Consider the following 47,168-nt stretch of genomic DNA (forward strand, 5'->3'; position numbering starts at 1 on the left):
AGGTGCGCCATGTGCGGCTGGGCCAGCAGGCGGACCTCGTCGTCGTGGCCCCGGCCACAGCGGACCTCTTAGCACGAGTGCGAGCTGGGCGGGCCGATGACCTGTTGACCTCCACCCTGCTGGCCACGCAGGCTCCGGTGATCCTGGTGCCTGCCATGCACACCGAGATGTGGGGTAATCCGGCCACAGCGGAGAACGTCGAGGTGCTGCGCGCCCGCGGCATCGAGGTAATGGAACCGGCCTCTGGTCGGCTCACCGGTACGGACTCCGGTCCGGGCCGGCTGCCCGAGCCCGAGGACATCCACCGGCACCTGCAGGCCTTCCTCGCCGACCCGGCGCCGATGTCGCCTGCTGGGGCCTCTGAGCCGGCTGATCACCCCGTACATGATGAGCCCCTGCGGGGCCGTCGTGTGGTCGTCACCGCCGGAGGCACCCGCGAGGCGCTCGATCCGGTGCGGTTCCTCGGTAACCGCTCCTCGGGGCGGCAGGGGATCGCCCTCGCCCGCGCCGCACGGCAGGCCGGGGCCGATGTCCATCTGATCCTGGGCACCCTGGAGACGGAGCCGCCGGCCTCCGATGAGGGCATCTCGCTCGAGCACATCGAGTCGGCTCAGCAGCTGGGCGCCGCTGTGGCCGAGGCGAGTGCTGAATGCGACATGCTCATCATGGCCGCCGCCGTCGCGGACTTCCGGCCGCTGACCGTGGGCGAATCGAAGATCAAGAAGACCGATGACGGGCAGGATCCCACGATCACCCTGACCCGCAATCCCGACATCCTCGCCGAGACCGTGGCGGCACGCAGCCGCACCGGCAAGGGACCGACGGTGATCGTCGGCTTCGCCGCAGAGACCGGCGACGCCGAGCATGACCCCGTGGATTTGGCCGGGCAGAAGCTGCAGCGCAAGGGCTGTGATCTGCTCGTGCTCAACCAGGTCGGCACCGACCTGGTCTTCGGCCGTGAGGACACTGAAGTGCACATCCTCGCCTCACAGCAGTCCCAGCAGGTGCTGGGAGCGGAACCGCTGACCGTGGCCGGTTCCAAGACCCGTGCCGCCCAGGCCGTCGTGGCCCAGGCGAGTCGGCTGCTCTGACACAGTCCGCCTGCACGGACCTTCAGCGCCTGCCTGCGATCAGCAGCCGATGATGCGTCCCCGTGTGACAGCTGGGTTTCATCGGCCCAGCCGCCGCCTCGGTCGCTGTCGTAGGATGAGCCGGTGACCATCTCGAGCGTTTCCTCAGCTGCCGCCCCCGCACTGCGCCTGTTCTCCTCAGAGTCGGTGACCGTGGGCCACCCGGATAAGATCTGCGACCAGATCTCCGACGCCGTGCTCGACGCCCTGCTCACCGCAGACCCGGACTCGCGGGTGGCCGTAGAGACGCTGACCACCACCGGCCTGGTGCACGTGGCCGGTGAGGTCACCACTTCGGCCTACGTCGAGATCCCGCAGATCGTCCGGCAGACCCTGCTGGACATCGGCTATGACTCCTCGGCCAACGGCTTCGACGGGGCACGCTGCGGGGTCTCCGTCTCCATCGGCCAGCAGTCTCAGGACATCTCTTCCGGGGTCTTCAACTCCTTGGAAGCGCGCGCGGGCGCCACAGATCCCCGTGACGCCCAGGGAGCCGGTGACCAGGGCATCATGTTCGGCTATGCCAGCGATGAGACGGACACGTATATGCCGATGCCCATCGCCCTGGCCCACCGGCTCTCCGCACGGCTGACCGAGACTCGGCAGTCCGGACTCTTGGGGAACCTGCGACCTGACGGTAAGACCCAGGTCACCGTGGGGTACGACGCAGACCGTCCGGTCAGTCTCGATACGGTCGTCGTGTCCTCCCAGCACACTCAGGAGACCACGCAGGAGCAGCTGCGCGAACAGATCTCCACCCACGTCATCGCACCGGTGATCGAGGAATCGGGCCTGGAGATCGGCCGGGCCAATGAGATCATCAACCCCTCGGGTCCGTTCGTCATCGGCGGGCCCGTCGGTGATGCCGGGCTGACCGGTCGCAAGATCATCGTGGACACCTACGGCGGTTTCGCCCGGCACGGTGGGGGTGCCTTCTCCGGGAAGGACCCGTCGAAGGTGGACCGCTCGGCGGCCTATGCGCTGCGGTGGGTGGCCAAGAACGTGGTCGCCGCGGGGTTGGCGCGGCGGGCCGAGATCCAGATCGCCTATGCCATCGGCCGGGCCCGGCCGGTGGGCATCTATGTGGAGACCTTCGGCACCGAGACGGTGGATCCGCAGCGCATCGCCGCCGCGATCGAGGAGATCTTCGATCTTCGGCCGCTCGGCCTCATCGAGGATCTCGACCTCAAACGGCCCATCTACCGGGAGACCTCGAAGAACGGGCACTTCGGTCATGACGGTGAGACGTTCCCCTGGGAGCGGCTGAATCGAGTGGAGCAGCTGCGTTCCTTCTTCGATGCCTGATTCGCCGCAGTTCCCGGAGCCGCCACAGCCGCCAGAGGCACCAGAGGCCGACGACGCAGTCTCCGGGTGCGCCGACGGCGACTCCGCGGAGACCCAGCCCGCGCTGCTCGATGACCTGGCCCCGGCGCCGGCCCCGGCGATGCCTGCGGGCACGGCGGCACGTGATCCGGTGGCCACGGTGCTCCTTGACTCCGCGGTCCCGCATCTGGACCGCCTCTTCGACTACACCGTGCCGGAGGAGCTGGATGCCGCGGTGCGCCCGGGCTGCCGGGTCCGGGTGCTCTTCTCCGGCCGGGAGATCCCCGGTTATGTGATCGACCGGGTCTCGGCTCCGGGGACCCGGTCCCGGCTGAGCCCGCTGCGCAAGGTGGTCTCGGCGGTCTCGGTGCTCTCTCCGGAGATCCTGGCCCTGGCCCAGCAGGTTGCCGCGCGCGGGGCTGGGGTGACCTCGGATGTGCTCCGTGCTGCGGTGCCCACCCGCGCAGCGCGGGTTGAGAAGGAGTTCGAAGGACTCGACGTCCCCACTGTTGAGCTGCGTCCCGAGGAGCCGGGACCGCGGCAGGCCCATCTGGCTCTGAAGTCCTACGGGGAGCACGGCTGGGTGGCGATGGTCGTGGATCGGGTCAGCGCCTGTCTGCAGCACGGCGGTGACGCCGTCGTCGTGGTGCCTGACGGCCGGGACGTCGAGGCCGTGGAGCACGAGCTGGTCCAGCGGCTCGGGCAGGAGGCCGTGGCCCGGCTGAGCGCCGATATGGGCCCGACTCCGCGCTACCGTTCGTTCCTGCGGCTGCGCTATGGCTTGGCGCAGGTGGCAGTGGGCACGCGGTCGGCGATCTTCGCCCCGGTGGTCCGTCCGCGGCTGATCCTGATCCTCGATGATGATGACCCCAGCCACGAGGAGCCGCGCGCCCCCTACCAGCATGTGCGGGAGACCGCGCTGCTGCGGACAGTGGCCTCTGGAGCCGAGCTGGTGCTGCTCTCGACCGCACGCAGTCTTGAGGTGCAGCGGCTCGTCGAGCGCGGTTGGCTCCAGGACCACGCCCCGGAGCGCAGTCTGCGACGAGCGGCCTCGCCGCTGGTCACTGCGACCGCCGATTCGCATCAGACCCAGCAGCACGGGGCGGCGGGCCGAGCCCGGCTTCCGTCGGCGGCATACCGGCAGGCGCGTCAGGGGCTGGAGCGCGGCCCGGTGCTGATCCAGGTGGGACGCGCCGGTTTCGTCCCCGCCGTGGTGTGCGAGCGGTGCCGCAGCCACCAGCGGTGTCCTCAGTGCGCCGGACCGCTGGCGCTGCCGCCGCACCATGTCCAGTCCCGGACGCTGCGCTGCCGGTGGTGCGGGCTGCATCAGCGAGATCACCGGTGTGCGGTCTGTGGGCACGCGGCATTCCGGGCGGGAAGCCGCGGTGCGGACCGCACTGCCCAGGAGCTGGGCCGGGCTTTTCCCTCCGTGCCGGTCATCTCTTCGACCCGGGACCACGCGGTCTCCGAGGTCTCCGACCGGCCGGCTCTGGTGGTGAGCACCCCGGGGGTGGAACCGGTAGCCTCGGGGGGCTATGCGGCGGCGCTGCTGCTCGACGGTGACACACAGCTGATGCGCGAAGGTCTCGATGTTCCGCGCACCGTCTTGGCACGGTGGTTCCGCGCGGCTTCTCTGGTGCGTTCGCACCAGGAGCAGGGCGTGGTCGTGGTCACCGCCGCTGACGAAGAGCTGACCGGGGCCCTGGTGCGGTGGGACCCGGTCGGCTATGCCCACCGTGAGCTGTATCGGCGTCTGGAGCTCGGTCTGCCGCCGGCCCGGCGGATGCTCAGCCTCACTGCGGAGCAGACCGAGGCGGAGGCCTTCGTGGCGGAAGCGGACCTTCCCGAGCATCTGGGGTGGATCGGCCCGTCGATCACTGAGGACGGCGCCCACCGGTATCTGCTGTTCTTCGGCTATGCCGACGGTGCGGCGGTCAGTGAGGAGATGCTGCGGGTGCGCCGGACCTTCAGCGCCCACCGGGGCGTGCGGGGGGTGCGCATCCGGGTGGATGATGCTCAGGCCCTGCAGATGTGAAGCCCTTCGGATCGGTAAGAACCTCATCACGCCAGAAGGGTGCGGCGGGATGTGCGGGGCGTGGGGGCGTGAGGGCGCGGTGAATCAGTGCGGTCTCTGGTGTAGGAAGCGGCGTATCGCTCGGGCCGCTGCCGCAGGCGCCTCGTAATGGATCAGATGACCCACTCCGCGCAGCGTCTGAGTCTGGGAATGCCTCAGCGCAGACTGCAGGTCAGCGAGTCCGCGGGGTGTCGAGAGCGGGTCTCGTGTGCCGGTGATCAGCAGCACGGGCGCATCGATCTGCCCGGCGACCTCGGTGACGCTGTGCCGACTGGAGGCATAGTAGGCCTCCAGCACGGTGCGGCGGTCAGCGAAACCGCCGAAGTAGCGGCGATGCTGCTCGCGGACATAGGCCCGCATCTCTGGCTGCTTCGAGGTGATCATGGTCAGATTGGTCACGGCCAGAGCCAGCCGACTGCGCAGCAGCGCCAGTCCGAGTGGTTCCGGCGCCCTTTCACAGAGACGGTAATAGGCTTCGGTGAGCAGGGCACCGGGGAGGAGACGACTGATCCGCGGTGGGTGCAGCGCAGCACCAGTGAGCTGCAGGTTCCCCGGTGAGCCGGTGCGCTGCTCCTCGGGTGTGTGGCGGGTCAACATCTCGTGGCGGGTGAACATCTCCTCGCTGATCGGGCAGATCAGCAGCACCGCCCCCCACTGCCGTCGGCGTGTGGCCGCATGATGGGCCACCACGAGAGAGCCGAAGGAATGACCCATCAGCAGATCCTGGTCACCGAATCCTTCGGCGGCGGCGATCGCCTCTACCACGGCGGCATAGGCTGACATCGTGTGCCGAACGGACAGTGGGGAACTGGCGCCGAAACCGGGAAGGTCCGGCACCACCAGGTCCATCTCCTCCAGGTGGCTGGCCAGCCGGAGCATCCCGTGATGATCACCGCGAAACCCGTGGATCAGCAGCATCCGCGGTCTGCTCCGTGCCGAGCCGGACCCCGGCACGGAGCGGTAGCGGTGGAGCCGGATCACGGTCTCTTGTCCCTCGACGACGATCGCCACGTCCTCGATCGTCTCCCGGGTGCGGAGGCGGCGCTGTTCGGCGCAGTGATCGAGGCGGGGCCCCGTTGTCTCGGAGGGACCCTCCGAGAGCTGAGCATCGGTGAGTCCTGGCTGCTGTGGCGCTGGGTCCGGCACATCAGTCACTCTACTGGCAGCACTGAGCTCGTGCTCTCCCATAGACTGGACGCCGACAACTGCCCGCATCCGCGGCGGTGCCCACCGGCACCGTCGGCACCGGATGAGACCGACCCACCACGAGGTGCCCCACAGGTGAGCAATGTGAGCCGAACTGAGGCCGCACAGTACGACGTCCGCGAGATCGAAGCCCGTTGGCAGCAGTTCTGGGAACAGGACGGCACCTTCGTCGTCGACGAGCATGACGAGCGGGAACGACGCTACGTGTGCGACATGTTCCCCTACCCCTCCGGTGACCTGCACATGGGCCATGCCGAGGCCTTCGCCATCGGAGATGTCCCGGCACGTTACTGGCGTCTGCGCGGCTACAACGTGCTGCACCCGATCGGTTGGGACTCCTTCGGCCTGCCTGCGGAGAACGCCGCGATCAAGAATGATGCCCATCCGGCTGAATGGACCTACACGAACATCGACACCCAGGCCGCATCCTTCAAACGGTATGCGATCAGCACCGACTGGACGCGGCGACTGCACACCTCAGACCCCGAGTACTATCGGTGGACCCAGTGGCTGTTCCTGAAGCTCTACGAACGAGGCCTGGCCTACCGCCAGGACTCCCCGGTCAACTGGTGCCCGAAGGACCAGACCGTGCTGGCCAACGAGCAGGTCGTCGACGGCGCCTGCGAACGCTGTCACACCGCAGTGGTGAAGAAGTCTCTGAACCAGTGGTACTTCCGCATCACCGACTACGCCGACCGGCTCCTCGATGACATGGCCGACCTCGCCGGCAGCTGGCCCGAACGTGTGCTGGCGATGCAGCGCAACTGGATCGGCCGTTCGCAGGGTGCCTCAGTGCGTTTCTCCATCGCTGTGGCTGAGAACGGTGCGGACGTCGAACCCGTCGAGGTCTTCACCACACGCCCGGACACCCTCTATGGGTGCACGTTCCTGGTGGTCGCCGCCGATGCGCCGCTGGCCGCTGACCTGGTGACCGCCGAGCACGCCGAGCAGCTCGAGGAGTATCGGCGTCGGCTGGACTCGGTCTCGGACATCGAGCGTCAGTCCGCTGAGCGGGAGAAGACCGGAGTCTTCCTCGGCCGGTACGCCGTCCACCCGCTGACCGGTGAACACCTGCCGATCTGGGCCTCGGACTATGTGTTGGCCGACTACGGCACCGGCGCGGTCATGGCTGTGCCCGCCCACGACCAACGTGACCTGGACTTCGCGTTGGCGGTGGACCTGCCGGTCCGCGTGGTCGTCGACACCGGTGAGGAGGACCCCGTCCAGACCGGGACCGCGACCACCGGCGACGGTGTTCTCATCGACTCTCCGCAGTGGGAAGGCCTCGGGAAGGATGAGGCGGTGGCCCGCGCCATCGAGGTGCTCAGTGGCCGCGGCACCGGCTCCGCGGCGACGAACTACCGGCTGCGCGACTGGCTGGTCTCCCGCCAGCGGTTCTGGGGTGCGCCCATCCCGATCATCCACTGCCAACGCTGCGGTGAGGTGCCGGTGCCGGAGGAGCAGCTGCCGGTCACCCTGCCGGAGGACCTGCGGGGCGAACAGCTGGCACCGAAGGGGCGCAGTCCTTTGGCCGCGGCCGAATCCTGGGGTCGGGTGGACTGCCCGGACTGTGGCGGGTGGGCCCAGCGGGACACCGACACGATGGACACCTTCGTCGACTCCTCCTGGTACTACCTGCGCTATCTCTCTCCGCGGGACGGTGAGCAGATCTTCGATCCTGAGGCGGCACGCCGATGGATGCCGGTGGACCAGTACGTCGGCGGCGTCGAGCATGCCATCCTGCACCTGCTGTACTCCCGGTTCATCACCAAAGTGCTCCATGACATGGGCCTGGTCAGCGCGCAGGAGCCGTTCCGAGCCCTGATGAATCAGGGGCAGGTGCTCAACGGGGGCCGGGCGATGTCGAAGTCGCTGGGCAACGGCGTGGATCTCGGTGAGCAGCTGGAGGCCTACGGGGTCGACGCGGTGAGGCTGACTATGGTCTTCGCCTCTCCGCCGGAGGACGATGTGGACTGGGCCGATGTCTCGCCCTCCGGGGCTTCGAAGTTCCTCGGCCGGGCGTGGCGTCTGGCCCAGGACGTCACCAGTGAGGTGGGGGCAGACCCGAGTACCGGGGCGGCCGGGCTGCGCGCAGTGACCCACCGGACGATCGCTGATGCGGAGCAGCTCCTTGACGATCAGAAGTTCAACGTGGTGATCGCTCGGACCATGGAGCTGGTCAACGCGGTGCGCAAGGAGATCGACTCCGGTGCCGGTGGGGCGGATGCTGCAGTGCGTGAGGCCGTGGAGGTGGTCGCCCAGCTGCTGAGCTTGGTGGCCCCCTATACGGCGGAGGACATGTGGGCGGCGCTTGGCCGTGGTGCCTCGGTGGCGAACTCTGCCTGGCCGCGTGTGGAGGAGTCGCTGCTGGTGCAGGAGACCGTCACCGCAGTGATCCAGGTGCGCGGCAAACTGCGCGAGAAGATCGAGGTGCCTGCCGATATCGATGCCGCTGAGCTGGAGCGCCGTGCTGTGGAGCTGCCGAAGATCCAGAAGTACATCGAGGCCGACGGCGGAGTCCGCAAGGTGATCGTCCGGGAGCCGAAGCTGGTCAACGTCGTCACCGGATGATGCGCTGATGACCTCCTTCGAGGACGCCGCCGCGGCCGGGCGCGAAGGCGACGAGCAGTCACAGCCTGTCGAAGGCTCGGCACTGTGGCGGCGCACACGGTGGGCGCAGCAGACGGTCTCCGCCCTGACTCCGCGCCGCGGCGACTCTCTCGGACTGCAGAGCGGCCCACGGCGCCGTCGTGGACGGATCGCGGTGGTGACGGACTCCTCGTGCGGGCTGCCGGTGGAGCTGATGGGGCGCGTGGCCCAGCAGCTGTCGGTGGTCCCGCTGCCGCTGATGATCGGGGGGCAGATCCACTCCGGCGACGGTGCGGATCTGCCCCGTGAGCTGGCCCTGGCGGTGGCCTCCGGTGTGGAGGTCACGACCTCGCGGCCCTCGCCGGGTGTCTTCGCGGAGGTCTACGAGCGGCTGCATAGACAGGGCATGGACGGCATCGTCTCGGTGCATATCGCCGGACCGCTCTCGGGCACGGTGGATTCTGCGCGTCTGGCGGCCCAGAACGCGCCGCTTCCGGTGGAGGTGGTGGATTCCCAGCAGGCGGGGCTGGCCTTGGGCCAAGCGGCCCTCGCAGCGGCCGCCGCGAGTCGGCTGGGCAGACCGCTGGCCGAGTGTGCCGAGCTTGCCCGGCGCAGCAGCGCGGGTGCGTCGAGTCTCTTCGCGGTGCCGAACCTGGAGCAGCTGCGCCGCGGAGGGCGCATCGGTGCCCTGGCCGGTTGGGCGGGCTCCCTGCTGCAGGTGCGCCCGCTGCTGGCGTTACAGGACGGTGCCATTGTGCCGGTGGAGCGTCCGCGGACGATGGCCAAGGCTGCTGAGGCGCTGCAGCGCCGTGTGGAGCAGGCGGCGGCTGCGTGCGAAGAACCGAGCGTGGGGATCCACGTCTTCGGCAATGAAGAGCAGGGCGTGGAACTGGCGCAGCGGCTTCAGCCGCTCTCGGTCCTCACGATTCCCGTCCTTGAAGTTCCTGCGGTGCTCGGGGCGCATCTGGGCCTGGGGGTGCTCGCGGTGACGGTGAGCCCGAGCCCTGCGAGCCTGACCGGTGCTGATGCGCGCTGAGGTGTACTGACGTGCGCTGAGGTGTACTGAGGCAGCGTCCCGGCAACGAGGGTCTTCCACAGAGACCTGCAGAAGGCCGTGACACGCCCGGTCGTCCCCAGCTCGATGGGTGGTCTTCCTGAGCCTGAGCTGTGGGTGCCTAGCCTGAGGCTATGCATGATCGGCGGGGAGGACAGTGGGGGAGCGGCTCGGATCTCCACCAGATCCCGCAGGAGCCGGTCACGGAGCTCTCCGAGGATCTCTGGGCTCAGGATCCCGTCCTCTCCCGTGCCGAGCAGCAGCGGCGGCTTCGGGAGGCACAGCATGCTCGTCCTGCACGCATCCGCCTGCGCACCGGTGCCGTTGCGGCAGCCGTGGTGACGCTGGCGGCGTGGCTTCTGGTCTCGTGGCTGACCTCAGGCTCCACACCACCGGAGGATCATGTTGACGCGCCGATACAGTCCGCGGCGACGGAGTCGCAGACCGGCGGTGCATCGGGTCCCGCCGGGGGCGGCCGGCCCCGGGATCATCCGGATTCGCCGTCCTCGCCGAGTGCTGACGATGGCCCGGCCGATGAATCCGAGGGTGCAGCCCAGCAGGTGATCGTCCACGTCACCGGAGCGGTGGAGGAGCCGGGGATCGTGGAGTTGGAGGCAGGCGCCCGTGTGCATGAAGCGGTGGAGGCCGCAGGCGGCGCCCAGGAGGAAGCTGCCCTGGAAGCGCTGAATCTTGCGGCTGAGGCCCAAGACGGCACACTCATCCATGTGCCGAATGCCGAAGAGGCTGAGGCGGCGCAGGCGGGGCCGAGGGGTGCACCGGGATCATCCACGGCAGACGCCCAGGACACCGGCGGTGAGGCGGGCGTCGGGTCAGGAGCCGGGGACAGTGCCGAGGAAGCGGTGGTGGATGTCAACACCGCCGATGCGCAGCAGTTGCAGACCCTTCCGGGGATCGGCCCGGCCATGGCCGAGCGGATCATCACGCACCGGGAATCTGAGGGGCCTTTCTCCGCCTTGGAAGATCTCGCGGCGGTCAGTGGGATTGGTCCGGCCAGGCTCCAAGAATTGGAGGGGCGGGTGAGCTGGTGAGCCCGGCGGCGCCTCTGGATCTGAGGCTGCTGCCGACGGCTGTAGGTGCCTGGGGCGCTGCCCTGATCGTGGTCCATGTCGGAGGTGACGTCGGTCGGTGCATGGCCGTCATCGCCGGGGTGGTGGTGGTCCTCGGGCTTGGGCTGCTGCTGTGTACGGGGGGTACCTCGTCAGGAGGCCGATGCCCGGGCCCTCAGCTGTTGGGCCGTGTGATGCGCGGTCGTCTGATACCGGGTCATCCACCGTCTGGATCTCAACCATCTGGATGCCCACCATCTGGATGCCCATCATCTGGATATCCACCGTTTGGCCGTCCTCTGCTGCGGCAGGTGGTGCTCTGCGCGGCGGCGGTCGGTGCGGTGTCATGGCAGGCCGGGTCTGTTCTGTCCGGATACGAAGCCTCCGGGTGGACGGCGGCCGTGGAATCTGACCGTCCGGTGCAGGTGGAGCTGCGGGTGACGTCAGATGCGGACCGTGCCCAGCGCCGAGCGCCTGACGGATCGCTGCGGCTGATCGCTGAGGCCGAAGTGCTCCGTGCCGAGCTTCCGGATCCGCAGGATCAGCAGTCAGCTCGTCGTGAGATGCAGGATTTGTCCTATGACGTGGTGCTCATTCTGCAGGTGCCTGAAGACGAAGAACAGGCAGGCACCGCCGCTGAAGGTCCGGAGCAGATGCTGCGGGCGGGTCATCGATACCAGGGAATGTTCCGGACTGCCGCGACGGAGCCGGGGCAGCGGGCCACGGCGCTGCTGTTCCCCTTCGACGAGCCGATGTCCGGTGAGTTCGGCCTGGAGGCTCTGCCGGCGGATGGGTGGACACAGTTCACTGAGGTCTTCAACGGGATGCGCGCTGCGACAGCGGAGTCGGCGTCAGTAGCGATCGGAGATGGGCCGAGTCTGCTGCCCGGGTTGGTCCTGGGAGACCGATCCTTGCAGTCCGCGGAGCTCGACGAGGCCATGCGCACCTCCGGGTTGAGTCACCTCACTGCGGTCAGCGGTGCCAACTGTGCGCTGGTGCTCGGGGCTCTGCTGGGTACGCTGCGCATGCTGCGGGCCCCGCGCTGGACCTCCGTGCCGGTCTGTCTGGTGGGTCTGGCGCTGTTTGTCATGCTCGTCCAGCCTGAGCCCAGTGTGATCCGCGCGGCGGTCATGGGGTCTATCGGGGCGATGGCACTCTTCGCCGGGCGAGGAAGAGCCTCCTTCTCCCTGCTGTGCGTCTGCGTCACAGTTCTGTTGGTCTATGACCCCTGGTTCGCTGTGCAACCGGAGCTGCAGCTTTCGGTGGCCTCGACAGCCGGCATCGTGCTCATCGGTACACCGATACGTCAGCTGCTCGAACGGCGCCTACCTGTCCTCGTCGCCGCGCCGTTGGCCCTGGCCTTCTCGGCACAGCTGTTCGTGACCCCGGTGCTGCTGCCGCTGGCCGAGGGCGTGAACACCTACGCGGTGCCGGCGAATATGCTCGCCGCGCCCTTGGTGCCGCTGATCACCGTGCCGGGGACCTTCGCCGCGGTCCTCTCGACGACGCTGCCGCTGCTCTCCACCGGGATTCTGTGGTGCTCCGGACTCGCGGCGGCAGGCATCGGAGCCGTGGGGCGGCTGACCGCGCAGCTTCCCCGGTCCCTGGCCCCCTGGCCCCAGGGGCCTCTGGGTGTGGTGCTGGTGGTGCTCTACGTCCTCGCGTGCCTGATCCTGGCGCATCATCTGGTGCGCAACCGGCCACGTCGTGGCTCGGAGCGTTCCGTTGCTCGGCGGGTGAGCTGTGATGACGTAGCTGCCTCAGGGGAACGGAACGTCCGGAACGGTGGCATAGGTGGGGCTGTCCTGCGGGTCAGCATTGTGGCCGCGGCCGCGGGAGCCGTCCTCGGGCTGGTGGTACCGGGTGCTCGGCTGCTGGGTACAGAGACCGGTGAGCAGTGGCGGATCGCGCTCTGCGATGTCGGGCAGGCTGACATGGTGGTCGTGCGTACCGGTCCGCGGGAGGCGATCGTCATCGATACCGGTGATGACCCGGCCTTGGCACATTCCTGTCTTCAGGATCTGGGAGTCCAGACGGTGGAGACCATGATGCTGACTCATGAGCACCAGGATCATATCGGTGGAGCTCCTGGTGTGCTGCGCGGCCGGGACGTGGAGGAGGTCCTTCATGCGGGGTCGGCGCCGTGGCAGCCCCATCAGGAGGTGGATTTCGGGGATACGCCGAGCGAGGAGCTTGAGATCAACCGCGCGGTACCTGGGGACTCACGGAGCGTCGGTGATGCGAACTTCCCCGTCCGCTGGCAGATATGGATGGCCGATGACCATCATCCCGAGCCGAATGACAACTCGCTGGTAGCTCTGGTGGAGCTCGTGGACCCGGACGCCGCGTCACCGCCGGGCACGGCGGAGGATCCGCTGCGGCTGCTGATCACCGGAGACCTCGAGCAGGAGCAGACACGCCGCGCTCTGGAACAGGAGAGGCTGCCTCGCCACGTCGATGTCCTCTCGGTGGCCCATCACGGTGCAGCCAACGGCGGGACCGAGATGCTCCACGCCTTGGCTCCGGATATCGCGTTGATCGGGGTGGGTGAAGACAATATGTACGGCCACCCGGCGCCGGTGATCACTGATGCTCTCGATGACATCGGAGCGCGGGTGTATCGGACCGACCTGCATGGCACAGTCGTTCTGTTCTTCGACGACGAGGCACTCCGCGCAGAGACGGTGACCGGATGACCGGATAGACCGGAGAGAAGATATACACAAGATATACATAAGGAGGGCCTGCCCACCACGTCTGTGGCGGACAGGCCCTCCTTGTACTGTCGTCCCCGCGCTCTCTCGGCTGGAGGACTTCAGCTCACATCATCAGTTCCTCGCGTGAGGTGACTCAGTGAGGTGCTGGACTGCGGCTCAGAGAGCCGGCAGCTGGAGCTGCTCGCCAGCGAAGATCAGGTTGGCGTCCTGGATCTCGGGGTTGACCTCGAGCAGCTGCTCCAGGCTCACACCGTGAGCGTCAGCGATCTCCTTCAGAGTGTCGCCGAGCTGGATGGTGTAGGTCTCGCCGCTGGCCTCAACCTGCGGGGCAGCCTCCTGCTGGGTCTCCTGAGCCGGTGCCTGCTCCTGCTGCGGAGCAGCGTCCTGAGCCGGGGCCTCCTGCTGGGCGGGAGCCTGCTGCTCAGCCGGTGCCTGCTCCTGAGTCTCCTGCTGAGCCGGTGCCTGCTCCTGGGCGGGAGCCTGCTGGGTCTCCTCCTGCTGCGGTGCGGTCTCCTCTGCCGGAGCCTGCTCCTGCTGCGGGGCAGCCTCCTGCTCGGTCTCCTGAGCCGGAGCCTGCTCCTGCTGGCTCTCCTGAGCGGAGCCGGTGTTGGAGCCCTGCGAGGTGGCGCCGGCGCTCGGGCTCTCACCGTGCAGGCCGAGCTGGTTGGAGCAGGACGGCCAGGCGCCCCAGCCCTGCATGGAGTGCAGGTTCTGGGCCACGCGGATCTGCTCAGCCTTGGAGGCGTTGGCCGGGCTGCCGGAGCCGCCGGCAGCGTTCCAGGACTGCTGCGAGAACTGCAGGCCGCCGTAGTAGCCGTTGCCGGTGTTGATCGACCAGTTACCGCCGGACTCGCACTCGGCGAGGCGGTCCCACACGTTGGCCGACGCAGCTGGGGCAGTGGCTGCGACGCCGACGCCGGCGAGGGTAGCAGCAGCCAGGCCGCCGCCGACGATGCGCTTCACGTTGTTCTTAGTCTGCATAGCAGTCACTCCGAAGTCCCTTGCACTCGGACCCTCCCGGGCCGTCGTCGTGGCACCGTCTGCGCTTCTTCACGTAGGAATTGCAGGTGGTCTCACTAGAGTCGAGGTCGTAGACGGTGCTGGGAAGAGCCTCGACTCCTGAGCTTCCGCGATCTCGGTCTGAGATGGCTGACCCGAAGGTCACGCCGACATCACGGAAGACGTCCGCGTACTAGTAAAAGGTCTCAGAAGTGTTGCGTCAACCATCCCGAGGCGGCGTGTCGGAAGCCACATCCGCGTGATTCCGGGGATTCTGGGCTGTTATCGACCTGTTATACAAGAATCTGTGAACAACATGTGAGTTACAGATCACGGTCCTGTCGGGTCCGCCAAGGAGGTGTGATGGCGGTTCGTCGCGGGTCAGCGTGGTTTGGCGAACTGTGGCTGTCCTGTCACTTCCGTGTCATCGCGACGTTGCTTGGCGTCTCTAGCGTCGTGCCCACACGTGATCACGCAAGCACCTGAGACGGTGAGCCCGTGGCAGTCACGTGGGAACAGCGATCACCCGAGAACGCGGTCCGTGCGCGGCGAAGACATCGCGCGCACTGCCGATCACACCGAGAGGATCATCACATGAGGGGACACCACTGGCTTTCAGAGAACGACGGACGCCTTGAGGAGGGGCCGCGTCATCTCTCACGTGCGTTGGCGGTCACAGCCCTCGGCGCAGTTCTGGCACTGACCGCATGCGGAGGAGAGGGCGCGCAGGCCGCAGGCGGCTCAGACGACGAGCAGCAGGATCAGGACGAGTCCACCAACGGGGACGACTCCACCGATGAGGACGGCGGCGAGGAGCAGGACGGCGGCAGTGAAGGCTCCGGAGACGGTTCGGGCGGTCGGCACACTGATCGCAGCGCCGTCGGCGACACCTCCGAACACGGCGGCGCTCAGCGCATCACCGAGGATCAGACCGAGGAGATCCGCGAGGCTGTCCAGGATGCTGGTGCGAAGAACGTCATCCTGCTGATCGGCGACGGTATGGCGGACTCTGAGCTGACCATCGCGCGGAACTACGAGCACGGTGCCGGCGGGTTCCTGCCCGGTCTGGACAGCTTGCCGATGACGGGGCAGTACACCACCTACGCTTTGGACGAGGAGACTGGCGAGACGAACTACGTCATCGACTCCGCGGCCTCGGCCACCGCCTGGTCGACCGGGACCAAGACGTATAACGGCGCTCTCGGCGTCGACGTCGACGGGGAGTCGCAGGAGACCATCCTTGAGATGGCTCAGGAGGCCGGGCTGCGCACCGGCAACGTCTCCACTGCGGAGATCCAGGATGCGACACCGGCGGCGCTGGTCTCGCACATCAGCCAGCGCGGTTGCTACGGGCCGGAGGAGACCGCTGAGGAGTGCCCTGAGGCGCTGCTGGAGGACGGCGGGCCCGGCTCGATCACCGAGCAGTACCTGGAGGCTCGGGCCGATGTCACCCTCGGTGGTGGGGCAGAGACCTTCGAGCAGGAGGCCGTCGCCGGTGACTGGGAGGGCATGACCCTCATGGAGCAGGCGGAGGACCGCGGCTATCAGATCGTCACCGATGCTGATGAGCTGGGTGCGGTGGACTCGGCCGACGAGGACGCACCGGTGCTGGGACTCTTCTCCGAGGGCAACATGCCTGTGCGCTGGGAAGGCCCGCTGGCCACAGAAGGTGGTGCTGAGGAAGGCGCCGAAGAATGCACCGAGAACGACGAGCGCACCGATGACATCCCTGATCTGGCGACGATGACCGATAAGGCCATCGAGCTGCTCGATGACGATGAAGGCTTCTTCCTGCAGGTCGAGGGCGCCTCGATCGACAAGGAGAACCACGCTCACAACCCCTGCGGCCAGATCGGTGAGACCATCGACCTCGATGAGGCCACAGAGGTCGCGATGGACTTCGCTGAGGAGGACGGGGAGACTCTGGTCGTCGTGACCGCTGACCACGCTCACACCAGCCAGATCACCTACACCGGTGAGGACACCCCCGGGCTGACTCGCACGCTGACCACGAATGAGGGTGCGGAGATGACGGTGGCCTACGGCACGGCTGAGGAGGACGAGTCGCAGATGCACACTGGAGCGCAGCTGCGTATCGCAGCCTACGGTCCCGGCGCGGCCAATGTGGTGGGCCTGACCGACCAGACGGACCTGTTCTTCACGATGGCGGAGGCGCTGGACTTCGACGTGGACCGTGAGTCCGCGATCGACGAGGACTCCTGACCTCGGCCGGCGTGGCCTGTGGTCTCGCGACAGGCCACCAGGTATCGGAGAAGGGCGGTCGTCAAGGATCGGCGTCCCTTTTGCAGTCACGGATTGGGCGATCTCCGGGGATGGCAGGGGCGAATGTGACTGCAAAAGGGACGTCGATTCCGATGCAGGGGAACCAGGGTGGCCTGGTCCCCGCTAGACGAAGAAAGCATCCGTGCTGCTGCCGAGATACCTGGCCTTCTGGCTGGAGCCCACTAGGGAGGCTGCTTGGGGAGGTATCCGGCAACTGGTCGCTGATGTCATCGAAGACATGAAGGCGGCCGGAGAGACGAGAGGAGCTTGAGGCCTCAATGAGAATCGCCCCGAACCGTCAGGTTCGGGGCGATTCTCTCGATGTGAAGGGACGATCCCCGGGACTCCGTCCGTACGTGTCTGGATTCCCGGGGATCGTGGTGGGGTGAGCGACGGGGCTCGAACCCGCGACCCTCGCGACCACAACGCGATGCTCTACCAGCTGAGCTACGCCCACCACAGGTGTGCTCGAACCGGATGTTCTGAGGAAACTCCGGTGAGCAACCTGATAGATTCTACACATATTCGCAGGCCGATGAGACATCGGGGGAGGGCGTGCCGGACGTGAGCCGCATCGCATCTGTGGAACGCCCACCCCTCCAGCTCAGACCCCGGAACTGCGCGTCTCAGGCCTCTGGGAAGAACACCTGCCGGTAGTGCCGCAGCTCCTCGATCGAATCGCGGATATCACCCATGGCCCGATGGTTGCCGGTCTTGACCGGGGCTGAGGCAAGCGCCTCCGGGTGCCACCGCCGGGCGAGCTCCTTCAGCGTGGAGACGTCGATCAGCCGATAGTGCAGGTGCCCGGTCAACTGGGGCATCCCCTTGCGCAAGAACGCGCGGTCGGCGTGCACTGAGTTGCCGGCCAACGGCGCCACACCAGCCTCAGGCACCCAGGCGCGGACATATTCCAACACCTGGCGTTCCGCCTCGGCCAGCTCCATTCCGGACTCAAGCTCATCGAGCAGCCCGGAGGAGCGGTGCATCTTCTCCACGAAGGACCCCATCGCAGCCAGTGCCTGCTGCGGGGGCCGGATCACCACGTCCACACCCTCACCGAGGATGTTGAGCTCCGCGTCGGTGACGAGAGCGGCGACTTCCACCAGGGCATCGGAATCTGGGTCCAGCCCGGTCATCTCGCAGTCGATCCACACCATTCTCCCGCTCCAGTCACCTCCGGGAGACGAGCGCACAGAGCTCGGCTCATGGCCGGGTTCCGTGCTCAGCGAGTGGTCAGGCTGGGATTCGGGCAGTGGTGTCGCATCTGAGTTCACAGCCCCGATGATATCTTTCTGTCTTGATGACCGACGTGGCCGGCCCCGGCGAATCTCGCACGGCTGACCCTGGCGGCCCACAGCCTATGCCGGGGCGCAAGGACGATCCCACCGACAGCCGACCTCGTCCGCTCGGGCCACTGGTCGAAGGGCTCATCGGCTCGGTGCTCGTGCTCTTCGGGTCCTTGGGCGTCGGCTGGCTGGTCAGTACTTCCCGGCTGACCCGTCACGAGTTCGTCATCCCGCTGCGCACGGAGCCTGAGGGCGTCATCGGCTGTACGGTGGCGCTCACACTGGGTTGTTGGATCATGTTCCGCGCCTGGTTGCGCCTGGGCCGTGCGCTGCGGGAGTTCGGTGAGTCGGCACTCGGCACGGTCAACATCGCGGTCATCCTGTGGTCGCTGCCGCAGTTGGTAGTGGTGCCGATCTTCTCCCGGGATGTCTTCGCCTACCTGGGTCAGGGGCGGCTGGTCCTCGCCGGTGAGGACCCTTACACCACCGGGGTCTCGCATCTGGCCAACTGGTTCCAGCTGGGCACGGACATCACCTGGGCGGAGGATGAAACCCCCTACGGTCCGTTGTTCCTGTGGGCGGAGGCCGCCGTGATGCGGGCCGCCGGGGAGGACGTCGATCTCGCGATCCTGCTCTTCCGCCTCATCTGCACCGCCGGCGTAGTGCTCATGATGGTCTTCATTCCTCGGCTCGCCAGGCTCCACGGGGTGGATCCGGCCCGCGCCCAGTGGATCGCGGTGGCCAATCCGCTGCTGATCCTCAGTTTCATCTCCTCGGCGCATAACGATGCCCTGATGGTCGGCTTCGCCCTGGCCGGTGTGTATTGCGCGGCACGCGGCCGCGGCGTGGTGGCGGTGGTGCTCATCGTCCTATCCATCGGGGTCAAGCCCATCACGATGGTCCTGCTGCCGTTCATCGGCCTGCTGTGGGCGGGTCCGGGCGCGAGTTGGCGGCGGCGTTTCACCTATTGGGCGATGACGGCGGGCCTCGCCGCCGCGCTGCTGACGACGATCGGTGTGGTCCAGGGGTACGGATTCGGCTGGGTCACGGTGCTGGCGGGCACCGGCACGGGAAGTGTGTTCTGGTCTCCGCTAGGCATCATGGACACGTTCATGACCACAGTGCTGGACGCCATCGGCATCCCGCATTTCTGGACGCTGGACACCTTGAAGAACATCGCCCGGGTGCTCTCCGTGCTCATCGTGGTAGCCCTGATGTTCCGCGGGGCTGATCGTTTCCTCATCCAGCGGATGATGTGGGCGTTCACGGCCTTGGTGGTGCTCTCACCGATCATCCAGCCCTGGTACCTGCTGTGGCTGCTGCCCTTCTTCGCGGTGACCGGTATCCGCCGAGGAGACTGGCAGTTCACCTGGGTCGCCTTCACGGTGGCGTTCTTCTTGGCCTTCGGTGCCGCTGACCAGCTCTCCATCTGGCAGTTCCTGGAGATGGACCAGCAGATGATCGTGCTGTCTCAGGTCATCTCCTGGGTGTGCCTTCTGTGGCTGGCGCTCTTCGATCCGGGGACTCGCTGGGTGGTGCTCCATCATCTGGGGCTGATGAGATGGTGGGTCCGACGTCGGCGTCGCGGCCGAGGGGGCCAGGAGCTCCGGCCCGATACCACCTCACCCAATACCACCTCACCGGGCACGAACCAGGAGACGGGTCCGGATGCGTGATTCCCGGCTGACCCGGGCGGCCTCGGGACTGCGTGACCTTCTGGGGCGATTCCCCGGCACGTCCTGGCTGATCGGCGGGGAGGAGGCGGAGGCCTCTCATACGCTGCGTCAGGGGATGCTGGGCTCGCTGCTGATCATGGTCGGCTCTTGGGGAGTGGGGTGGCTGGCCACCACACCGGGGTCCGTGCTGGTGGTCAATCCGCTGCTGCTGCCGCTGCGGACTACCACTGCGGGGGTGGTCACCTGCATCGTGCTGCTGGCCCTCGGTTCCCTGCTGCTGGTCCGTTCCTGGCTGCGCATCTCTCAACGTCTCGGCGGCTGGGGCCCCCACGCTGTGCCGGTGCTGCGGCGAGCGCTGGTCATGTGGGGTGCGCCGCTGCTGTTCACCGTGCCGATCTTCTCCCGAGACGTCTATTCCTATATCGCGCAGGGCCGTGCGCTGCACGCCGGGTTGAACCCGTATGAGACGGGGATCTCGGAGCTTCCCGGATGGTTCGCTGAGGGTGCCGACGGGCTCTGGGCAGAGTCGCCCTCGCCGTATGGTCCGTTGTTCCTGGCGCTGGCGCGTCTGATCTGGTTCTCCTCCGATGACGTCCCCGAGGCCGCAGTGGTGCTGTTCCGGCTGCTGAGTCTGCTGGGCGTCGTACTCATGGTGGTCTTCATCCCGCGGTTGGCAGAAGGTCTGGGATCGGATGCCTCCTGGGCGCTGTGGCTGTGTCTGCTGAACCCGCTGAGCCTGTTGGTGTTCATCGCCGCTGCGCATAACGACGCGCTGATGATCGGGCTGATGGTTGCCGGCTGCTGGGCGATGCTCACTCAGCGCAGGTGGTGGGGCGCCGGGCTGCTGCTGGGAGCCGTGACGATCAAACCGATCGCCCTGGTGGTGGTGCCCTTCGCCGTGCTTCTGCTGCTGTCCGACACCAGTTCCCGGCGGGCGCGGCTGCGCCAGTGGCTCTGGATCGGTGTCATCGCAGTGCTGGTGCTGGGCGTGTTGGGCCTGAGCCTGCGAGTCGGCTTCGGCTGGATCCCCGCCGCACTGGGCGCGGGCTCGGCGGCCCTGCCCGCGGCACCGGTGGGTCTGCTGGGCCTGGGGCTGGGGGAGGCCGCCGCCGCAGTGACCGCCGTGGACGCTGACACCGTCGCCGCGGTGTTCTTCGCCGTGGTCCGGCTGTTCTCCGGTGTGGTGGTGGCCTGGCTTCTGCTGCGGCCTCGGCTCGGCAACCCGGTGCTGTGGGCTGGCTATGGGCTCGCCGTCGTGGTGGTGCTGTCTTCGGTGCTGCAGCCGTGGTACCTGCTGTGGCTGCTGCCGCTGTTCGCGGTTGTCCACGTCTACCGGGGGCGCATCCTGGTTCTGGTGAGCCTGCTGATCACTCTGCTGGTGGTCGGGGTCATCGTCCTGCAGGTCTCAGTGGCGCAGTGGATCGATGCGACCACTGTCCAGCTCATCGGTGTCGGTGTGGGCCTGGCTTATCTGGTCTATCTGCTGTTCTTCGACCCCAACACCGCGGAGCTGTTCGACATCAGTCGACGCTCCGAACGGTGGAATCGCTCCGAGGGCTGGGCGCGCCTGCGAGAATTGTCCTCGCCTGCCGTGTCCTGGCGTCGGCCGCAGCGCCACTGCGAACCAGGCGGCCGCGGGGGAGAGGATGCCGACGGTCCGGCACAGTCCGTCGGAGAAGGGGATCGATGAGCACCACCATGACGACGCGCGAGCCGGGGCAGCGCCGCGCGGGACTCTCGGGGAAGCTGCTGGCGGTGCTGCTCGTCGCCTCAGTCTGTGCGGCGTTGGCCGCTGTGCTCTCGGTCCAGTGGTGCCGGGCCAACGGCTGGACGGATCCGGGCCAGCACATCCACATGTGCTATTCGGACTTCTCCCTGCTGTTCACCGAGCGGGGCCTGGCTGAGGGTCGCTTCCCCTTTGTGGACGCAGTCCCTGATGACCAGGTGATGGAGTACCCGGCGCTGATCGCTGTGGTCGCTGGGCTGACGGCCCTGCTGGTCCCTGGTTCGGGCTCCGGTGCGGAGCGCACACTGCTGTTCTTCGACATCAACATGGTGCTGGTGATCGCCTGTTGGTTCGCCGTCGTCGTCATCACCGCGCTCTCGGCCGGCCAGCGCCGTCGTGATGCGTTGATGGTGGCGCTGGCGCCGGGCATCATCCTGACCATCAGCGTCAACTGGGACATGTGGGCGGTGTTCCTGGGCGGTTTCGCTCTGCTGCTCTGGGGCCGCGGGCGGCCCGGCTGGGCCGGTGTGCTCATCGGATTAGGTACGGCGATGAAGCTGTATCCGCTGTTCTTCCTCGGGGCGATCCTGGTGCTCTGTGTCCGTGCGGGAAGAATCCGCTCGATGGTGCTGGTGGCCGGTACCGCGACGGTGACCTGGTTGGCGGTCAATGTGCCCTTTATGCTCTCGGCCTTTGAGCAGTGGTCACGGTTCTATGTGTTCTCCTCTGAGCGCGAGGTCAGCTTCTCCTCGATGTGGTTGGCCTTCCAGTGGACCGGGCTGGACGGTGCCGCGTTCTCCACTTTGCAGAACAGCCTGTTCCTGCTGTGCTGTCTGACCATCGCGTATCTGGGCTGGGCGGCACCGACCCCGCCGCGACTCGCGCAGCTGTGCTTCCTGATCGTCGCCTCGTTCATCCTCTTGGGGAAGGTCTACTCGCCGCAGTTCGTGATGTGGCTGATTCCCCTGTTGGTGCTGGCCCGTCCCAAGGTGACCGGTTATGTGGTGTGGCAGGCTGCGGAGGTCTTCCACTGGGCGTCAGTGTGGATGATGAGTGCGAAGATCACCTCCGGTGGGCAGTTCGGGGCCGGGCATCTGGGAGTGGAGATCTTCTACGGCGTGGGCATCGTGCTGCATATGGCCACGCTGATCTGGCTGATGGTGCAGGTCATCCGTGAGGTCCTCGTCCCTGAGCTCGACGTCGTCCGCGCGGCGGGGCAGGACCCTTCCTGGGATCCCTTGGCCGGGGTGCTGGCCGGACGTGCGGATCACGTGGTGCTGCCCGGGGCTGGTCATCCGTTGAGGGTGCGGCTGCGCTGGTGAGTCGCCCCGGTGTGTCCGGAGCCGGAGCCAAAACCAGGGCCGGAGCCAGAATCGAGGCCGGAGCCAAAACCGGCGCCGGAGTGAGTGAGGGGAGGGTGCTGTGTGCGGACGCTACGTGATGGCGCTGCGCGCCGGGGAGCTGGCCGATGCTCTCGATGCGGAGATCCCGGCACCTGAGCAGCTGCGGACCTCGTACAACATCGCCCCGACCTCGACGGTGCCGATCCTCGTCGAACGGTACCTCGAGCACGGCGCGGGGTCCGGTACTGGGTTTGGTGCGGGGTCCGGTGCAGGGGCCGGTACATCCGGTACAGACCCCACCGTACGGCAGGTCCACCCCGCCCGGTGGGGTCTGCTGCCGAGATGGGCCAGCGATACCAGGTTCTCCGCCAAGACGTTCAACGCGCGCTGCGAGACTGCTGCGACCACACCGAGTTTTCGGGCCGCAGTCCGACGGCGGCGCTGCGCGGTCCCCGCCCAGGGGTACTACGAATGGCAGGTGGAGCAGGACCCCGAGACCGGGAAGACGCGGCGTCGGCCCTTCTACATCACCCCTGCTGATGGTTCGCTGATGCTCTTCGCCGGACTCTATGAGTGGTGGCAAGACCCCCAGCTGCGTGAGGCCGGCGACCCGGCACCCTGGATTCTCTCCACCACCATCCTCACCGGTGCCGCACCGGATGAGCACCCGGTTGAGCACCCGGATGAACCTGCGCTGTCGGCGCTGAGCCGTCTGCACGATCGGATGCCCCTGGTGCTGACCCGGCAGACCCTCGATCGCTGGCTGGAGCCGGAAGCCTGGGACGGCGCCGGGGCTGAGACGGCTCTGGCCGGGTTGCGCCCGGCAGCGGTTGATGACGCACGCCAGTGGAACTTGCGGGAGGTCGATGCGGCGGTGGGCAACGTCGCTCATGACGCCCCGGAACTCACCGCGCCGGTGTCCAGGCTGTTCTGAGGGTTCCTCAGCCGCTGACCAGGTACCCGGTAGACTCCCTCTCGGCACGGGGTGCTTGTCGTGTCGGGGCGCAGGGACGACGTCGTCGGCTTCTGCCTCCTCATCGCATGACGGGCTGAGAGTACACCCGCTGAACCTGATCATGGTTATTCATCGCGAAGGGATGCCTGCTGATGACGCATACACTGACCCGCCCGATCCCCAACGTCCTGACGATCGCCGGCACTGATCCGACGGGTGGCGCCGGGATCCAGGCGGATCTGAAGAGCTTCGCCGCCCACCGCAGCTACGGGATGTCTGTGGTCACCGCGTTGGTGGCGCAGAACACCCAGGGGGTCCGGGAGATCCACCTGCCGCCGATGTCCTTTCTGAGCTCACAGCTGCGTGCTGTCTCCGACGATGTGGCCATCGACGCGGTGAAGATCGGCATGCTCGGCACGGCCGAGGTCGTCGAGACCGTCGCCACCTGGTGGGACGGTCTGGATGATCACCCGCCGCTGGTGCTTGACCCGGTGATGGTGGCCACCTCCGGGGACCGGCTGCTGGTCGCTGAGGCCGAAGAGGCGCTCATCGGCTTTGTGCACAGGGCGGATCTGATCACCCCCAACGTGCCGGAGCTGGCGCTGCTGGCGGGGGCCGATCAGGCCTGCACAGCGCAGGAGCTGGTGGCTCAGGCTGAAGCGGTCGCCGACGCCCACAGCGTGCAGGTGCTGGCCAAGGGCGGGCATCTGGATACCGGTGAGGAGGTCACCGATCTGCTCATCAGCCCGGCCGCGGCAGGTTCTCGGGCGCAGACTCTGAGCTTCAGCTCACCACGGGTCCATACCCGCAACACCCACGGCACCGGCTGCTCGGTCTCGGCCGCGCTGGCGGCGCTGCGCGCCCGGGGCTTCAGTTGGGAGGCGGCGGTCACCACGGTCAAGGAATGGATGACCCAGGCGCTGCAGGGTTCAGAGGACCTCGACGTCGGCGCCGGGCATGGGCCGATCCAGCACTTCGCCCAGCTCTGGGTGTGAACAGGCTCTTGTACTGAACGGGCACGCACCCCGCCGTTCTAGTCGGTCTCCGGCTTCTCCCGCGTATCCGCAGTGCCGTCTTCGGCCGCCTCGGGGAACCACCGGCCGCCGTCGGGGCGGTTCTGCGCCGGTGGGGCGTCTCCGGTGGCACCTTCGCCCGGTTTAGGCGCTTGGGCCTTCAGGCTGGAGACCCGGTCCCGAATGTCGGCCATCTGCCGGTCCAGGGCGGCCGCCCGCTGGGCGGCGTCGTAGAGATCGGCGACGATGTCATCGGGGACCTCCCCGGAATAGGTGTAGTAGATCTTGTGCTCCAGGGAGGCCCAGAAGTCCATCGCCACAGTGCGGATCTGGACCTCCACGTAGACGAGCTCGGTCCGGTTGGACAGGAAGACGGGCACCTGCAGGATCACGTGCAGGCTCTTGTACCCGTTGGGTTTGGGGCGGCTGATGTAGTCCTTGACCTCGATGACCCGCAGATCCGGTTGGCTGCAGAGCATCTCAGCGATCCAATAGGAATCGGAGACGAAGGAGCAGGTGATGCGGATACCGGCGATGTCGCGGATGCGATCGCGGATGACGCTCAGGTCCGGTTCGATGCCGTAGCGCTGCACCTTGTCCATGATGCGTTCTAAGGATTTCAGCCGGAAGTTCACGTGTTCGATGGGGGAGTAGTCCCGGGTGTGCTCGAACTCCTCGCGCAGGATGGTGATCTTGGTGAGCACCTGGTCCATCCCGAACTTATAGTGCAGCTGAAACTCGGTGATCTGCCGACGGATCTCGGTGAGGCTGGGCATCGCGCCGGTGTCGTCCTCGGAGCGTTTCTGCCGCACGGTCTGCAGCAGCTGTTGGAACATACGTTCCTCATCACCGCGCACCTCCGTGGCATCTGTGGGGGCGCCGGCGATGCCGCCGTCGGGGTCGCGCAGGCTTCCGGCCGGGGTGCTGCGCGTCATTTCGGATCCGGAGGACCCCTCGGCATGGTCTGGGTGCCGGGAGTCCTCCGAGAGTGGGGAAGAGTGCTCGGGCCAGGGCGAAGTCATAGTGGTGACGAATATACGCGTGCTGCCTGGATGCTTCCTCTCTGCTCTCCGGACACTGTTTCTGCTTTCCGGATACTGCTTTGCTTGCCCTGTCTGCGCTGTCTCCTCTGCCGGCTCTGTGTGTGCTCCTGTGTGTGCTCTAATGTGTGCTCTGTGGCGCGGGCGGGGAACTCCGGTGGGCGACGAGCCGCGGGCGGGCTGATTAGGCTGGGGCCAGCAGCGTCGGTGAAGGCGCTGAGCACGACGGCGAGGGTGAGAAGCCGTCCGCAGAAGCCAGCCCCAGAAGTCAGCCGCAGAAGTCAGGAGGATCCTGGTGAGACCACAGCCTCTGAATGCAGAAGCCCGTGCCCGGGCGGTGGAGCGGTTCGCGCAGACCACTGCCGATGAGCCGCTGGATGTGTTGGTCATCGGCGGTGGTGTCGTCGGTGCCGGTGCGGCTTTCGATGCGGCGACTCGAGGCTTGGAGGTGGGCCTGGTGGAGGCGGAGGACTTCGCTCAGGGGACGTCTTCGCGGTCCTCAGGGCTGGTCCACGGTGGTCTGCGGTACCTGCAGATGCTCGATTTCAAACTGGTCCACGAGGCGCTGCGGGAACGTGATCTGCTGCTGAGGCGTACGGCACCGCATCTGGTGCGTGCGCTGCCCTTCGTCTTCCCCTTTGAGAAGCATGTGCTCGAACGTGCTTTCGTCGGTTCCGGCGTCTCCCTCTACGACGCGTTATCGCTGCGCGGTGGTGCCGCCTCCCGAGCGGTGCCGTTCCACCGGCACCTGAGCCGGGGAGGTCTGCGTCAGCGTATTCCGGGGTTGGACGGTGAACGGTTCATCGGCGGGCTGGAGTATCACGATGCCCAGGTCGATGATGCTCGTCTGGTGCTCACACTGGCCCGTTCTGCTCACTGCCTGGGGGCGCATCTGAGCACCGGGATGGAGGCGACCGAGTATCTGCGTGATGCAGCGGGCCGGGTGATCGGTGCCGCGCTGCGCGATCGGCTCACCGGAGAGGAGCATCGGGTCTACGCGCGGGAGACGATTACGGCGCTCGGAGTGTGGACCACGCAGGCCGAGGAGCGTGCCGGCACTGAGTCCGGGCTGCGGGTCCTGGCGTCGAAGGGGATCCACATCACTGTGCCGAAGGAGCGGATCGCCGCCTCGGGGCGGGTCGGGGTGATCTCGCAGACGGAGAAGTCGGTGCTGTTCCTCATCCCGTTGCGTGACTGCTGGGCGATCGGCACCACGGACACCTCCTGGCAGGAGGCGGTGGATGCTCCGGCGCCCACGGCCGAAGACATCGACTATGTGCTGGAGCATGCCAATGAGGTCCTCGGTGAGGATCTGACCCGGGAGGACGTCTGGGGCACCTGGGCCGGGCTGCGTCCGCTGGTCCAGCCGCTGCGGTCGGCTGAGGGTGGCTCCTCGAAGGTCTCCCGGGAACATACGGTGGTGGAGCTCGCTCCCGGGCTGACCGGGGTGGCCGGCGGGAAGCTGACGACGTACCGGGTGATGGCCGAGGATGTGGTGGACTTCGCCCTCGACGGCAGCTTCCGGGACCGGCCGAGCCTGACCGCGGCGATGCCGCTGCTCGGTGCTCAGGGGTACGGCGAATGGGTAGAACGGGCCGAGGAGATCGCCCGGCGGTATGGCTGGGCGCCGGAGCGGGTGGAGCGGCTTCTGGAGCGTTACGGCAGTCTGCTCGGTGAGGTGCTGGCGCTCATCAGTGCGGATCCCGGGCTGGGGGAGCCGTTGTCCGGGGCTCCGCGGCATCTGCGCGCGGAGATCGTCTATGCGGCGGAGGCGGAGGCGGTGGGGCATCTCGACGACGTCCTCACCCGGCGGACCCGGCTGTTCCAGGAGTCTGCCGACCGGGGAGCAGGCGCCGTCGATGAGGTGCTGGAGATCCTGGCTGCTCGTCTGGGCTGGGATGCCCGGAGGGTGCAGCAGGAGCGAGAGCATTATCTGGGGCTGGTCCGGGCGCAGATCGCGGCGGAGTCCAGCGACGGCGATGCCGAGGCCGCCCGTCAGGTGGCTCAGGCGCGGGGTCGCATCGCTTCAGTGACGAACACTACATCTTGAGTCTTCCAGCGGCATGGCGAACCACATATGGTGTCTCACTGCCTGTGGCGCCCCCTTTCGGCGGTGCCGACACGCCGGGACACGCCGGTCGATGACAGCTGGTTTTCCTGGTCTCCGCAGTGGAGGGGCACCGTCCACACCTGTGGAGGAATCGGCTGGGCAGTGCCCCGTTCCGCATGAGCACGCGGTTGTCCTCCTCCACAGCGGTTGTGCATATCCGGTGGAGAGATCACAGCGGTGTAAGTACAGCATCTAGTGGTGGCTGACTCGGCCGGCCCCAAGATGTAGTATTGAGCCGTTGCTTCCTCCCGGGTCGCCCTTCGATAGGCGGACCGGCCAACTTCCTCGACCAGATGAGAGGGGACCGCCATGTCAGTCACCGTTTACACCAAGCCCGCCTGCGTGCAGTGCAACGCGACCTACCGCGCCCTGGATAAGAACGGCGTCACCTACCGCACCGTCGACATCTCCCAGGATGCCGAGGCGCTGGAGCGGGTGCGGGCACTGGGCTACATGCAGGCCCCTGTGGTCATCACTGACAACGATCACTGGTCAGGCTTCCGCCCGGACAAGATCTCTGCCCTGACCTCCTCAGCCGCCAGCTCTGTGGCCTGAACCGGCCACATCACCAGCCGGGTGACTCCCGGCGTCCGGAGCAGGAGGATTCCGCCATGCAGATGGCACAGGCCCCGTCCCAGGCGTGGGCTCCGGGGAAGCCGCACACTCCGGCACCCGGGGCGGAGACCGCCGCACAGCTGATCTACTTCTCCTCGGCCTCCAACAACACCCACCGGTTCGTGACGAAGCTGGGCTTGGCCGATGACCAGGCCGCCCGGCTGCCGCTGCGGACCAAGGATGAGACCCTGCGGGCCACCGAGCCGTTCGTCCTGATCTTGCCGACCTATGGTGCGGCGGGTGGTCGGGGATCGGTGCCCAAACAGGTCATCAAGTTCCTCAACGTCGAGTCCAACCGGGCTCTGTTGCGCGGAGTGATCGGCGCGGGCAACACCAACTTCTATGACAGCTACTGCATCGCCGGGGACATCGTCGCCCGCAAATGCGGGGTTCCGCACCTATACCGCTTCGAACTGATGGGCACTGCCGAAGATGTGGCCGTCGTGACGAAGGGATTGGAAGAATTTTGGACACAGCAGTGACAGCACCCAGCGGGCGCACCTGGACCCATGGTCACCGGACGCATTCCCACAAGGAGCTTCCCCCGGAGTGGCAGGGGCTGAGCTACCACGAGCTCAACGCCATGCTGAACCTGTATGGGCCGAACGGGGAGATCCAGTTCGAGGCCGACCGGTTCGCCGCACGGCAGTACTTCCTCGACCACGTCAACACCAACACGGTGTTCTTCCATGACCTCGAGGAGAAGATCGACTACCTCGTCGAGCATGACTACTACGAGACCGAGACGCTCGAGCAGTACGACTTCGCCTTCATCAAGTCCCTGTTCAAGCGCGCCTACGCGGCGAAGTTCCGCTTCCCGACCTTCCTGGGCGCGTTCAAGTTCTACACCTCGTATGCGCTGAAGACCTTCGACGGCAAACGCTACCTGGAGCGCTATGAGGACCGGGTCTGCATGGTGGCCCTGCACCTGGCTCGCGGAGATCGTGCCCTGGCAGAGCGCATCGTCGATGAGATCGTCTCCGGTCGTTTCCAGCCGGCGACTCCGACGTTCCTCAACGCGGGGAAGAAGCAGCGCGGCGAGCTGGTCTCCTGCTTCCTGCTGCGCATCGAGGACAACATGGAGTCCATCGCCCGCGGCATCAACTCGGCCCTGCAGCTGTCCAAGCGCGGTGGCGGGGTGGCGCTCTCGCTGACCAACCTGCGCGAGGCCGGTGCGCCGATCAAGCAGATCCAGAACCAGTCCTCCGGGGTGATCCCGGTGATGAAGCTGCTGGAGGACTCCTTCTCCTACGCCAACCAGCTGGGGGCGCGGCAGGGCGCCGGTGCGGTGTACCTCAACGCCCATCACCCTGATATCCACCGCTTCCTGGACACCAAGCGGGAGAACGCGGATGAGAAGATCCGTATCAAGACGCTCTCGCTGGGTGTCGTCGTCCCGGACATCACCTTTGAGTTGGCGAAGAAGAACGAGGACATGTACCTGTTCTCCCCGTACGACGTCGAGCGGGTCTACGGGAAGCCGTTCACAGAGATCTCGGTGACTGAGAAGTACTACGAGATGGTCGACGACGCACGGATCACCAAGACCAAGATCAACGCGCGGGAGTTCTTCCAGACTCTGGCGGAGATCCAGTTCGAGTCCGGGTACCCGTACATGATGTTTGAGGACACGGTGAACCGGGCCAACCCGATCGACGGGCGGATCACCATGTCCAATCTGTGCTCGGAGATCCTGCAGGTCTCGGAGCCCAGCGTCTACCAGAACGATCTGAACTACTCGCAGATCGGTAAGGACATCTCCTGCAACCTCGGCTCGCTGAATATCGCCACCACGATGGACTCCCCGGACTTCGGGCAGACCATCGAGACAGCGATCCGGGCGCTCTCGGCGGTCTCGGACATGTCCTACATCGATTCGGTGCCATCGATCGCTGAGGGCAACCGCCGTTCGCACGCCATCGGTCTGGGGCAGATGAACCTGCACGGCTACCTGGCGCGTGAGCGGGTGCACTACGGCTCTGAGGAAGGGCTGGACTTCACCAACATCTATTTCTACACGGTGCTGTTCCATGCTCTGCGGTCCTCGAACCGGCTGGCCATGGAGCACGGGGAAGCCTTCGACGGCTTCGAGCGGTCGAAGTACGCCTCGGGGGAGTTCTTCGATAAGTACACCGAGCAGGTGTGGGTGCCGCAGACTGCGCGCGTGCAGGAGCTGTTCGCCGATGTGCGCATCCCCACCCAGGAGGACTGGCGTGAGCTGAAGGCCTCGGTGATGGAGCACGGGATCTACAACCAGAACCTGCAGGCGGTGCCGCCGACGGGCTCGATCTCCTACATCAACAACTCCACCTCCTCGATCCACCCGGTGGCTTCTCCGATTGAGATCCGCAAAGAGGGCAAGATCGGGCGGGTGTACTACCCGGCGCCGTATATGAGCGAGGACAACCTGGAGTACTACCAGGATGCCTATGAGATCGGCTACGAGAAGATCATCGACACCTACGCGGCGGCCACCCAGCACGTGGATCAGGGGTTGTCGTTGACGCTGTTCTTCAAGGACACCGCCACTACCCGGGATATCAACAGAGCCCAGATCTACGCGTGGAAGAAGGGCATCAAGACCCTCTACTACATCCGTCTGCGTCAGCTGGCCTTGGAGGGTACTGAGGTCGAGGGCTGCGTGTCCTGCATGTTGTGAGATATCCGTACGATCAGACCTCGCTCCGGAGCAGAGATCACCGGAGCTGCTGCATAGGGAGAGACTGCCGCCATGGCTAAGACAAGCACGATCCTCGATCACGTCGAGGCGATCAACTGGAACCGTCTGCAGGATGAGAAGGACGTCGAGGTCTGGAACCGGTTGGTCAACAACTTCTGGCTGCCGGAGAAAGTACCGCTGTCCAATGATGTCCAGTCCTGGTCCACGCTGACCGAGGAGGAGAAGACCCTCACGATGCGGGTCTTCACCGGGCTGACCCTACTGGACACGATCCAGGGGACCGTGGGGGCGGTGGCGTTGATCCCGCATGCGCTGACCCAGCATGAGGAGGCGGTGTACACCAACATCTCCTTCATGGAGTCGGTGCACGCGAAGTCCTATTCGTCGATCTTCTCCACCCTGTGCTCGACTCAGCAGATCGATGATGCCTTCCGTTGGTCCCGGGAGAATGAGAACCTGCAGCGCAAGGCACAGATCGTCATGGATTACTACCACGGTGACGACGGTCTGAAGAAGCGGGTGGCCTCCACCATCCTGGAGTCCTTCCTCTTCTACTCGGGCTTCTACCTGCCGATGCACTGGTCTTCGCACGCGAAACTGACCAACACCGCTGACATCATCCGGCTGATCATCCGCGATGAGGCCGTCCACGGGTACTACATCGGCTATAAGTACCAGCGTGCCCTGGAACAGGAGACCCCGGAGCGCCGGCAGGAGCTCAAGGACTACACCTTCGAGCTGCTCTTCGAGCTCTACGAGAACGAGGTCCAGTACACCCATGACCTCTACGACGGGGTGGGCCTGAGTGAGGATGTGAAGAAGTTCCTGCACTACAACGCCAATAAGGCGCTGATGAACCTGGGCTACGAGGCCATGTTCCCGAAGGACGTGACTGACGTGAACCCGGCCATCCTCTCGGCCCTGAGCCCCAACGCCGACGAGAACCACGACTTCTTCTCCGGATCAGGGTCCTCCTACGTCATCGGCAAGGCCGTGGAGACCGAGGACGAGGACTGGGACTTCTAAGACCCCAGAGCTTGCTCGAGGCCCGACAGGGCTGATGGGAGGCCCGGACCTGCAGGTTTCTGCAGGTCCGGGCCTTTTTCGTGCCTCCATCCGAAGGACAGAGGAGAGCACAGATGAACATCAGTATCGGGTCTGCTGAAGGTTCGGTTGACTTCACGACTGCTTAGGAAGCAGGAAGGATAGTGAGTCATGCCGAAGTTCTATACCGAGGAGTTCAAGCAGACAGCGCTGGATCTCATCGCTGGTGGGATGACCCAGAAGCAGGTCTGTGCTGATCTTGGAGTTTCGAAATCTGCGTTGCAGGCCTGGGTGAAGGGCTCTCGACTGCGCGAACGTGGTATTGAGCCCTCTAACGACCCTGAAGAATCTCGTGAGCAGGCCAAGATGCTGCGCCGGATCCATGAACTGGAGCAGGAGAACAAGGTTCTGCGCGAAGCGGCCGCCTATCTGTCGCAGGCGAATTTGAAACTAGGAGGTTCCCGCCCAAAATGAGTTTCCCGCTGGTCCGTGACCTTGCCGCCGCCGGAGTCCCGGTGGCGGTGACCTGCCGGGTCCTGGGCTTTTCCAAACAAGCCTTCTACAAATGGGGAGCAGCCCCAGTCAGCCATCGGGACTGGCAGGATGCCCACCTGCTCAACGCCGCCTACGACATCCACGCCGATGATCCTGAGTTCGGACACCGGTTCATCGCCGATGAACTCCACACTGCTGGGCACAGGGTCTCTGAGCGGAGGGTGTGGCGGTTGTGCTCTCAGCAGCAGTGGCACGACAAGCGGCCTCATCTAGTATGCCGGTGCAGCTGATCTGGGATAGCCGTCGGTACTGATGGAGGAACAGGTGAGAGTTCGCTCCTAGGGCGCCAGGCAAGACCTGTGGATTATGACGGAAATCCGATGGTGGGGGCTCATCGCGATAGAATCTGGGCCAGAGACCCAGTACGAAGTCGAGACAAGGGGTGAACTGTGAAGCGTCGTATCGTCAGCAAAGAAGCGATCAGACGGTTCGCTGTACGATCCACTAGAGAGTCGGCCAAGCTTGAGGGACGGGCCGTCCCTGTTGGGCACGTTCGTTCAGAGCGAGTGCACCGTTTTCTAGCTGAGCGTCGACAGCGTGCCTGATGTCGTTTATCCCTGGTTATGGTGACACGCCGGTTTCTCCTGATGAAGCCGACGCTCTCCTACCGTCTATCAGGGAACTTCTTGGAGAGCCCATCACGAAGGCGGGCATCTACGACCTTGAACAAGCCGTCCAGGAGGAAGTTGCCGAAGAACTGGTGATCCCAGTCCTGGAGGGAGAACTAAAGATTGATGACTTGGTGAGCGACTTCTTTCTCAGAGAGCTCCACCAGAAGCTCTATGGAGATACCTGGACTTGGGCAGGTACCTATCGGAAGCGCGAACTGAATATCGGTGTCGCTCCTGAACTGATCGCGGTAGAGCTGCGAAACTCCCTCGAGACTATCCGGTATCACTGGGAGCACACTGAGGACTGGAGTGCCCGTGAGCTGGGGATCGCAGTTCATGCAGAAGCAGTACGGATACATCCTTTTGTTGATGGCAACGGCAGAACTACGCGCCTGCTGGCAGATCTTGTCTTTCTCGCGGCTCAGGGTACCGAGGACCTTTGGCAATACGTTTGGGAGCTGGACAAAGTTCGGTACATCAAGCTGCTTCAGCAGTACGATCAGCATCGTAACCCTAAGCTGCTCGCTGAGTTCATAGGAGTCAGCCCACTGGAGGAGTAGACTCTCATTGTGTGATAGGTTGCGCTTAGCAACTAGATGGGGTTTCCCATGGGTCCCGTGCAGGAGGCACGAGTCGCAGATGCCGGCCCGGGAACCGCGAGATTTCATTCCATACAGACCGCGCGACAAAGACTGGAATTTTATCAGCCGCTGATCTTCCCTGAGGCCCGAAAGGGCTGATTGGAGGCCCGTCCGGACCTTTTCCGGATCTTCTTCCGATGAATAAAGGGTAAATTTATAAAACAGTAAAGTTCAGATTTAGTGTGGAGTTCGCGAGTCGTATAAATTTACATTTATAGCGTGGCGAAATATTGATCAATGGTGTCGCATTTATTCGAGATGGGTTTTCTAAGTCTGGTCCGGAGTCGGGGCACCAGGTGCGCGCGTGTTGAAATCTCCAGCCATGAGCGGAGGGCTTGGAAGGTGTGAATCCGTAAGTCTTCAGCTTGGTCTTGAATTATACTCTATCTCTGATGTGATTATTTGGCAGCGGCAACCGTTCCATCATTACGCTATTTGGCCTCGTTTTCAAGATCCAGAAAGTCCAAATTTATAGGTTCTTCAATGACTAGAGCGCGAGATCTGGGTCTGGCTTCGGCAGAATGTCGGAGAAGTCTGTGGCCGCTGCGCCCACTCGCTTTCATGCAGCAGTATCCATCTGCATTGCCAGGACGTTGCGGGAGTAGCCCTTCCCTAGTGTTTCCTCGGCATACCAAAGGTGAGTCTGAGTGTCTTTGAGCTTACTGAGAAGCATGAGGTTGTGGTTCCAGGGCGATTGTCCAAGGGCCTGTCGGACAATTATCTCCTGAGGTAGGGGCTCAGCGAAGGATCGCGTCATGGAAGAGGTCGGGGCGGGAGAATCCCTTCATAATCCGGGAACTCGTTGCGCAGGTCTGCCGCAAGCCGTTCTAGAACCTTGTTACCCCACCCTGGGTGCTTTGGCGCTGAAGGATGCCGTGTCCGATGTACTAGTACAGGCGAATCAGCCAGAGCGCAGGCGCCGACGTCGTACGGTAGATTCGTGCCCGGTATCCTTGGCTGCCTCCTCCGGGTGTCTCCGATGAGCGGCGGCTGATTCCTGACTGAGAGGGAACTATGACCAGGAAGGCCCTGACAGTTCTCGCGTCCGTGATCCAGCTCGGCCTCCAGGCCGTGGCACTGATCGATCTTTCCGCACGCGATGCCCGAGAGGTCCGTGGCCCGAAGTGGGCCTGGGCGCTGGCCAGCTTCGTGAACTTCTTCGGCCCGCTGGCCTATCTTCTCTTCGGTGGTGTCGAGCAACGCGGAACCCGACGTCGTCGAATCCAGAAGGGTGGCAAGCGATGAACAACGAGGCAACGGCACTGGCCGAAGGTGACTTCTACTATGAGGAACTCGGCGGCGGCCGATACCGCTCGACGATCCACGCCCAGGGGGCCTGGAACCCGCACGAGCAGCACATGGCACCCGCCACAGGAATCCTCACCCACGCGATCCAACGGTTCGAACCACGCGAGGAACTGCGCATCGCGCGGATGAGCCTGGACATCCACGGACTCATCCCCGGCGGAGAGATCGAGATCCACACCCGGATGATCCGGCCGGGCCGCACCATCGAACTCGTCGAAGCGGAAATGATCGGCGGCGGGCGGACCTGCATCGTCGCCCGTGCCTGGCGGCTGATCACCGGCGACACCACAGCCGTCGCCGCAGTGGAAGACACCCCCGTCACCGGACCCGAACAGCTCAGCCCCTCAGAGGGCATGGACGTCTGGCCCGGAGGCTATATCCGCGGACTCGAGTTCCGCGAAGTCCCCGGACGCCGGGCAGGGCGGGGAGTGGTCTGGCTGCGTACCCCGTACCCGCTGGTCAGAGGAGTAGAGACTGCACCGGTGGAGCGGCTCCTGGGACTGGTCGACACCGCCAACGGGGTGGCCCCGCGCGCGGAACCCGGACCCAACTCTTGGATGTTCCCCAACGTCGACCTGCAGATCCACCTGCACCGCACGCCGGTGGGCCAATGGCTCGGCCTCGAAGCCCAGCAGACCTACGGTGCAGACGGTATCGGCCTGACCTCCGCGGTCCTCCACGATGTCGAGGGCCCCTTCGGCCGCAGCGAGCAGATCCTCACCGTCCGGCCCGCACCCGGCTCATGACCACCGACGCCCTGGCCGTTATCCGCCAAGACCGAACTCTCGGCGCGGCCGCGGACCTGGACACGGCCATCACCCTGCTCCAAGGAACTCGGGACGGGACGACCCCGGCAACGCTGCGGCTCTACCGCCCCGAACCGACCGTCGCCTTCGGACAGCGCGACACCCGCCTCCCAGGCTTCGGCACCGCCGCCGAAGCCTGCCGTCGTCTCGGATTCACTCCGCTGGTGCGGCGCGCCGGAGGCCGGGCGGCCGCGTACCACCACGGCTGTCTCGTCATCGATCACATCGCTCCCGAACGAGACCCGATCGCTGGTTCTCAGCACCGTTTCGCAGAACTAGGAGAACTCCTCCGCGAAGCGCTGAGACGCTGCCACGTCGACGCCCGCATGGGAGAGCTCCCCGGGGAATACTGCCCCGGGGAGCACACCGTCCACGGAGTGTCCTCCACCGCACCGGACCACCGGGTGAAGCTCATCGGCACCGCCCAGCGGGTCATCAGCACCGGGTGGCTGTTCTCCTCAGCGATCATCGTCGAAGACTCCAGCCCGATCCGCCGTGTCCTCAGTGAGAGCTACGAGGCACTGGGCATGGACTGGGACCCGCTGACCGCAGGAGCCGCTGAGGACCTCACCCCGCAGATCACGGTGGAACAGGTCATCGAAGCCGTATTGAACGTCTACGGCGAGCAGTATCGGCTCAGCGAGACAGCCGCTCACTCACCGCGGTCGATCCACTGTTGAAGGTGCGGCTTCTCTGCGCCGATCGAGGTCTTCGGGCCGTGACCGGTGTGGACGACGGTCGCCTCCGGCAGCACCTCGAAGAGCCGAGTGCGGATAGACTCGATGATGGTCTCGAAGCTGCTGTGGGACTTGCCCGTCGCGCCCGGACCACCTTCGAATAGCGTATCTCCGGAGAACAGCACCGGGGCACCGTCAAGATCCTCGGCGTAGAAGCAGGTCGAGCCGGGGGAGTGGCCCGGGGTGTGGATCGCGGTGAGCTGAGCCCCAGCCACGGTGAAGACGTCACCGTCGCTGATCTCCACCTCCGGGCGCGCGGCCCCGTGGGTCTTCTCCCACAGGACGTAGTCCTCAGGGTTCAGATGGACCCGCCCGCCGATCAGCCGTTGCACGTCGAAGACTTCGGAGACATGGTCATCATGGGCATGGGTGAGTAGGATGGCGCGCACCTCACGCTCACCCACCGCAGCGGCGACACCCTCGGCGTCGTGGGCCGGATCGATGACGATGACCTCGCGCTCGTCACCGACGATCCAGACGTTGTTGTCCACCTCCCAGGTGCCGCCGTCGAGGGAGAAGGTGCCGGAGGTCTCCAAGTGTTCGATGGTCGCTGTCATAAGTGATCACGTGTCCTTCCGGTCAGTCAGTATGGCGGGGTGCAGTGGAACCGTTGGCCCGGAGAATCGGTCAGCTGGCCTCGAGCTCGACCACTGAGCGCAGAACCTCACCGCGGTTCATGGTCTCGAAGGCCTCCTGCACGGCATCCAAGGTGACCCGCTCAGTGACGAAGGCATCGAGATCAAGCCGGCCCTGCTGGTACAGGGAGACGAGCATCGGGAAATCCCGGCTGGGCAGGCAGTCCCCGTACCAGGAAGACTTCAGCGCCCCACCCCGGCCGAAGACATCGATGAGGGGGAGCTCGATCTGGTGGCTCGGGTCAGGAACCCCGACCAGCACCACCCGCCCGGCGAGATCACGGGCGTAGAAAGCCTGCCGGTAGGTCTCCGGACGGCCGACCGCGTCGATCACCACATCAGCGCCGAAACCATCGGTCAGCCGACGGATCGCCTCCACAGCGTCCTCCTCGCCGGAGTTCACCGTCTCAGTGGCGCCCAGCTCACGGGCCTTCTCCAGCTTCCGCGGCGCGATGTCCACGGCGATGATCTTCGTGGCACCGGCCAGCTTCGCACCGGCGATCGCCGCAGTGCCGACCCCGCCGCAGCCGATGACCGCCACGGATTCACCACGCCGGACCTCACCGGTGTTCATCGCCGCACCGATTCCGGCCATCACCCCGCAGCCGAGCAGACCGACCGCGGCATCGGACTCCGCGCCGACGTCATCGATGCGGGTGCACTGACCAGCCGCGACAAGGGTCTTCTCCGCAAAGGCACCGATGCCCAGCGCCGGCTCTAGCTCCGTGCCGTCGAGCAGAGTCATCTTCTGCTCCGCGTTAGCGGTGTCGAAGCAGTACTGCGGCTGACCCTTCCGACACGCCCGGCACTCACCGCAGACCGCGCGCCAGTTCAGGATCACCTTGTCGCCGACAGAGACGTGGGTGACCCCCTCACCGATCTCTGAGACCCGTGCAGTGGCCTCGTGGCCGAGCAGATAGGGGAAGTCATCACCGACCTCACCCTGCTGGAAGTGCTGGTCCGTCTGACAGACACCGCAGGTCAGCGCATCGACGACGACTTCACCCGGCCCCGGATCAGGGACGATGATCTCCTCCACCTCAGCCGGGGCGTCCTTGGACTTCACGACGACGGCGCGGACGGTCTGGGGCATGGCATCCTCCTCGATCAGTGGTCTGGGACCATCCTGTCACCGCGGTGGAGGTGAGTAAACCGTTCTTCCCTACGCTTGAATCCCAGTGCTCAGGCCGCAGAGATGGCCGCAGAGATGAGGGGTGAGTCCGCGGCAGCCTCAGCCCGGATACCTGCAGAGCTCCGGATATCTGCAGAGCTCGAGACGTCTCAGAGCCCGAAAGCCTGCGGCTTCTCCACAATGATGCTCGCCAAGACGAAGAGGTAGATCAGTACTACCGCAACCCACCACCACTCGGCGGTGAGCCGCCGGACCCGAGCTGAAGACGGGATCGTGCCGCGCACCAGATTCGCCGCCGTCACCCCTACGAACAGGGGGATCGTCCCGGCCCAGACCACCATGCAGTAGGGGCACAGCACACCGATGCTGTACACCGCGGAGAACCACAGCCAGGTGCAGAAACCGAAGGCGAAGGTGACCCCCGCCTGCAGGCCCCACCACCACCAGCGCGGCAGCCGCACCGCGGAGAGCACCGTCACGGCAGCCAGCACCACCAGGGGGAAGCCTACGACCCCGATGAAGATGTTCGGGAAGCCGAAGGTCGCCGCCTGCCAGGACTGCATGACCTCGCCGCAGGAGACCCACGGGTTCACATCGCAGGCCGTGACGTGATCGGGATCCTGCCAGAGCAGTACTCGCTCATAGAGCAGCATGAAAGAGCCCACCACGCCGATCGTCCCGGTGAGCAGCATCCAGAAACCCAACGGCTGTGGCCGGGCAATCCAGGCAGCTGCAGCCTGATCATCCGGGCCCGGCTGGCCTGCGGTGGCAGCGTCCCAACGGACCGTGGAACCGGCGTCGATCTCAGTGCTCATAGCCCGCAGTCTACGCCGCGAACCTGCCGACCCAGGGCGGGGCTCCGTCGGCTGCACGCATCGGTGTGCGATACTGGAGCGCATCGGAGGCCGGACCACACCCGGCATCTGTGTAGGCTCAGCCGCCGCATCGGCTGAGACGGCGAGGTCGGCACCCGTCGTGGGCAAGAAGCAGCATCAGCTGCCTCGAGTCCGCACGGCCGTGAAGAACAAGGGCAAGCTGCCGCCGCCGATCACTGATGCGACGAGTGGACGTCGATGCACACCGTGCAGAGCGCACGCCCCATCTTGTGGGGTGTCAGCGCCCGGTGTTCAGGCGACGAGGCTGCGAGATAGGTTTTCGACGACACGTAGGATTCCCCTCGCGCCGCTCCCGCTCCGGTACCCGGGGCAGTTGGTGAGCGGTGCTGAGGCGACCGTATGAGCAGCCGCCGCGTCGGCGAGTGTGGCGCCGCTCGCGTCGGCAGGAGTAACCGGCGATGACGCAGAACGATCAGACACCCACATCCGAATCCAACTCCGCTGAAGCGGAGAACCCCGGCGCAGAGACTGTTGCTGACCCCTTCAACGTGCTCTTCCAGGCCCCGGACCTCTCCGAGGTCGAGCCGGTCCGGGTCAGCCGCCCTGAAGCAGGCGCCGAAGCGGACACCGGAGCAGACACTGAGGACAGCGACGACTCCGGTGACACCAGTGGTGCCGGGGACTCCTCAGAGGATTCCTCCGATTCCTCGGAAGGCGGCCGGCGCAGCCGGCGCAAGCGGCGCCGCGGAGGAGGGCGCAACCGCGGCCGTGGCCAGGGTGACCAGCAGGACCGCCAGGATGAGCAGGACGAGTCCGACACCCCCGGCAGCGCCGATGACAGCAACTCTGAGAGCGGGGATTCTGCAGCGAAGCAGGACCGGGAGAAGAAGCAGTCTTCTAACGGACGCTCCACGAAGAACAAGGGCGGCAACACCCAGGACACGTCCCAAGACAGCCAGCAGGACCGTCGTGGCGAGCGCTCCGAGAATGACAGCCAGGACGGCGAGGGCCACGACACTGATGAGGCTGAGGCTTCCGAGAATGGCTCCGGTGCCGAGGACGAGCAGGTGGTGCGCAAGCGCCGTCGTCGTCGTCGCGGCTCCGTAGACCTTGAGGTCTCCGGCGGTGAGGACGATGACCCCGAGCACACCGTGACCCGGGTACGCGCCCCGCGGGACAACGCGGAGTCTTCTGCCCCGACGAAGGTCACCGGTGTGAAGGGATCCACCCGGCTTGAGGCCAAACGCCAGCGGCGCCGGGCCTCCCGCAGCGGAGGCCGCCGCCGTCAAGTCATCACCGAGGCCGAGTTCCTCGCCCGCCGGGAATCGGTGGACCGGAAGATGATCGTGCGCCAGCGCGGACGCCGTGTGCAGATCGGTGTCCTCGAAGACGGTGTGCTCGCTGAGCACTACGTCTCAGACACACAGCAGGAATCGCTGATCGGCAACGTCTACCTCGGCAAGGTCCAGAATGTGCTGCCCTCGATGGAGGCGGCCTTCGTCGACATCGGGCGCGGACGCAACGCCGTGCTCTACGCCGGGGAAGTGGACTGGGACGCCGCAAACCTCGACGGCGCACCCCGGAAGATCGAGAACGCCCTGAAGTCCGGCGACTCCGTGCTCGTCCAGGTCACCAAGGACCCGGTGGGGCATAAGGGCGCGCGGCTGACCAGCCAGGTCTCCCTGCCCGGCCGCTACCTGGTCTTCGTGCCCGGTGGCTCCATGACGGGGATCTCCCGTAAGCTCCCGGACACCGAGCGCGCCCGGTTGAAGAAGGTGCTCAAGGAGAACATGCCGGAGAACGCCGGGGTGATCGTGCGCACCGCCGCCGAGGGTGCCTCGGAGCAGGAGCTCACCAATGACATCAACCGGCTGCGCTCCCTCTGGGAATCCATTCTCGCCAAGCGCGACGACCGTAAAGTCCTGGCTCCCGAGCTGCTCTACAGCGAGCCGGATCTGACGATCAAGGTGGTCCGTGACGTCTTCAACGAGGACTTCTCCTCCATGGAGGTCGAAGGAGAGGAGACCTGGGACAGCGTCGAGGCCTACGTCACCTATGTGGCCCCGCACCTGCTGGACCGACTCTCCCGCTGGGATGTGGCCGACGACGACGGCAACCTGCCCTCCCATGACGTCTTCGCCCATCACCGTATCGATGAGCAGCTCTCCAAGGCACTGGAGCGCAAGGTCAATCTGCCCTCCGGCGGCTCTCTGGTCTTCGACCGGACCGAGGCGATGACGGTGGTCGACGTCAACACCGGCAAGTTCACCGGTTCCGGGGGCAACCTTGAGGAGACGGTGACGAAGAACAACCTCGAGGCCGCCGAGGAGATCGTCCGCCAGCTGCGGCTGCGGGACATCGGCGGGATCATCGTCATCGACTTCATCGATATGGTGCTGGAGTCCAACCGTGACCTGGTGCTGCGCCGCGTCGTCGAATGCCTCGGCCGTGACCGCACCAAGCACCAGGTTGCCGAGGTCACCTCGCTGGGCTTGGTCCAGATGACCCGTAAGCGGATGGGCACCGGGCTGGTCGAGGCGTTCTCCGAGGACTGTGAGCACTGCGCCGGACGCGGTCTGATCACCCACTCCGAGCCGTTGAGCAGCTCCCAGCCGTCGGCTTCCCCCGGCGAATCGCGTCCCGGACGCGGCAAGAAGCGCCGGAAGGGACGCAACCGTGGCGGGCAGAACGGCCAGCAGGACAACTCCGCGCAGGATGGGCAGAACAGCCGCAACGGCGAGGACACCGAGCTGACCGCCGAGCAGCGCCGTGAGGAGCAGGAGAAGGCCGAAAAGGCAGAGAAGGCACGCCAGGCGATGTCTCAGGTGGCCGCGGCCAGCTCCAACGGCTCCGAGGACAAGTCCCAGGCCGCCGACGGGCAGAAGGCACCGGCCACCCTGACCATCGGTGGTGAAGAGGTTACCGTGCCCAGCTCCGGCCAGCAGGGCTCCGAGTCCGCCCAGCGCACAGCCGAGAAGTCTCCTGAGAAGTCTTCTGTGACCCTGGACAGCCTGGACGCGGCTGTGGCGTCACGCAGTGCAGAACCTGCTCGGGGGCGTCGCCGCCGTCGTGCCGCCAGCTCGGCCCAGGGTTCGGGCGCACCGGTCAACACGGTGGAGACCTCAGCCGAACAGCAGGAAGAATCTGTGGCAACCTTCACGGCCTCGTTCTCAGCGGGATCCTCAGGCGCGGACAGCCTCGCAGAGGAGCCAGCGCAGAAGAACACCGCGGCGGAGCCGGTCATGTTCGGAGTCGGGGTCAGTGCTGATCAGATCGTCCAAGGTGACGGCGGCTCTCACGAAGGATGACTTCCCAGAGGCCGTCAGCCGCGGCACCGGAGCACCGAGGCATGAACCGGCCGGTGGACCGGGTGATGGAGCAGGTGCTCGATGAGCTCTCCTGCGACACCACGATCCTGGAACAGACGATCCGTGATCTGCGGGCCGGCGTCCCGGGGTATGAGAACGTCCCCACGGCTGCGCTGGAGGCCTCCGCGCAGCGGAACATCGCGCTGAGCATCCGTACGGTACGCGACGGAGGCATTCCGGCGCCCGGTGACGTGCCGGAGGCCGATGAGCTGGCTGTGGAACGTCACGGTCAAGGTGTTCCGCTGGGCAGTGTGCTGGCTGGATTCCGGGTCTGCATGTCGGTGATCCTGGACCGTTTGCTGCGCCGTGCCCCGCAGCTGGGTATACCCGCTGAGCAGGTGTTGGACTGCTCGACGATCCTCTGGGCGCTCGGCGATGCGTTCTCCGCACGGGCCGTCGTGGTCTATCAGGAGAAGGAACTCGACCGGGCGCTGGCAGACTCCGCCCGTCAGGCTGAGTGGATCGGTGATGTGGTGACCAGACCGATGGATGAGGCCGAGCGGCGCCGTGGGGCCGCGCTCTACGACGTCCCCACCACCGAGCCGGTCCGCGCATTGGTGGCTGACTCGCTGCCCGGCACGGACCGGGAGCATCAGCGCATGATCGCTCAGTGGGCCGAACAGGCTGGGGTCCAGGTGATGACCGCTGTGCGCGGAGCCCATCTGCTGGGCATCGTCATCGGCACACACCAGCAGGATGTACCCCTGACGGAGCTGACTGTGGGGATGGGCGGTCCGGTGCTGCTCGACGAGCTGCCCCAGTCTTTCGAAGCGGCCTCCCTGGCCTTGGTGACGGCCGCAGAAGTCGGTGCCTGCGGCATCGTCGACGTCGAGGGACTCTCCTGGCGGTTGGGCATCCATACCAGCCCCGAGACCACGCAGATGCTGTGGCAGCGGCATCTGGCGCCGCTGGAGGAGGCCGGGGTCTTCGGTGAGCACATCATGGAAGCCGTGGAGGCGTACCTGCGCTGTCGGATGAGCATCCCGCTGGCTGCCCGGAGCATACCGGTGCACGTGAATACTTTGCGTTACCGGCTCAAACGTTTCGAAGAGTTCACCGGGGCGGATCTGGGCGACGTGGACACGATCGTCGAAGTCTCCTGGGCGCTGGCGGCGCGAGGCGGTCGTGACGGTCGGGTCGCGGCGCATCGGGGGAACCTCAGCCGATCCGCGTCCGAGGGCGAGCCGCAGTTGTAGCTGGCTACAAGATGACGACTCCAGTCTTGGACGGTTCACTGTAGCGCAGATCACGTTCTGGGACGCATGCTGGTCTACGACCACCGGCGCCGGGCACCTGCCTGAGCGGCCGCACCCGTCGACCACCATCCTTCGAGGGGACCCCATGATCCTGGGCATCATCGGCATCGTCGTATCCCTGCTGCTGCTCATCACCTTGGCCTACCGAGGGGTGCCGGTGATCATCGCCGCACCCATCGCCTCCGCCGTGTGCCTGATCTTCTCCGGCGCACCGATCCTGGCCTCCTACACTGAGATCTTCATGCCGGCGATGGGCGACTTCGTCCGCAACTTCTTCCCGGTGTTCCTGGTCGGGGCGATCTTCGGCCTGCTGATGACGGTGACCGGCTATGCCGAATCCATCGCGCGCACCATCACCTCCTGGTTGGGCAGCCGCAGCGCGATCGCCGCCACTGTGATCACCTCCGCCCTGATGACCTACGGAGGGATCAGTCTCTTCGTCGTCGCCTTCGTGATGTACCCGCTGGCCCGAGAGCTCTTCCGCGTGGCTGATATCCCCAGGAGGCTGGTGCCGGGCACGATCGCACTGGGTATCTTCACCTTCACGATGACGGCGCTTCCGGGGACGCCCCAGGTGCAGAACGTCATCCCCGGGCAGTTCTTCGGCACCGGCTCCTATGCCGGCCCGGTCTTGGGGACCGTCGGAGGCGCGATGATCTTCGGCCTCGGTCTGCTGTGGCTGGAGTTCCGGCGGCGCAGTCTCATCGCCAAGGGCGAGCACTTCGACAGCGACGCCAGCCGGCAGGTCATCGGTGGTCCGGCCGACGACGGCGGCTCCCGGACCGCTGTGGCTCTCGCCCCGCCGAACCGTGTGGTGCCGTTTCTGCCGCTGCTGACTGTGGCGGTGGTGAACTTCGCCTGCACGCTGGTCTTCTTTCCCGCCATGGACTGGAGCTATCTGGAGGGGGAGCAGTTCGGCGCCATCACCGTCGATGACCGCGCCGCCCTCTGGGCCGTCCTGCTGGCTATCCTTGCGGCCATCGCGCTCATCGTGCTGCTGAACATCCGGCACTTCGCCGAACTGCGCGCCGGGTTCTATGACGGGGCGAAGCATTCGATGCTGCCGATCTTCTCCACCGCCTCAGAAGTCGGCTACGGGGCAGTGGTCGCCTCGGTCGCCGCCTTCGCAGTCATCCGCGACTCCGTGTTCACCATGGGGGCCAATGCGCTGGTGACCTCCGTGGTGACCACCTCGATCACCGCAGGACTCACCGGTTCCTCCTCGGGCGGGATGACCATCGCGCTCAACGCGCTGGGCGAGGACCTGCGTGCGATGGCCGATCAGGAGGGGATGAGCCTGGAGATCATGCATCGGCTCACGGCCATGGCCGCCGGTGGCATCGACACGCTGCCGCACTCGGGTGCGGTGGTCACGTTGCTCATCGTCTGTGGCCTGACTCACCGCCAGTCCTATAAGGACATCGGCATGGTGACCTTAGTCATCCCCGTCCTCGTCGTGGCGGTCCTCGTCACCGGCGTGTCAGTGGTGGCCTGAATACTGAATCCCGAGCCGATCCCTCTGGGCGGCCGGATGTGAACCCTCGTCTGATCCGAAGGAGAACCTGATGACCAGCACAGATGACACCCGCTCTGAGGCTCGCGATGCCGCTTCGCGTCGTGCCTCAGCCGTGAACCCCGATCTGCTGGCAGGCCGCCGGGCCGTGGTCACCGGGGGTGCCTCCGGCATCGGTGCGGCCTGTGTGCGTGCCTTCGCCGCCTCGGGAGCCGAGGTCACGGTCTGTGACCGCGACGGCGAGGCCGCTGAGGCCCTGGCTGCTGAAGTGGGCGGCCGGGCCTGGACCGTGGATCTGGCCGAGACTGCCGATCTGGAGGACCTGACCCTGGAAACCGACATCCTGGTGCACAACGCCGGGGTGCAGCGGGTCGCCCCGATCCATGAGTACGAGCCGGAGATGTGGCGCTTCATCCACCGGCTCATGGTCGAATCGCCGTTCCTGCTCACCCGGGCAGCGCTGCCGGGCATGTATGCGCGCGGTTTCGGACGCATCATCCACCTGTCCTCAGTCCACGGCCTGCGTGCCAGCGCGTTCAAATCTGCCTATGTCTCGGCCAAACATGCTTTGGAGGGGCTCTCGAAGGTCACGGCACTCGAAGGTGCCCCGCACGGGGTGACCTCCAACTGCATCAACCCGGCCTATGTGCGGACCCCGCTGGTGGAGAAGCAGATCGCCGATCAGGCCCGGATCCACGGCATCGGGGAGGACGAGGTCATCGAGCGGATCATGCTCACCGAATCCGCTGTCAAGCGCATGGTGGAGCCTGAGGAGGTCGCCTCGCTGGCATTGTGGCTGGCCTCTGACGCCGCGGGGATGGCCACCGGCGCCTCCTACACCCTCGACGGCGGGTGGACAGCGGCCTGATGGCGCGCGCCCACGCAGAGACTCAGCCGGTGACGCCAGTCAATGACCACAGCTGATGAGCACAACTGGTGACGACAGCTGATGAGCACAGGGAAGGGAACACGCATGGATAAGACAGTCTCCACCGCCGCGGAAGCCGTGGCGGATATCTCCGATGGAGCCTCACTGGCAGTCAGTGGCTTCGGGCTCTCAGGCAACCCGGTGCAGCTGATCGATGCCCTGCTCGAACAGGGCGCCCGGAGGCTTTCGGTGGTGTCGAACAACTGCGGTACCGATGACTTCGGACTCGGCGTGCTGCTGCGGGCAGGGCGTATCGCGAAGATGACCTCGTCGTATGTGGGGGAGAACCGGGAGTTCGCTCGCCAGTACCTCGAGGGTGAACTGGAGCTGGAACTGGTGCCTCAGGGCACACTGGCAGAGAAGCTCCGAGCCGCAGGCGCCGGGATACCGGCGTTCTACACACGCACCGGAGTCGGTTCACCCGTGGCCGAGGGTGGGATCCCCATGCGCTATGACTCCACCGGTGAGGTGGCCCTGGCCTCATCGCCGAAGGAGGTCCGCAGCTTCGACAGCCTGGGTGAGCCTCTGGACTACGCCTTGGAGGAGTCCATCGCCACGGACTTCGCCTTCGTCCACGCCGCACGAGGTGACCGTCACGGCAACCTGATCTTCCACAAGGCCGCCCGGCAGTTCGGCCCGCCGGCGGCGATGGCGGGGAAGATCTGCATGGCCGAGGTCGAGGAACTCGTCGAACCCGGGGAGATCGACCCTGACGCAGTGCATCTGCCCGGCATCTACGTCCACCGGGTGCTCGAGGTCGGTACGCAGATCGATAAGCCGATCGAGAAGCGCACAGTCCGTGTCGAGGACGCACCGCGTGCCGCAGATGACCGCTGAGCCGTCGAGGAAGAGGAGAGCTAGGGCATGTCTCCCATATGTGGGGTGATTTCTGGTCCAGGGTGGTGTCATGAG

Annotated in this window: 37 protein-coding genes and 1 tRNA gene (1 of these 38 cut by a window edge); 29 read left to right on the forward strand and 9 right to left on the reverse strand. The window is 65.8% G+C overall.

Annotated elements, in window-relative coordinates:
• From coaBC to RIL96_RS03835, 3 genes are all read left to right on the forward strand, one after another.
• Positions 1-1,091, forward strand: the 3' portion of a protein-coding gene (coaBC, locus tag RIL96_RS03825) for a bifunctional phosphopantothenoylcysteine decarboxylase/phosphopantothenate--cysteine ligase CoaBC (RefSeq protein WP_310547669.1). The gene continues 193 nt to the left of window position 1, outside the view; only the last 1,091 of its 1,284 coding nucleotides appear in the window; its start codon lies beyond the left edge, outside the window; its stop codon occupies positions 1,089-1,091.
• Positions 1,092-1,214: 123 nt separating this feature from the next.
• Positions 1,215-2,435: a methionine adenosyltransferase gene (metK, locus tag RIL96_RS03830; RefSeq protein ID WP_310547670.1), complete on the forward strand. Its 1,221-nt coding sequence runs from the start codon at positions 1,215-1,217 to the stop codon at positions 2,433-2,435.
• Complete coding sequence (locus RIL96_RS03835) at positions 2,428-4,488, forward strand: primosomal protein N' family DNA-binding protein (RefSeq protein WP_310547671.1); 2,061 nt, start codon at positions 2,428-2,430, stop codon at positions 4,486-4,488. The genes metK and RIL96_RS03835 overlap by 8 nt, the downstream gene beginning before the upstream one ends.
• An 84-nt stretch (positions 4,489-4,572) precedes the next feature.
• On the opposite strand, the gene RIL96_RS03840 is transcribed toward RIL96_RS03835, so the two are convergent.
• Positions 4,573-5,673 carry an alpha/beta fold hydrolase gene (locus RIL96_RS03840; RefSeq protein ID WP_310547672.1) on the reverse strand — a complete coding sequence of 367 codons (1,101 nt, stop codon included), beginning with the start codon at positions 5,671-5,673 and terminating at the stop codon, positions 4,573-4,575.
• A 135-nt stretch (positions 5,674-5,808) separates the two neighbouring features.
• On the opposite strand from RIL96_RS03840, the gene leuS reads away from it, so the two are divergent.
• From leuS to RIL96_RS03860, 4 genes are all read left to right on the forward strand, one after another.
• On the forward strand, positions 5,809-8,304 hold the full coding sequence (gene leuS, locus RIL96_RS03845) for a leucine--tRNA ligase (RefSeq protein ID WP_374761838.1): 2,496 nt from the start codon (positions 5,809-5,811) through the stop codon (positions 8,302-8,304).
• Between the two features lie 7 nt (positions 8,305-8,311).
• Complete coding sequence (locus RIL96_RS03850; protein WP_310547674.1) at positions 8,312-9,358, forward strand: DegV family protein; 1,047 nt, start codon at positions 8,312-8,314, stop codon at positions 9,356-9,358.
• Between the two features lie 152 nt (positions 9,359-9,510).
• A complete protein-coding gene (locus RIL96_RS03855) occupies positions 9,511-10,425 on the forward strand; it encodes a helix-hairpin-helix domain-containing protein (protein WP_310547675.1) in 915 nt (304 codons plus the stop codon).
• A 419-nt stretch (positions 10,426-10,844) separates the two neighbouring features.
• Positions 10,845-13,139 carry a ComEC/Rec2 family competence protein gene (locus RIL96_RS03860; RefSeq protein ID WP_310547676.1) on the forward strand — a complete coding sequence of 765 codons (2,295 nt, stop codon included), beginning with the start codon at positions 10,845-10,847 and terminating at the stop codon, positions 13,137-13,139.
• Positions 13,140-13,316: 177 nt separating this feature from the next.
• Here RIL96_RS03860 and RIL96_RS03865 read toward each other — a convergent pair whose 3' ends face one another.
• Positions 13,317-14,141 carry a LysM peptidoglycan-binding domain-containing protein gene (locus tag RIL96_RS03865; RefSeq protein WP_310547677.1) on the reverse strand — a complete coding sequence of 275 codons (825 nt, stop codon included), beginning with the start codon at positions 14,139-14,141 and terminating at the stop codon, positions 13,317-13,319.
• Positions 14,142-14,753: 612 nt separating this feature from the next.
• On the opposite strand from RIL96_RS03865, the gene phoA reads away from it, so the two are divergent.
• Complete coding sequence (phoA, locus tag RIL96_RS03870; protein WP_310547678.1) at positions 14,754-16,382, forward strand: alkaline phosphatase; 1,629 nt, start codon at positions 14,754-14,756, stop codon at positions 16,380-16,382.
• 441 nt (positions 16,383-16,823) lie between these two features.
• Here the strand turns inward: phoA and RIL96_RS03875 are convergent.
• Positions 16,824-16,899: transfer RNA gene (locus RIL96_RS03875), tRNA-His, on the reverse strand.
• A 169-nt stretch (positions 16,900-17,068) separates the two neighbouring features.
• Positions 17,069-17,599: an oligoribonuclease gene (orn, locus tag RIL96_RS03880; protein WP_310547679.1), complete on the reverse strand. Its 531-nt coding sequence runs from the start codon at positions 17,597-17,599 to the stop codon at positions 17,069-17,071.
• A gap of 143 nt (positions 17,600-17,742) precedes the next feature.
• On the opposite strand from orn, the gene mptB (RIL96_RS03885) reads away from it, so the two are divergent.
• The 5 genes from mptB (RIL96_RS03885) to thiD all read left to right on the forward strand — a co-directional run bounded on the left by mptB (RIL96_RS03885) (position 17,743) and on the right by thiD (position 24,423).
• Positions 17,743-19,404: a polyprenol phosphomannose-dependent alpha 1,6 mannosyltransferase MptB gene (mptB, locus tag RIL96_RS03885; RefSeq protein ID WP_310547680.1), complete on the forward strand. Its 1,662-nt coding sequence runs from the start codon at positions 17,743-17,745 to the stop codon at positions 19,402-19,404.
• Positions 19,397-21,094 carry a polyprenol phosphomannose-dependent alpha 1,6 mannosyltransferase MptB gene (gene mptB, locus RIL96_RS03890; protein ID WP_310547681.1) on the forward strand — a complete coding sequence of 566 codons (1,698 nt, stop codon included), beginning with the start codon at positions 19,397-19,399 and terminating at the stop codon, positions 21,092-21,094. Before mptB (RIL96_RS03885) ends, mptB (RIL96_RS03890) begins: the two co-directional genes overlap by 8 nt.
• A complete protein-coding gene (locus tag RIL96_RS03895; RefSeq protein WP_310547682.1) occupies positions 21,091-22,452 on the forward strand; it encodes a glycosyltransferase family 87 protein in 1,362 nt (453 codons plus the stop codon). Before mptB (RIL96_RS03890) ends, RIL96_RS03895 begins: the two co-directional genes overlap by 4 nt.
• Positions 22,453-22,552: 100 nt before the next feature.
• Positions 22,553-23,407 (forward strand): SOS response-associated peptidase, encoded by an 855-nt coding sequence (locus RIL96_RS03900; protein ID WP_310547683.1) that lies wholly within the window; start codon positions 22,553-22,555, stop codon positions 23,405-23,407.
• A 173-nt stretch (positions 23,408-23,580) separates the two neighbouring features.
• Positions 23,581-24,423 (forward strand): bifunctional hydroxymethylpyrimidine kinase/phosphomethylpyrimidine kinase, encoded by an 843-nt coding sequence (gene thiD, locus RIL96_RS03905; RefSeq protein ID WP_310547684.1) that lies wholly within the window; start codon positions 23,581-23,583, stop codon positions 24,421-24,423.
• Positions 24,424-24,461: 38 nt separating this feature from the next.
• On the opposite strand, the gene RIL96_RS03910 is transcribed toward thiD, so the two are convergent.
• Positions 24,462-25,376 (reverse strand): GTP pyrophosphokinase, encoded by a 915-nt coding sequence (locus RIL96_RS03910; RefSeq protein WP_310547685.1) that lies wholly within the window; start codon positions 25,374-25,376, stop codon positions 24,462-24,464.
• Between the two features lie 400 nt (positions 25,377-25,776).
• On the opposite strand from RIL96_RS03910, the gene RIL96_RS03915 reads away from it, so the two are divergent.
• The 8 genes from RIL96_RS03915 to RIL96_RS03950 all read left to right on the forward strand — a co-directional run bounded on the left by RIL96_RS03915 (position 25,777) and on the right by RIL96_RS03950 (position 33,656).
• Complete coding sequence (locus RIL96_RS03915) at positions 25,777-27,531, forward strand: glycerol-3-phosphate dehydrogenase/oxidase (protein WP_310547686.1); 1,755 nt, start codon at positions 25,777-25,779, stop codon at positions 27,529-27,531.
• A 369-nt stretch (positions 27,532-27,900) separates the two neighbouring features.
• The gene (nrdH, locus tag RIL96_RS03920; protein ID WP_310547687.1) at positions 27,901-28,146 is read left to right on the forward strand and encodes a glutaredoxin-like protein NrdH; all 246 of its coding nucleotides are present in this window, start codon (positions 27,901-27,903) and stop codon (positions 28,144-28,146) included.
• Positions 28,147-28,202: 56 nt separating this feature from the next.
• A complete protein-coding gene (gene nrdI, locus RIL96_RS03925) occupies positions 28,203-28,688 on the forward strand; it encodes a class Ib ribonucleoside-diphosphate reductase assembly flavoprotein NrdI (RefSeq protein WP_310547688.1) in 486 nt (161 codons plus the stop codon).
• Positions 28,689-28,765: 77 nt separating this feature from the next.
• Complete coding sequence (gene nrdE / locus RIL96_RS03930; protein ID WP_310547722.1) at positions 28,766-30,865, forward strand: class 1b ribonucleoside-diphosphate reductase subunit alpha; 2,100 nt, start codon at positions 28,766-28,768, stop codon at positions 30,863-30,865.
• 72 nt (positions 30,866-30,937) lie between these two features.
• The gene (nrdF, locus tag RIL96_RS03935; RefSeq protein WP_310547689.1) at positions 30,938-31,912 is read left to right on the forward strand and encodes a class 1b ribonucleoside-diphosphate reductase subunit beta; all 975 of its coding nucleotides are present in this window, start codon (positions 30,938-30,940) and stop codon (positions 31,910-31,912) included.
• A gap of 189 nt (positions 31,913-32,101) precedes the next feature.
• Complete coding sequence (locus RIL96_RS03940; RefSeq protein WP_310547690.1) at positions 32,102-32,404, forward strand: transposase; 303 nt, start codon at positions 32,102-32,104, stop codon at positions 32,402-32,404.
• On the forward strand, positions 32,401-32,715 hold the full coding sequence (locus RIL96_RS03945) for an IS3 family transposase (protein WP_310547691.1): 315 nt from the start codon (positions 32,401-32,403) through the stop codon (positions 32,713-32,715). The genes RIL96_RS03940 and RIL96_RS03945 overlap by 4 nt, the downstream gene beginning before the upstream one ends.
• Positions 32,716-33,029: 314 nt before the next feature.
• Positions 33,030-33,656 (forward strand): Fic family protein, encoded by a 627-nt coding sequence (locus tag RIL96_RS03950; protein ID WP_310547692.1) that lies wholly within the window; start codon positions 33,030-33,032, stop codon positions 33,654-33,656.
• 640 nt (positions 33,657-34,296) lie between these two features.
• Here the strand turns inward: RIL96_RS03950 and RIL96_RS13310 are convergent.
• On the reverse strand, positions 34,297-34,494 hold the full coding sequence (locus RIL96_RS13310; RefSeq protein ID WP_374761839.1) for a DUF1016 N-terminal domain-containing protein: 198 nt from the start codon (positions 34,492-34,494) through the stop codon (positions 34,297-34,299).
• 257 nt (positions 34,495-34,751) lie between these two features.
• Here RIL96_RS13310 and RIL96_RS03955 point away from each other — a divergent pair, with 257 nt between their 5' ends.
• From RIL96_RS03955 to RIL96_RS03965, 3 genes are read left to right on the forward strand one after another with little or no spacing between them, the layout of a single operon-like run.
• Positions 34,752-34,982 (forward strand): PLD nuclease N-terminal domain-containing protein, encoded by a 231-nt coding sequence (locus RIL96_RS03955; protein WP_310547693.1) that lies wholly within the window; start codon positions 34,752-34,754, stop codon positions 34,980-34,982.
• Positions 34,979-35,791 (forward strand): thioesterase family protein, encoded by an 813-nt coding sequence (locus RIL96_RS03960; protein ID WP_310547694.1) that lies wholly within the window; start codon positions 34,979-34,981, stop codon positions 35,789-35,791. The genes RIL96_RS03955 and RIL96_RS03960 overlap by 4 nt, the downstream gene beginning before the upstream one ends.
• The gene (locus RIL96_RS03965; RefSeq protein WP_310547695.1) at positions 35,788-36,531 is read left to right on the forward strand and encodes a lipoate--protein ligase family protein; all 744 of its coding nucleotides are present in this window, start codon (positions 35,788-35,790) and stop codon (positions 36,529-36,531) included. The genes RIL96_RS03960 and RIL96_RS03965 overlap by 4 nt, the downstream gene beginning before the upstream one ends.
• On the opposite strand, the gene RIL96_RS03970 is transcribed toward RIL96_RS03965, so the two are convergent.
• The 3 genes from RIL96_RS03970 to RIL96_RS03980 form a co-directional block, all read right to left on the reverse strand.
• A complete protein-coding gene (locus RIL96_RS03970) occupies positions 36,504-37,145 on the reverse strand; it encodes an MBL fold metallo-hydrolase (protein ID WP_310547696.1) in 642 nt (213 codons plus the stop codon). The genes RIL96_RS03965 and RIL96_RS03970 overlap by 28 nt on opposite strands.
• Positions 37,146-37,215: 70 nt before the next feature.
• On the reverse strand, positions 37,216-38,316 hold the full coding sequence (locus RIL96_RS03975) for an S-(hydroxymethyl)mycothiol dehydrogenase (RefSeq protein ID WP_310547697.1): 1,101 nt from the start codon (positions 38,314-38,316) through the stop codon (positions 37,216-37,218).
• A 188-nt stretch (positions 38,317-38,504) separates the two neighbouring features.
• A complete protein-coding gene (locus RIL96_RS03980) occupies positions 38,505-39,170 on the reverse strand; it encodes a vitamin K epoxide reductase family protein (RefSeq protein ID WP_310547698.1) in 666 nt (221 codons plus the stop codon).
• Positions 39,171-39,649: 479 nt separating this feature from the next.
• Here RIL96_RS03980 and RIL96_RS03985 point away from each other — a divergent pair, with 479 nt between their 5' ends.
• The 5 genes from RIL96_RS03985 (at position 39,650) to RIL96_RS04005 (ending at position 47,093) form a co-directional block, all read left to right on the forward strand.
• A complete protein-coding gene (locus RIL96_RS03985; protein ID WP_310547699.1) occupies positions 39,650-42,499 on the forward strand; it encodes an Rne/Rng family ribonuclease in 2,850 nt (949 codons plus the stop codon).
• A complete protein-coding gene (locus RIL96_RS03990; RefSeq protein ID WP_310547700.1) occupies positions 42,496-43,755 on the forward strand; it encodes a PucR family transcriptional regulator in 1,260 nt (419 codons plus the stop codon). The genes RIL96_RS03985 and RIL96_RS03990 overlap by 4 nt, the downstream gene beginning before the upstream one ends.
• Before the next feature lie 145 nt (positions 43,756-43,900).
• Complete coding sequence (locus RIL96_RS03995) at positions 43,901-45,310, forward strand: GntP family permease (RefSeq protein WP_310547701.1); 1,410 nt, start codon at positions 43,901-43,903, stop codon at positions 45,308-45,310.
• A gap of 70 nt (positions 45,311-45,380) precedes the next feature.
• Positions 45,381-46,196: an SDR family oxidoreductase gene (locus tag RIL96_RS04000; RefSeq protein ID WP_310547702.1), complete on the forward strand. Its 816-nt coding sequence runs from the start codon at positions 45,381-45,383 to the stop codon at positions 46,194-46,196.
• Positions 46,197-46,301: 105 nt separating this feature from the next.
• Positions 46,302-47,093, forward strand: coding sequence for a CoA transferase subunit A (locus RIL96_RS04005; RefSeq protein WP_310547703.1), 792 nt, complete (start codon positions 46,302-46,304; stop codon positions 47,091-47,093).
• The last annotated feature ends 75 nt before the right edge of the window (positions 47,094-47,168 follow it).

The sequence above is a fragment of the Nesterenkonia aerolata genome (assembly GCF_031470965.1).
GTDB classification, from domain to species: Bacteria; Actinomycetota; Actinomycetes; order Actinomycetales; family Micrococcaceae; genus Nesterenkonia; species Nesterenkonia aerolata.

Coding starts and splice junctions, on each gene's coding strand:
- RIL96_RS04005 (WP_310547703.1), top strand. CDS start 46,302: ATGGATAAGACAGTCTCCACCGCCGCGGAAGCCGTGGCGGATATCTCC.
- RIL96_RS03975 (WP_310547697.1), bottom strand. CDS start 38,316: ATGCCCCAGACCGTCCGCGCCGTCGTCGTGAAGTCCAAGGACGCCCCG.
- RIL96_RS03865 (WP_310547677.1), bottom strand. CDS start 14,141: ATGCAGACTAAGAACAACGTGAAGCGCATCGTCGGCGGCGGCCTGGCT.
- RIL96_RS03945 (WP_310547691.1), top strand. CDS start 32,401: ATGAGTTTCCCGCTGGTCCGTGACCTTGCCGCCGCCGGAGTCCCGGTG.
- RIL96_RS03965 (WP_310547695.1), top strand. CDS start 35,788: ATGACCACCGACGCCCTGGCCGTTATCCGCCAAGACCGAACTCTCGGC.
- RIL96_RS03850 (WP_310547674.1), top strand. CDS start 8,312: ATGACCTCCTTCGAGGACGCCGCCGCGGCCGGGCGCGAAGGCGACGAG.
- RIL96_RS03895 (WP_310547682.1), top strand. CDS start 21,091: ATGAGCACCACCATGACGACGCGCGAGCCGGGGCAGCGCCGCGCGGGA.
- nrdH (WP_310547687.1), top strand. CDS start 27,901: ATGTCAGTCACCGTTTACACCAAGCCCGCCTGCGTGCAGTGCAACGCG.
- RIL96_RS04000 (WP_310547702.1), top strand. CDS start 45,381: ATGACCAGCACAGATGACACCCGCTCTGAGGCTCGCGATGCCGCTTCG.
- RIL96_RS03995 (WP_310547701.1), top strand. CDS start 43,901: ATGATCCTGGGCATCATCGGCATCGTCGTATCCCTGCTGCTGCTCATC.
- orn (WP_310547679.1), bottom strand. CDS start 17,599: ATGGTGTGGATCGACTGCGAGATGACCGGGCTGGACCCAGATTCCGAT.
- thiD (WP_310547684.1), top strand. CDS start 23,581: ATGACGCATACACTGACCCGCCCGATCCCCAACGTCCTGACGATCGCC.
- RIL96_RS03835 (WP_310547671.1), top strand. CDS start 2,428: ATGCCTGATTCGCCGCAGTTCCCGGAGCCGCCACAGCCGCCAGAGGCA.
- RIL96_RS13310 (WP_374761839.1), bottom strand. CDS start 34,494: ATGACGCGATCCTTCGCTGAGCCCCTACCTCAGGAGATAATTGTCCGA.
- RIL96_RS03985 (WP_310547699.1), top strand. CDS start 39,650: ATGACGCAGAACGATCAGACACCCACATCCGAATCCAACTCCGCTGAA.
- RIL96_RS03855 (WP_310547675.1), top strand. CDS start 9,511: ATGCATGATCGGCGGGGAGGACAGTGGGGGAGCGGCTCGGATCTCCAC.
- RIL96_RS03990 (WP_310547700.1), top strand. CDS start 42,496: ATGACTTCCCAGAGGCCGTCAGCCGCGGCACCGGAGCACCGAGGCATG.
- RIL96_RS03955 (WP_310547693.1), top strand. CDS start 34,752: ATGACCAGGAAGGCCCTGACAGTTCTCGCGTCCGTGATCCAGCTCGGC.
- nrdF (WP_310547689.1), top strand. CDS start 30,938: ATGGCTAAGACAAGCACGATCCTCGATCACGTCGAGGCGATCAACTGG.
- RIL96_RS03940 (WP_310547690.1), top strand. CDS start 32,102: ATGCCGAAGTTCTATACCGAGGAGTTCAAGCAGACAGCGCTGGATCTC.
- nrdI (WP_310547688.1), top strand. CDS start 28,203: ATGCAGATGGCACAGGCCCCGTCCCAGGCGTGGGCTCCGGGGAAGCCG.
- RIL96_RS03960 (WP_310547694.1), top strand. CDS start 34,979: ATGAACAACGAGGCAACGGCACTGGCCGAAGGTGACTTCTACTATGAG.
- RIL96_RS03950 (WP_310547692.1), top strand. CDS start 33,030: ATGTCGTTTATCCCTGGTTATGGTGACACGCCGGTTTCTCCTGATGAA.
- phoA (WP_310547678.1), top strand. CDS start 14,754: ATGAGGGGACACCACTGGCTTTCAGAGAACGACGGACGCCTTGAGGAG.
- RIL96_RS03910 (WP_310547685.1), bottom strand. CDS start 25,376: ATGACGCGCAGCACCCCGGCCGGAAGCCTGCGCGACCCCGACGGCGGC.
- RIL96_RS03980 (WP_310547698.1), bottom strand. CDS start 39,170: ATGAGCACTGAGATCGACGCCGGTTCCACGGTCCGTTGGGACGCTGCC.
- mptB (WP_310547680.1), top strand. CDS start 17,743: ATGACCGACGTGGCCGGCCCCGGCGAATCTCGCACGGCTGACCCTGGC.
- RIL96_RS03970 (WP_310547696.1), bottom strand. CDS start 37,145: ATGACAGCGACCATCGAACACTTGGAGACCTCCGGCACCTTCTCCCTC.
- mptB (WP_310547681.1), top strand. CDS start 19,397: ATGCGTGATTCCCGGCTGACCCGGGCGGCCTCGGGACTGCGTGACCTT.